53 protein-coding genes (1 of these 53 running past the window's edge) are annotated in these 57,671 nt (G+C 54.8%); 30 read left to right on the top strand and 23 right to left on the bottom strand.

What is annotated here, in order from left to right:
* Nucleotides 1-30: 30 nt before the first annotated feature.
* Together ACRQ84_RS20885 and ACRQ84_RS20890 are read left to right on the top strand one after the other, a co-directional pair.
* Complete coding sequence (locus ACRQ84_RS20885; protein ID WP_483818486.1) at nt 31-1,209, top strand: MFS transporter; 1,179 nt, start codon at nt 31-33, stop codon at nt 1,207-1,209.
* A gap of 123 nt (nt 1,210-1,332) precedes the next feature.
* Nucleotides 1,333-2,439, top strand: coding sequence for an alkene reductase (locus ACRQ84_RS20890; RefSeq protein WP_483818487.1), 1,107 nt, complete (start codon nt 1,333-1,335; stop codon nt 2,437-2,439).
* Here the strand turns inward: ACRQ84_RS20890 and ACRQ84_RS20895 are convergent, their stop codons facing one another.
* Together ACRQ84_RS20895 and ACRQ84_RS20900 are read right to left on the bottom strand one after the other, a co-directional pair.
* Entirely contained in the window at nt 2,440-3,351 is a 912-nt protein-coding gene (locus ACRQ84_RS20895) for a LysR family transcriptional regulator (protein ID WP_483818488.1), read from the bottom strand.
* On the bottom strand, nt 3,348-4,100 hold the full coding sequence (locus tag ACRQ84_RS20900) for a hypothetical protein (protein WP_483818489.1): 753 nt from the start codon (nt 4,098-4,100) through the stop codon (nt 3,348-3,350). Before ACRQ84_RS20900 ends, ACRQ84_RS20895 begins: the two co-directional genes overlap by 4 nt.
* A gap of 212 nt (nt 4,101-4,312) precedes the next feature.
* Here ACRQ84_RS20900 and ACRQ84_RS20905 point away from each other — a divergent pair, with 212 nt between their 5' ends.
* Genes ACRQ84_RS20905 through ACRQ84_RS20920 form a run of 4 tightly spaced genes read left to right on the top strand, consistent with a single transcriptional unit; the run spans nt 4,313 to nt 7,754 of the window.
* Complete coding sequence (locus ACRQ84_RS20905) at nt 4,313-5,311, top strand: LLM class flavin-dependent oxidoreductase (protein ID WP_483818490.1); 999 nt, start codon at nt 4,313-4,315, stop codon at nt 5,309-5,311.
* 9 nt (nt 5,312-5,320) lie between these two features.
* Complete coding sequence (locus ACRQ84_RS20910; protein ID WP_483818491.1) at nt 5,321-6,409, top strand: alkene reductase; 1,089 nt, start codon at nt 5,321-5,323, stop codon at nt 6,407-6,409.
* Nucleotides 6,410-6,444: 35 nt separating this feature from the next.
* A complete protein-coding gene (locus ACRQ84_RS20915; protein ID WP_064740117.1) occupies nt 6,445-6,771 on the top strand; it encodes an EthD family reductase in 327 nt (108 codons plus the stop codon).
* A gap of 29 nt (nt 6,772-6,800) precedes the next feature.
* Entirely contained in the window at nt 6,801-7,754 is a 954-nt protein-coding gene (locus tag ACRQ84_RS20920; protein WP_483818492.1) for a nuclear transport factor 2 family protein, read from the top strand.
* A 106-nt stretch (nt 7,755-7,860) separates the two neighbouring features.
* Here ACRQ84_RS20920 and ACRQ84_RS20925 read toward each other — a convergent pair whose 3' ends face one another.
* Nucleotides 7,861-8,481 (bottom strand): TetR/AcrR family transcriptional regulator, encoded by a 621-nt coding sequence (locus ACRQ84_RS20925; RefSeq protein WP_483818493.1) that lies wholly within the window; start codon nt 8,479-8,481, stop codon nt 7,861-7,863.
* Nucleotides 8,482-8,621: 140 nt separating this feature from the next.
* Here ACRQ84_RS20925 and ACRQ84_RS20930 point away from each other — a divergent pair, with 140 nt between their 5' ends.
* Nucleotides 8,622-9,845 carry an MFS transporter gene (locus ACRQ84_RS20930; RefSeq protein ID WP_483818516.1) on the top strand — a complete coding sequence of 408 codons (1,224 nt, stop codon included), beginning with the start codon at nt 8,622-8,624 and terminating at the stop codon, nt 9,843-9,845.
* A gap of 77 nt (nt 9,846-9,922) precedes the next feature.
* Here ACRQ84_RS20930 and ACRQ84_RS20935 read toward each other — a convergent pair whose 3' ends face one another.
* Nucleotides 9,923-10,759, bottom strand: coding sequence for an alpha/beta fold hydrolase (locus ACRQ84_RS20935; protein WP_483818494.1), 837 nt, complete (start codon nt 10,757-10,759; stop codon nt 9,923-9,925).
* A 111-nt stretch (nt 10,760-10,870) separates the two neighbouring features.
* Here ACRQ84_RS20935 and ACRQ84_RS20940 point away from each other — a divergent pair, with 111 nt between their 5' ends.
* Together ACRQ84_RS20940 and ACRQ84_RS20945 are read left to right on the top strand one after the other, a co-directional pair.
* Entirely contained in the window at nt 10,871-11,866 is a 996-nt protein-coding gene (locus ACRQ84_RS20940) for a GlxA family transcriptional regulator (RefSeq protein ID WP_483818495.1), read from the top strand.
* A 98-nt stretch (nt 11,867-11,964) separates the two neighbouring features.
* Complete coding sequence (locus tag ACRQ84_RS20945) at nt 11,965-13,182, top strand: MFS transporter (protein WP_483818496.1); 1,218 nt, start codon at nt 11,965-11,967, stop codon at nt 13,180-13,182.
* Nucleotides 13,183-13,204: 22 nt separating this feature from the next.
* On the opposite strand, the gene ACRQ84_RS20950 is transcribed toward ACRQ84_RS20945, so the two are convergent.
* Nucleotides 13,205-15,145, bottom strand: a complete 1,941-nt coding sequence (locus ACRQ84_RS20950; protein ID WP_483817963.1) for a methyl-accepting chemotaxis protein — start codon at nt 15,143-15,145, stop codon at nt 13,205-13,207.
* 244 nt (nt 15,146-15,389) lie between these two features.
* On the opposite strand from ACRQ84_RS20950, the gene ACRQ84_RS20955 reads away from it, so the two are divergent.
* A complete protein-coding gene (locus ACRQ84_RS20955) occupies nt 15,390-16,496 on the top strand; it encodes a Fic family protein (RefSeq protein WP_483817964.1) in 1,107 nt (368 codons plus the stop codon).
* Nucleotides 16,497-16,636: 140 nt separating this feature from the next.
* Here ACRQ84_RS20955 and ACRQ84_RS20960 read toward each other — a convergent pair whose 3' ends face one another.
* From ACRQ84_RS20960 to ACRQ84_RS20970, 3 genes are all read right to left on the bottom strand, one after another.
* Complete coding sequence (locus ACRQ84_RS20960) at nt 16,637-16,990, bottom strand: YebG family protein (protein WP_064740126.1); 354 nt, start codon at nt 16,988-16,990, stop codon at nt 16,637-16,639.
* Nucleotides 16,991-17,063: 73 nt separating this feature from the next.
* Nucleotides 17,064-17,858: an SIR2 family protein gene (locus ACRQ84_RS20965; protein WP_008108794.1), complete on the bottom strand. Its 795-nt coding sequence runs from the start codon at nt 17,856-17,858 to the stop codon at nt 17,064-17,066.
* Nucleotides 17,855-18,415, bottom strand: a complete 561-nt coding sequence (locus ACRQ84_RS20970) for a non-canonical purine NTP pyrophosphatase (RefSeq protein ID WP_064740127.1) — start codon at nt 18,413-18,415, stop codon at nt 17,855-17,857. The genes ACRQ84_RS20965 and ACRQ84_RS20970 overlap by 4 nt, the downstream gene beginning before the upstream one ends.
* 214 nt (nt 18,416-18,629) lie before the next feature.
* Here ACRQ84_RS20970 and ACRQ84_RS20975 point away from each other — a divergent pair, with 214 nt between their 5' ends.
* Nucleotides 18,630-19,991 carry a putative bifunctional diguanylate cyclase/phosphodiesterase gene (locus ACRQ84_RS20975; protein ID WP_483817965.1) on the top strand — a complete coding sequence of 454 codons (1,362 nt, stop codon included), beginning with the start codon at nt 18,630-18,632 and terminating at the stop codon, nt 19,989-19,991.
* 118 nt (nt 19,992-20,109) lie between these two features.
* On the opposite strand, the gene ACRQ84_RS20980 is transcribed toward ACRQ84_RS20975, so the two are convergent.
* From ACRQ84_RS20980 to ACRQ84_RS21015, 8 genes are all read right to left on the bottom strand, one after another.
* Entirely contained in the window at nt 20,110-20,979 is an 870-nt protein-coding gene (locus ACRQ84_RS20980; RefSeq protein WP_483818517.1) for an ABC transporter substrate-binding protein, read from the bottom strand.
* A gap of 35 nt (nt 20,980-21,014) precedes the next feature.
* Nucleotides 21,015-21,812 (bottom strand): amino acid ABC transporter ATP-binding protein, encoded by a 798-nt coding sequence (locus tag ACRQ84_RS20985; RefSeq protein WP_483817966.1) that lies wholly within the window; start codon nt 21,810-21,812, stop codon nt 21,015-21,017.
* Nucleotides 21,796-22,719 (bottom strand): amino acid ABC transporter permease, encoded by a 924-nt coding sequence (locus ACRQ84_RS20990; RefSeq protein ID WP_483817967.1) that lies wholly within the window; start codon nt 22,717-22,719, stop codon nt 21,796-21,798. The genes ACRQ84_RS20985 and ACRQ84_RS20990 overlap by 17 nt, the downstream gene beginning before the upstream one ends.
* A gap of 9 nt (nt 22,720-22,728) precedes the next feature.
* Nucleotides 22,729-23,241 (bottom strand): GNAT family N-acetyltransferase, encoded by a 513-nt coding sequence (locus ACRQ84_RS20995; RefSeq protein ID WP_064740132.1) that lies wholly within the window; start codon nt 23,239-23,241, stop codon nt 22,729-22,731.
* A gap of 9 nt (nt 23,242-23,250) precedes the next feature.
* The gene (locus tag ACRQ84_RS21000; RefSeq protein WP_483817968.1) at nt 23,251-24,183 is read right to left on the bottom strand and encodes an ABC transporter substrate-binding protein; all 933 of its coding nucleotides are present in this window, start codon (nt 24,181-24,183) and stop codon (nt 23,251-23,253) included.
* A gap of 16 nt (nt 24,184-24,199) precedes the next feature.
* Nucleotides 24,200-25,513, bottom strand: a complete 1,314-nt coding sequence (locus tag ACRQ84_RS21005; protein ID WP_483817969.1) for an LLM class flavin-dependent oxidoreductase — start codon at nt 25,511-25,513, stop codon at nt 24,200-24,202.
* A gap of 82 nt (nt 25,514-25,595) precedes the next feature.
* Nucleotides 25,596-26,753, bottom strand: coding sequence for an amidohydrolase (locus tag ACRQ84_RS21010; protein WP_483817970.1), 1,158 nt, complete (start codon nt 26,751-26,753; stop codon nt 25,596-25,598).
* A gap of 22 nt (nt 26,754-26,775) precedes the next feature.
* Nucleotides 26,776-27,771, bottom strand: coding sequence for an MsnO8 family LLM class oxidoreductase (locus ACRQ84_RS21015; protein WP_064740136.1), 996 nt, complete (start codon nt 27,769-27,771; stop codon nt 26,776-26,778).
* 369 nt (nt 27,772-28,140) lie between these two features.
* Here ACRQ84_RS21015 and ACRQ84_RS21020 point away from each other — a divergent pair, with 369 nt between their 5' ends.
* From ACRQ84_RS21020 to ACRQ84_RS21075, 12 genes are all read left to right on the top strand, one after another.
* Nucleotides 28,141-29,118 carry a TRAP transporter substrate-binding protein gene (locus tag ACRQ84_RS21020; RefSeq protein WP_483817971.1) on the top strand — a complete coding sequence of 326 codons (978 nt, stop codon included), beginning with the start codon at nt 28,141-28,143 and terminating at the stop codon, nt 29,116-29,118.
* 48 nt (nt 29,119-29,166) lie between these two features.
* Nucleotides 29,167-29,673: a TRAP transporter small permease gene (locus ACRQ84_RS21025; protein ID WP_064740138.1), complete on the top strand. Its 507-nt coding sequence runs from the start codon at nt 29,167-29,169 to the stop codon at nt 29,671-29,673.
* Between the two features lie 12 nt (nt 29,674-29,685).
* Nucleotides 29,686-30,972: a TRAP transporter large permease gene (locus ACRQ84_RS21030; RefSeq protein WP_064740139.1), complete on the top strand. Its 1,287-nt coding sequence runs from the start codon at nt 29,686-29,688 to the stop codon at nt 30,970-30,972.
* 282 nt (nt 30,973-31,254) lie between these two features.
* The gene (locus tag ACRQ84_RS21035) at nt 31,255-32,877 is read left to right on the top strand and encodes a TIGR04028 family ABC transporter substrate-binding protein (RefSeq protein ID WP_064740140.1); all 1,623 of its coding nucleotides are present in this window, start codon (nt 31,255-31,257) and stop codon (nt 32,875-32,877) included.
* Nucleotides 32,878-32,889: 12 nt separating this feature from the next.
* Entirely contained in the window at nt 32,890-33,834 is a 945-nt protein-coding gene (locus tag ACRQ84_RS21040) for an ABC transporter permease (protein ID WP_196762360.1), read from the top strand.
* A complete protein-coding gene (locus ACRQ84_RS21045) occupies nt 33,831-34,688 on the top strand; it encodes an ABC transporter permease (RefSeq protein ID WP_483817972.1) in 858 nt (285 codons plus the stop codon). Before ACRQ84_RS21040 ends, ACRQ84_RS21045 begins: the two co-directional genes overlap by 4 nt.
* On the top strand, nt 34,685-36,295 hold the full coding sequence (locus tag ACRQ84_RS21050) for a dipeptide ABC transporter ATP-binding protein (RefSeq protein WP_483817973.1): 1,611 nt from the start codon (nt 34,685-34,687) through the stop codon (nt 36,293-36,295). Before ACRQ84_RS21045 ends, ACRQ84_RS21050 begins: the two co-directional genes overlap by 4 nt.
* Nucleotides 36,292-37,281: a putative FMN-dependent luciferase-like monooxygenase gene (locus ACRQ84_RS21055; protein ID WP_483817974.1), complete on the top strand. Its 990-nt coding sequence runs from the start codon at nt 36,292-36,294 to the stop codon at nt 37,279-37,281. The genes ACRQ84_RS21050 and ACRQ84_RS21055 overlap by 4 nt, the downstream gene beginning before the upstream one ends.
* 161 nt (nt 37,282-37,442) lie before the next feature.
* Entirely contained in the window at nt 37,443-38,540 is a 1,098-nt protein-coding gene (locus tag ACRQ84_RS21060) for an alkylhydroperoxidase domain protein (protein ID WP_483817975.1), read from the top strand.
* 2 nt (nt 38,541-38,542) lie between these two features.
* Complete coding sequence (locus ACRQ84_RS21065; RefSeq protein WP_483817976.1) at nt 38,543-39,694, top strand: amidohydrolase; 1,152 nt, start codon at nt 38,543-38,545, stop codon at nt 39,692-39,694.
* A gap of 23 nt (nt 39,695-39,717) precedes the next feature.
* Nucleotides 39,718-40,566: a VOC family protein gene (locus ACRQ84_RS21070; RefSeq protein WP_483817977.1), complete on the top strand. Its 849-nt coding sequence runs from the start codon at nt 39,718-39,720 to the stop codon at nt 40,564-40,566.
* Nucleotides 40,567-40,733: 167 nt separating this feature from the next.
* Nucleotides 40,734-41,264 carry a GNAT family N-acetyltransferase gene (locus ACRQ84_RS21075; protein WP_483817978.1) on the top strand — a complete coding sequence of 177 codons (531 nt, stop codon included), beginning with the start codon at nt 40,734-40,736 and terminating at the stop codon, nt 41,262-41,264.
* A gap of 25 nt (nt 41,265-41,289) precedes the next feature.
* Here the strand turns inward: ACRQ84_RS21075 and ACRQ84_RS21080 are convergent, their stop codons facing one another.
* Nucleotides 41,290-42,198, bottom strand: a complete 909-nt coding sequence (locus ACRQ84_RS21080; RefSeq protein ID WP_483817979.1) for an AraC family transcriptional regulator — start codon at nt 42,196-42,198, stop codon at nt 41,290-41,292.
* A 180-nt stretch (nt 42,199-42,378) separates the two neighbouring features.
* Between ACRQ84_RS21080 and ACRQ84_RS21085 the strand changes: the two genes are divergently transcribed.
* From ACRQ84_RS21085 to eptA, 3 genes are all read left to right on the top strand, one after another.
* Nucleotides 42,379-43,473: an NADH:flavin oxidoreductase/NADH oxidase gene (locus ACRQ84_RS21085; RefSeq protein ID WP_483817980.1), complete on the top strand. Its 1,095-nt coding sequence runs from the start codon at nt 42,379-42,381 to the stop codon at nt 43,471-43,473.
* Between the two features lie 271 nt (nt 43,474-43,744).
* Entirely contained in the window at nt 43,745-44,728 is a 984-nt protein-coding gene (locus ACRQ84_RS21090) for an aldo/keto reductase (protein ID WP_483818518.1), read from the top strand.
* A 399-nt stretch (nt 44,729-45,127) separates the two neighbouring features.
* On the top strand, nt 45,128-46,771 hold the full coding sequence (gene eptA / locus ACRQ84_RS21095) for a phosphoethanolamine transferase EptA (protein WP_483817981.1): 1,644 nt from the start codon (nt 45,128-45,130) through the stop codon (nt 46,769-46,771).
* Between the two features lie 69 nt (nt 46,772-46,840).
* Here the strand turns inward: eptA and ACRQ84_RS21100 are convergent, their stop codons facing one another.
* Entirely contained in the window at nt 46,841-47,617 is a 777-nt protein-coding gene (locus tag ACRQ84_RS21100; RefSeq protein ID WP_483817982.1) for an ABC transporter ATP-binding protein, read from the bottom strand.
* A gap of 194 nt (nt 47,618-47,811) precedes the next feature.
* Here ACRQ84_RS21100 and ACRQ84_RS21105 point away from each other — a divergent pair, with 194 nt between their 5' ends.
* The 3 genes from ACRQ84_RS21105 to ACRQ84_RS21115 all read left to right on the top strand — a co-directional run bounded on the left by ACRQ84_RS21105 (nt 47,812) and on the right by ACRQ84_RS21115 (nt 51,064).
* Nucleotides 47,812-48,885 (top strand): ABC transporter substrate-binding protein, encoded by a 1,074-nt coding sequence (locus ACRQ84_RS21105; protein ID WP_064740154.1) that lies wholly within the window; start codon nt 47,812-47,814, stop codon nt 48,883-48,885.
* Between the two features lie 10 nt (nt 48,886-48,895).
* Nucleotides 48,896-49,903, top strand: coding sequence for an ABC transporter permease (locus ACRQ84_RS21110; protein WP_483817983.1), 1,008 nt, complete (start codon nt 48,896-48,898; stop codon nt 49,901-49,903).
* Between the two features lie 111 nt (nt 49,904-50,014).
* Nucleotides 50,015-51,064, top strand: coding sequence for a PLP-dependent cysteine synthase family protein (locus tag ACRQ84_RS21115; protein ID WP_483817984.1), 1,050 nt, complete (start codon nt 50,015-50,017; stop codon nt 51,062-51,064).
* 164 nt (nt 51,065-51,228) lie between these two features.
* On the opposite strand, the gene ACRQ84_RS21120 is transcribed toward ACRQ84_RS21115, so the two are convergent.
* A complete protein-coding gene (locus tag ACRQ84_RS21120; protein WP_483817985.1) occupies nt 51,229-52,287 on the bottom strand; it encodes an ABC transporter substrate-binding protein in 1,059 nt (352 codons plus the stop codon).
* A gap of 201 nt (nt 52,288-52,488) precedes the next feature.
* On the opposite strand from ACRQ84_RS21120, the gene ACRQ84_RS21125 reads away from it, so the two are divergent.
* Complete coding sequence (locus ACRQ84_RS21125) at nt 52,489-53,628, top strand: acyl-CoA dehydrogenase family protein (protein ID WP_064740158.1); 1,140 nt, start codon at nt 52,489-52,491, stop codon at nt 53,626-53,628.
* A 76-nt stretch (nt 53,629-53,704) separates the two neighbouring features.
* On the opposite strand, the gene ACRQ84_RS21130 is transcribed toward ACRQ84_RS21125, so the two are convergent.
* The 4 genes in view from ACRQ84_RS21130 to ACRQ84_RS21145 are tightly spaced (at most 11 nt apart) and all read right to left on the bottom strand, a layout consistent with a single transcriptional unit that may run on beyond the window.
* Complete coding sequence (locus tag ACRQ84_RS21130) at nt 53,705-55,027, bottom strand: M20 family metallopeptidase (RefSeq protein WP_483817986.1); 1,323 nt, start codon at nt 55,025-55,027, stop codon at nt 53,705-53,707.
* 3 nt (nt 55,028-55,030) lie between these two features.
* Entirely contained in the window at nt 55,031-55,975 is a 945-nt protein-coding gene (locus ACRQ84_RS21135; protein ID WP_483817987.1) for an ABC transporter permease, read from the bottom strand.
* Complete coding sequence (locus ACRQ84_RS21140; RefSeq protein ID WP_483817988.1) at nt 55,972-56,913, bottom strand: ABC transporter permease; 942 nt, start codon at nt 56,911-56,913, stop codon at nt 55,972-55,974. Before ACRQ84_RS21140 ends, ACRQ84_RS21135 begins: the two co-directional genes overlap by 4 nt.
* Nucleotides 56,914-56,924: 11 nt before the next feature.
* Nucleotides 56,925-57,671, bottom strand: partial view of an autoinducer 2 ABC transporter substrate-binding protein gene (locus ACRQ84_RS21145; RefSeq protein ID WP_483817989.1) — the 3' portion only. 225 nt of this gene lie beyond the right edge of the window; the window shows 747 of its 972 coding nt (coding positions 226-972); its start codon lies off the right edge, out of view; it ends in the stop codon at nt 56,925-56,927.

Raw genomic sequence — 57,671 nt, forward strand, 5'->3', positions numbered from 1 at the left:
TTCATTGCGATTTTTTCACAAGGGTATGCTATGCAAAATAAAATCTCACTGCTTTTACTGGCGCTGTCTGTTGCTGTTTTCGGGGTCATCACCACCGAAATTGCCATCATTGGTCTGTTGCCAAAACTCGTCTCCCAACTTCATGTCACGCCAACACAGGTGGGATTCCTCGTCAGTATTTACGCCATTATTGTGGCGGTGACTGGGCCGTTTATCACTTTAATGCTTTCAGGATTCAATAAGAAAACGGTGTTGCTCAGTATTCTGGTGGTATTTATTATTTCAAACCTGATATATGCCACTACTGATGTCTTCAACCTGATGCTGCTATTCCGTATTCTTCCTGCGCTGGCGCATGCGGTATTCTTTGCCGTTGCGCTGGTGGTGGCGGCTAATTCTGTTCCAAAAGAAAAAGCCGCTGGCGCTGCCGCCAAGGTCTTTGCTGGCGTGGCGATCGGTTTAGTATTGGGCGTACCGCTGAGTTCACTGATTGCCGATCACCTTTCACTGTCTGCGGCATTTTACTTTGGTGCGTTCGCCTGCGTGCTGGCGTTCATCGGCGTCATGGTCTTTATGCCATCCATGCCCGCCACCCATAAAGTCTCTTTTGCCAGCCAGGTTTCCGTATTACGTAATGGCAAACTGTGGCTGACGATCTCCACCGTCACGCTGGTGTTCGCGGCAATGTTCTCTGGGTTTAGCTATGTCGCTGATTATTTGGCGAGCGTGACACATCTCAGCAACAACGCCATTAGCGCGATGCTTATCCTGTTCGGCATTTGTGGTTTCACCGGCAACTTTGTGTTCAGCAGTTTTCTGCAGAAGAGCGTGGTGAAAACCACATACGCCTATCCGCTGTTGTTTACCGTGGTCTTTCTGCTGGTGTGGTTCCTCGGCTTTTCTCCATTGGCAATGTGTTTGCTGACCGTGTTCTGGGGCGCATTCCACTCCTCCGGCTTGGTTGTCAGCCAAACCTGGCTAATGCGCGAGGCCAGCGAAGCGCCAGAATTTGCCAACAGTCTTTATATGTCGTTCTCGAACCTTGGCATTACTATTGGTTCGCTAACCGGCGGTTGGTTTATCGCTCAACTCGGCACGCACTCGGTGGTACTTAGTAGCGTACTTTTTGCCCTCCTGGCGTTCATCAGCATCGCGGTGAAGCACCGTTCTGACACCAAATCGACGCAGCTTCGCGCAGAACGAGCTTGATGCACAACAGTAAATCGGCAGTTTAAAGTAGAATTTATGGAACATCTGTTCGGAATAGACAGGTGTTCTCTTACCCTCTCCTGACCCTCATCATGAGGGTGCATTTACTTAAAGGAGCAAAATATGGACAAGTTGTTTACCTCATACACGTTAGGAGACATCACACTGAAAAACCGCGTTGTGATGGCACCGATGACGCGATCCCGCGCCCGCGCGGGAGATACCGCCGATGCATTAACGGCGAAGTACTATCAACAGCGCGCCTCTGCGGGCCTGATCATCACCGAAGGGGCACAGATTTCCGTTCAGGGTCAGGGATATCTGTTTACGCCGGGAATTTATAATGATGAGCAAGTACAGGGTTGGCAAAAAACGACCCGGGAAGTCCATGCGGCTGGCGGCAAAATTTACATTCAGCTCTGGCATGTTGGTCGCATCTCTCATACCAGCCTGCAACAGGACGGTCAGGCTCCCGTCAGTTCGGTAGCCGTCAGGGCGGAAAATTCAACCTGCTACGCCCGGGATGAACAGGGCAATCCAGGCCCGGTACCGGTTTCAACTCCGCGCGCGCTTACCCGTGATGAAATTCAGTTAGTGATTCAGGACTATGTCAACGCAGCGAAAAACGCTATTCGTGCGGGATTTGACGGTGTTGAAATTCATGCGGCTAATGGCTATTTGCTGGAGCAGTTCATCAATGGTGGCTTAAATACCCGCAATGACGAATACGGCGGAGCAGATTATCAGCATCGCCTGCGGTTTGTTTTGGAAGTGACCGACGCTATCGCACAAGCGATTGGCGCAGGCAAAACCGGTATTCGACTGGCGCCATTTGGACGTCTTTTTGATATGCACGAATTTGCCGGTGAGGAAGAAACATGGCTGCAACTGGCCAGAGAGCTGGGGCAGCGTTCGCTTTCATATGTGCATCTGAGCGATCAGCAAACGTTGGGAGAGCAGGCTATTCCCGCTGGGTTTATAGATAAATTCCGCGCCGCCTACGAAGGTACCCTCATCATCGCCGGTGGCTTTGATAAAACGCTGGCCGAAACCTATCTGCGCCAGGGCAAAGCCGATCTGATTGCATTTGGTCGCCCGTACATTGCTAATCCAGACCTGGTAGAACGCATGGCGAATAACTGGCCACTGAATGACGTTAACAGAGCCACCATGTACGGTGGCTCTGAGGAAGGTTATACCGATTATCCTGCCTATTCTGAACAAGCGTAATCAGTCAAGCGCGCCCTCTTCTGCTGCCTGAATCAACGTATCCACTACGTAACGGATCTTAGGCAGCAGTTGACGGCTCTTGGGCCAGAGGGCACTTATTGGCATCTCTCCCCCCGAGTTAAGAGGCAGAACCTCTCGCAACGCTCCACTTTCCAGATGTTGACCCACCAACCACAATGGCAGCTGTGACAAGCCGCAACCTGCCAACGTAGCGGCAAGCATCGCATCGCCGTCGGCAAATTCATGCGTCGGCGGGGGTGTAAAACGGGTTATCACGCCTTCGTCATCCCGCAGCAGCCAGGAAATGGGCTGATTGCGACGAAATCCCACAACGCACTGATGCTCACTCAACTCATCGGCGGTAACGGGTTCACCATGATAAAGCAGATAATCTGGCGAGGCGCATATCACCAGCTTTTGCGTGGTCAGTCTTCTGGCAACCAGCCCACTGCTATCAGCCAGCTCACCGATGCGAATGACCAGATCAATACCTTCTTCGATGAGATCGACAAATCGCTCACTAAAAGTAACCGTCAGCGCAAGCTCGGGGTATTTTCGCGTGATTTGTAGCAGGACAGGCAATATGCGCTGGCGGCCAAAGGCCGCAGGCAAATCGACCCGCAGCCTTCCTGCCGGCTGACAAATATGTGAAGTCAGTTCCGCTTCTGCTTGCTCAAGAATATCGATGGCACTTTGGCAGCTAGTGAGAAAACGCTCACCGTCGGGGGTCAGACTCAGTCTGCGCGTCGAACGCTGAAACAGTTTGAGGCCAAGGCGATCCTCAAGCCGGCTGACGCTTTTGCCAACGGCGGATTTAGTCAGTCCCAATCGCTCAGCTGCAGCAGTAAAACTGCCTTGCTGCGCGGTTGTCACAAATGCGGTGATTCCACCTAAATGATCGGTTTTTCTCATGATTTGCTGAGTGAACGTTCAGATATTGTAGCGCGCAGTATAGTCATATAACGCCCCGCCGACTCAATTAACGTCAGCGCGAGCGTGTTCTGCATTCCGTTGGATGAAATAAGGAATTCACATATTGACTGCTTCGGATCAAAGCTCAGCAATTTTAATATGCCGATTTCTTCATCCCATTTAAGGGTTTTTATCATAGCTGTGGTCTGCTGATCGGCTTCTGCTGACACTAATTCGGCAATGCCCTTTGGGTCAGAAATGATTAACTGGCTGAAACGTGCAATAAACGAACGAAGTCGATTTACAGCAAATGAATCATGAAACACCGGATCTGGATTGGGGAAACGGGGTGTTTTTTGAATGAATGTAAATGTCGCATTGTGCCGTTCATCAAATTTCACCCTTGTTCTGTATTCCGATAAGGCGCCACCCACCTCCTGATTAGCGTCAATTCTCTGATAACTAATATTCATATTAACGTCGGCTTGGTTATCAGCCCTGTTAATCACATCAATATTACGGATGAAGTGCGAACCCTTTTCATAAGGTAAATTACGCAGCCACTGTTTTATTTCCTCTTTTCCCTGGGCAAGTAGGTGCGTGCCTGCATGCGTCAGGATGACATCTTCGGAAAAGAGAGCGCTGTGCTGATCAAGTGCCTCAGTCTCTCCTTCAAAGAAGGAAAACCAGCGGTATGCAATATCACAGGCTGCATGATATTGGGCTTTGATTATCTGTTCATCTGTCATCGATATTCCCATCGCGTAGAGTAAGTGACATGCGGATTATCCGCTTGTCAGGATGACGTTAAGATACCGCTAACCTTCCCGTTTAATTGTGGAATTTATGTCTACACAGATGCGCACTTAACCGGATTTATCATCTCCTAAAAAACAATCATAGTGATTTCCAGGTTTACTGTTTCGCCTCAAAACTGATTACCGAGGCCGAGGAAATGACTATGAAAGACACTTACATCCCCCTGTCATTGCTGGATTTGGCTCCCATTACAGAGGGCAACAATCTTAGCGATGCAATCAGCAACAGTGTTCGTCTTGCTAAAGCGGCCGAAGAGGCGGGCTATCATCGCTTCTGGATGGCTGAACACCACAATATGGTCGATATTGCCAGTGCCGCTACTACGGTAATTCTGAGTCACATCGGTGCCAAAACTGACAAAATTCGTATTGGCTCGGGCGGCATTATGTTGCCTAACCACGCCCCACTGGTGGTTGCGGAACAGTTCGGCACGCTTGAAACGCTTTACCCAGGCCGAGTCGATCTGGGACTGGGCCGGGCGCCGGGCACCGATCAGGAAACCCTTCAGGCTTTACGCCGCGAAAGCCGCGCGAAGGGACTCGACTTCCCCGAAATGCTGGACGAGTTGCAGCATTACCTGGCGCCTTCTCGCCCTGGTCAGCGCGTCACCGCGGTTCCGGGTGCTGGACTCAATATCCCACTCTGGTTGCTGGGCTCCAGCACCTTCAGCGCACAACTGGCAGCAATGAAAGGCCTGCCACTGGTGTTCGCCTCGCACTTTGCACCCGACGCGATGCTGGCGGCGATTGATACTTACCGCTCCGGCTTCAGGCCGTCTGCAACCCTCGCCGAACCTTATGTCATGGTGTGCGTTAACGTGGTTGCGGCTGACACTCAGCAGGAAGCCGATCGACTTGCAACCACTGAATTGCAGAAATTCGTCAATCTGGGGCGTGGCGTTGAGGTGAAACTTCCCAAGCCGGTTGATGACATGAATGCGTTGTGGCACCCCATTGAGGCACAACGCGTGCTGAGTCAGTTGCGCGAGTCGATCTGGGGTAAACCCGAGACGGTACGCGAAAGCCTTACGGATCTGGTGCGCCGCACCGGGGCAGATGAAATTATGGTGAACTCCTGGATCCATGACGCTGACGCGCGAATTCGTTCCCATCAGCTGATTGCTGAATGCTGGAAACGGTAAGGAGGCAATATGAAACAGCTTTTTGCCCGTCATCAGCTCGGGAATATTCAGCTCAACAATCGCTTCGTGATGGCGCCCATGACCCGTTCGCGCGCCAGCGATGAACATGCCGATGAGCTGACCACTCTTTATTATGCGCAGCGCGCCAGCGCCGGGCTGATCGTTTCCGAAGGTCTGCCCGTTTCACGTGAAGGGATGGGGTATCTTTTTACACCCGGCATTTATCTCGACAGCCAGGTGACAGCATGGCAGCCGGTTACGGATGCCGTGCATGCGCGGGGAGGTAAAATCTTTGCTCAGCTCTGGCATGTTGGCCGCGTGTCACATACCAGCCTGCAATCAGCGGGGCAAGATCCCGTTAGCGCTGTCGCTATTCAGGGCGGCAATGCGTTTGCCTGGGATCAAAATGGTCAGGCAGCAACGGTAACCGCCAGCAAACCGCGAGCACTTAAGACGGATGAAATTGCCCGTGTAATTAACGATTTTCGTCGTGCGGCAGCAAACGCCATGGCGGCGGGATTCGACGGTGTCGAAATTCATGCGGCAAATGGCTATCTCATCGAGCAGTTTATCAACCCCATATTTAATACCCGCACCGACCTCTACGGTGGTGCCACGCTTGAGAACCGAACTCGCCTGCTGCTGGACATTACCGATGCGGTTATTGCTGAGATCGGTGCCGGACGTACCGGCGTACGTCTCTCACCCTGCAATCAGTTGCAGGACATGCCGTCATATAACCAGACATCAGAAACCTATCTGCACATAGGCCGACAGCTTAATCGTCGTGATATTGCCTATGTTCATCTGATGGCTCAGGGGCCAGTGATGTTCAACGGCCTGCTACGAGAGTTCAGACACACCTGGCGTGGCACCTTGATTCTCGCAGGCGGTCTGACAGCCACCCAAGCCGAAAGCCTGATTAAAGATGGTCTAACCGATCTCGCGGCCTTTGGCAGTCCCTTTATTGCCAATCCTGATTTAGTGGATCGGATCAGAAACGGTTGGCCGCTGACGATGGCGAAAAAGAGCTCGTATTACGGTGGTGGTGCCGACGGTTACACCGACTACCCGTTTTATGGCGAAGACCATGCCTGAATGCAGGCTTACTGAAAAAACAAGCGGAGATCGATATGACAACGGTAAAAGGCTTTAAGCATGTGGGTTTTATTACCCGGAAGAAGGGACAGCGTTTCGAAGATTTCGTCAAACACTGGGATGAAGTCCATACCGAAATTGCCCTGCGTTTACCAGGATTGCGTGGTTATGTGCTCAATCCTATTGATCGCGAACGTTATCCTGACTCGCCCGTCGATGGGTTTTCAGAACTGTGGTTCGACTCCCTTGAAGATGCTATGGCTGCGTTTAGTTCACCGACCGGCGTTGAGGCCTATGATGATGTGCCCAATTTTGCCGATCACGTAGCCGTCACTTACATCACTGAAATCAAAAAACGTTGAGTCTTCCGGACACCAATCAGAGTGAATATATGAACCAGATAATAAGCCGCGCTAAAGCGCTTGGCTTCCTTGACGCGTTTCGTCGCAGTTGGGAAACCGGCGATTGGCAGGACGCCTCACGCTTCCTGTCCGCTTCTGTCACGCTCAGAAGTAGCCATAAAGGCACATTGAAAGGTGATGAAACCGTTATCGCGGCATTTCGTGAAGATACGGATTCTGGTCAGCATCGCAATCTTGTCACCTCGAATTATTATGCTGCCGATAATGGTCAGGGTATGGCGATGGTCAGCGCCTACCTCTACGGAGAGGTCGCGTCAGATATAAAGTCTACCCCAGCCGCGCTTTTTGGTGCCGTTGTCCGTCTAACGCTAAATTTAATCGATAGTGAGTGGAAAGTGACGGAAGTGCTGGTCAATATCAGCTGGGTAGAAGGAGACCGTCACGCCCTATCCGGCTGGACGCTTCCGCCAGGTCAGCAAGGTTGGCGGCCGGGTGATGTACCGCCGGTGTTGGTCAGTGAACTTGATTCACCCTGGGCCTGTATACCGCATAACCAGATTGTTTCCACAGTAGAAGAGCAGATTGAAGAGGCTTACTCTCGCTACTCATGGGGTATCGATCAGAATGATTTTGGCCAATTTCGCACATGTTACACCTGGGATGCTAAAGGGGAATTTCCGCCTTTAGGGCCGCTGAGCGGACACCACAATATTGTCGGCTCGCTAAAGGAATTTCGACGTCACTGGCCGTGGATGCAGCATTACGGTGTAGCGCTTAAAATCACAGTAGGTTCAGACGGTGAAAGCGCCGAGATGTGGACTGGCCGCTTGATACCCGGACAGATCAAAAATCAACAGGGCGAATGGATGTACGGAGCGCATTATCGTATTGAGCTTCGTAAAGAGGAGGGATACTGGAAGTTCTCCTGGAGCGAATATGTTCCGGGTTGGTTTTCTGAAAATACCCTGCCGTTCAACGCATAACATGCTGATTAGAAAAACTCTCTTTCAGCACGATGCAGATGAATGAGAAATTCTCTTTGGCCCAAAATGGCATTGTTCACTTTACCGATAGGTGAACAATGCCAGATTACTCCCCTGGCAGCGCACGCGACGCATCCCACAATCGCATCATCTGCGCGATTCCCCGCTCAATCTCCGCGAGGGGAACGTCATCACGCGCCAGCGTTGAGATGCCCAGCATAAAACTGTTAAAGCTCACCGCCAGGGAACGCGTCTCCTCATCATTCCTCAACTCTCCGCTGTTGATACCTCTCTGCACGCAATGCTTGATGCCTTCACGGGTGCGCGTTCGTGATGCCTCAAGCGGTTTAAGTACGTGGCGGTTTTCATCGGAGCAGGACGACATCACGCTGAGCGCTACCATGCAGCCGCGCGGATGCGAAGGATCGTACTGCATTCTGGCGGAATTGAGCAGCGCAGTCTCCAACGCCTGACGTGCTGGCAAGCGGGTATCCCACAAAGCTTCCGTAACCTGAGCATGCGTTTGCAAATAACAGCTCACCGCTTCAGCAAAAAGCGCCTCTTTCGATCCAAATGCGGCGTAAAAGCTTGGCGCGGTGATCCCCTTGCCTATCGAGGCTTTGAGTTGCGCCAGCGAGGTTGATTCGTAGCCATTTTCCCAGAAAAGGTGCATGGCGTTGATGACCGCTTCATCCCGGTCAAATTGTCTTGGTCTGCCTGTTCTCATCTTCACCTCCTCCGCTATTTATACTAATCGATACAGAATTCATTGACAACGCATGGTTCGCCTCCGCAATATAAATACCGATCAGTATATATATCGGCGCCACGCTATGGCGACGCTACCCATCTCAGAAAGGTTTAATGATGAAATCACAGTTTAAAAATGGCGAGGCGCAACAACTGCCCGTGTTGGCGCTGCTAGCCCTGGCAATGGCAGGTTTTATCTGCATCCTGACGGAAACCATCCCGGCTGGCTTGCTGCCGCAAATCAGCCAAGGCCTGGCTATTTCACCCTCGCTGGCTGGCCAGTTAGTGACAGCTTATGCCGCTGGTTCACTGCTGGCGGCAATTCCTCTGACATTGATGACCCGAACCTGGTCGCGTCGGAGTGTGCTGTTAAGTACGGTGTGCGGATTTCTGGTTTTTAACACGCTCACAGCCGTGTCCTCCCATATTGGCATTATTTTGACCGCGAGATTTTTGGCGGGTGCTTCCGCAGGTTTGGCATGGAGTCTGATTGCGGGTTATGCGCGAAGAATGGTGATTCCGTCACTGCAGGGACGCGCATTAGCGCTCGCCATGGTAGGAACGCCCATCGCCCTTTCCCTCGGCGTACCCGCAGGTACCTGGATGGGATCGTTACTGGGATGGCGCCTGACGTTTGCCGTCATGTCCGGACTTTCTATCATCCTTATTGGCTGGATTCTGTTGGCCGTACCGAATTACCCCGGTCAATCCGCCACGCAAAAAATGCCGCTCGGCGCGGTATTGCGGATCCCGGGCGTCAGTGCCGTGCTCGGCGTGGTGCTGACATGGATGATGGCGCATAACATTCTTTATACCTACATCGCGCCATTCATTGCTTCAGCCGGTCTGGCGGATCGCGTGGATAGCGTGCTGCTGATTTTTGGTATTGCGGCATTGGGCGGCATATTCATTACCGGCAAGATCATCGATACGCATCTGCGCAAAGCGGTGCTGCTTTCTCTGGCAATTTTTGCTGCGGTGTCGGTCGTTTTTGGATTACGTACGCCAACACCCGCCGTCATCTACGCGGGAATTGCCGTTTGGGGCGTGACGTTTGGGGGGGCTGCAACGCTGCTGCAAACGGCTTTAGCCGATGCAGCCGGTGACTATGCCGATGTGGCGCTGTCGATGAATGTTGTCACCTGGAACAGTGCCATCGCCCTCGGCGGTGTGACAGGCGGATTGCTGCTGCAGCATGCCGGTTCCCAATCCTTCCCGTGGGCGATTCTGATATTGCTGTTGGTGGCGCTGGCCACGGCGGCGTGTGCAAAGCGGGGTTTCCCGGCAGTCAACAGCCGAGCCAAAACCGCGCTCAGCCCGGCCAGCGAGATTGACAGATAATCGACTTCACGCCAGCGGCCGAAACCAGCCACAACGTTAAAAAGCCGGACAGCATGTCCGGCTCATCAAGCTGCTATTCAGGATTTCGCAAACGCCAGCAGATCAGGGTTAATTTGCTCAGGATGGGTGGCGAACATACCGTGCGACAAGCCAGGATAGGTTTTCAGGGTGCCATGTTTCAGCAGTTTGATCGCCTTATGTGCCGAGTCATCAATCGGAACCACCTGATCGTCTTCCCCGTGCAGCACCAACACCGGTACCGTAATCGCGGTTAAATCGTCGGTAAAGTCGGTTTCAGAGAAGGCAGTAATACAGTCGTATTGCGCTTTAGCCCCGCCCGCCATGCCCTGACGCCACCAGTTATCGATCAAACCCTGGCTGACTTTTGCACCGGGACGGTTAAATCCATAAAACGGGCCCGCTGGCACATCGATAAAGAGCTGCGCGCGGTTGGCTGCCAGTGCAGAACGGAAGCCGTCAAATACCGATTTTGGTAAACCTTCCGGATTCGCGGCGGTTTGCAGCATGATGGGTGGTACTGCGCCCATTAATACTGCTTTCGCCACCCGGCCTTGCTCAGCCTGCGCCACATAACGCGCCACTTCACCGCCGCCGGTTGAGTGGCCGATATGGATAGCGTTGCGCAGATCCAACGCTTTAGCGAGTTCTGCCACATCGGCGGCGTAAGTGGTCATATCGTTGCCGCTATCGGTTTGATCTGAACGACCATGTCCACGACGGTCATGAGCGATAACGCGGTAACCTTCCGCCAGGAAGAACAACATTTGGTTGTCCCAGTCATCGGCGCTTAATGGCCAGCCGTGGTGAAACACGATCGGTTGGGCGTTTTTTGGACCCCAGTCTTTGTAGAAAATCCGGGTACCGTCTTGTGTAGTGATGATGCCGTTGCTCATATGTGTGTCCTCTGAATGGGATGGTTTATGTTCGATGGGCTTATTGTCAGGGAAAGCGACAGCCGCTAACATTGTCATATATGACACATTAAGGGCCGTAAGTGACAATTCATGGAAACTGCAAAAAATAACGTTGTGGCGGAGATTGGCTTAGTGATCTATCCCGATTGCCAGCTCGCGGCGATCTATGGCTTAACCGATATGTTCCGTATTGCCGCTGAATGGGCGGAGAATATTTCCGGAGAGGAGCGCAAGCGGGCCATTCGGGTATCGCATTGGCAGATCGATCCCCACAGCGAAAAAATGACCTGCGTCTGGGATAGCCATCCCGCTACGCCACATCGATTAAGCTACGTGATTGCGCCGCCAAGTCTAGTGGTGCCGGCGAAAATGGTGCCGATGAAGGTGCCCGCCCATTGGATGAGCGAACTTTATGATCAAGGCGTCACGCTCTGTTCGGTCTGCGCCGGTGCCTTTGTACTGGCAGAAACCGGCCTGATCGATCACCGTCGCGCCACGACGCACTGGGCGTTTGCGCAGACGCTGTCGGAACGTTTTCCTGCGGTCGAGGTAGCGGTGGACAATATGGTGATCGACGATGGCGATATAATTACCGCCGGAGGGATTCTGGCGTGGACCGATTTGGGGTTAACGCTGATTGAAAAGGTTCTGGGTACCGGCACCATGCTGGCGACCTCGCGCTTTTTGCTGATCGATCCGCCGCGACGCGAGCAAAGCACCTACTCCGCGTTTATCCCCAATTTCGATCATGGCGACGCCCAGATACTGCGCGCGCAGCATCATCTTCATGCCCATGTTGCTGAACAGCACAGCATTGACACCATGTCGGCGCTGGCGAACATGACACCACGTACTTTTCTGCGCCATTTCCAGAAAGCCACCGGCTTGCGGCCAACAGATTACCTGCAGCAGGTACGCATCATGAAAGCCCGCGATGCGCTGGAGTTGAGCAGTCGTTCTGTCGATCACATCGCGTGGGAAATCGGCTACAGCGATCCTTCCGCCTTTCGCAAAATTTTCCGCAAACTCACCGGCGTCACGCCCGGACAGTACCGCCAGCGTTTTGGCACCCGTCACAATGATTAACAAGGTTTACTGCGCGTCACAACAGGCAAACCGACGTTTTCCTGCCATGATTATCGTCGTCCCGTTCCGCGCGCTTCACTTAATCATTGAGGATTGCTATGCCACTGCGTTCGCTTCAGGCTTTGTGTCTGGTTAACTTTTTTATGGCTGACGTACGAGATGGTCTCGGGCCTTTTCTGGGCATATTTCTGACGGAACGGCACTGGAATGCCGGAGATATTGGTTGGGTCATGACCGCGGGTGGCCTGGCGGGGCTTGTTGCCACCTTACCGGCGGGTTTAGCCACGGACGCCACGCGTCATAAACGATCGCTACTGATCATCGGTTCAATCCTGATCACGCTTTCCACCTTGCTGCTTTGGTATTTCCAACAGAGTTGGATCGTCGTTTTATCGCAGATTGTGACCGGCCTTTCAGCCGCCCTCATCGCGCCAGTATTGACCGGGATCACCCTCGGCTTAGCAGGACCTCAAGGGTTTGGTCATCAAATGGGGAGAAATGAAGCCTTCAATCACGGTGGAAATATGACGGCCGCGATCATTGCTGGCGCTTCAGTGTGGTATTGGGGAACGGGTGCGGTGTTTGTATTGATGACCACGATGGCGCTTTGCGCGGGTGCAGCCGTATTGGCTATTCACCATAACGATATCGACAATCTCGCGGCGCGCGGGCTTTCTGGGCCGGAATCGGCCGGTAACGTTCCGCGTCTTTACCAGATTGCCCGCGAACCTGCGATCATCGTCGCGGGGGTAACGTTATTGCTCTTTCATCTGGGCAATGCTGCGCTGTTACCCATGCTGAGCCTGCGTGTTGCGGCGGCACATAACGGTGCCATCAGTCCGGGGCTTTACGCTGCCGCCACCGTGGTTATTTCACAATGCGTAATGATCCCCGTGGCGCTGTATGCCGCACGCCGTGCAGCGCGCTTCGGCTATCCGGCACTGATTACCGCCGCGCTGCTGGTGCTGCCGGTTCGCGCGGTGATCGCCTCAGCCTTTGACGGCGCTTATTTCATGATTCCGGTACAAGTGCTTGATGGCCTGGCGGCGGGTCTGCTGGGCGTGGCGGTGCCCGGTTATATCGTGAAAGTTCTTCAGGGCAGCGGCCATACGAATGCCGGTCAGGGTTTTATTATGCTGATGCAGGGCGTCGGCGCGGCAATGAGTCCTGCGTTAGCGGGAAACATTGCCGCAGCCTACTCCTATCAAAGTGCGTTTGCGGTGCTGGGCGCGATCGCGCTAGCGGCGCTGATCATTTGGTGGATCGGCAGCCGTTATTCAGCAAAGAGAGGTGTGCCACGTTCAGCGCGTTCATAGCTGATCCGTGGCCATTGATCGATTAGCTCAGTTGGAAACGCCCAACGGTGTTCGCCAGCTGTGAGGCCTGATCTTCCAGCGAACTGGCGGCGGCAGACATCTCCTGCACCAGCGCGGCGTTCTGCTGCGTGGTGCTGTCCATCTCGTTCACCGCGATAGTCACCTGACTAATGCCGCGCGCCTGCTCATCGGATGCAATGACGATTTCACCAATAATGGTGCGCACCGAATTCACCGCCTGCGTCATCTCCTGCATGGTTCGGCCCGCATCCTGCACCAACTGCACGCCGCTGCCGACGCGCTGCGTTGATTCCTCAATCAGCGCGCCGATATCTTTCACTGCATTGGCGCTGCGCTGGGCCAGATTACGCACTTCCGAAGCCACCACGGCGAAGCCGCGCCCTTGCTCACCGGCGCGTGCCGCTTCGACTGCGGCATTAAGCGCCAGAATATTGGTTTGGAAGGCAATGCTGTTGATGATGGCGGTGATGTCGCCAATTTTCTTCGCACTGTCATCGATCTGTGCCATGGTCTGCACCACCTCGCCCACCAGCGTTTCACCGCGGCTGGCAATGTGCGTGGCGTTGTCGGTGAGTGTCGTCGCCTGATGGGCGTTGGTGGCATTATGTTTCACCGTGGCGGTGATCTGCTCCATGCTGGCAGCCGTTTGCTCCAGTGCGGCAGCTTGTTGTTCAGTGCGTGAAGCCAGATTCAGGTTGCCGCTGGCGATTTCACCCGCGCCCTGACGTACCGACGAGCTGGCATCCTGGATCTGTCCCACGATATCACGCAGCTGGTTTTGCATGGTATGCAGCGCAAAGAACAAGCTGCTGTTATCGCGCCCCTTCAGCGTAATGACGTTATCCAGTTTGCCGTCGGCCACCGCCAGCGCGATGGTTGCGGCTTCCAGCGGTTCGCCACCAATCGGTTTCAAGACTTTGCGGCTGAACAGCATGCCAAGCAGCGTACACACCACCAGAATGCTGATGACCATCAGGATTACCGCGTTAATCAGCTGGCGATGTGCGGCGGCCATTACCTGGCTCACTGGCGCAACCACGCCGAGATACCATTTTTGATCGCTGTTACCAATCACCACCGGCTGCCATGTCACCAGTGCATCTTCACCGAGCAGCGCATCGTGTTGTTCCGTTACGCTATGGCTGAAGTTGTGCGTATCCCCCTTCCACGCTTTGCTGGTCTGGCTTTTATCCGGATATGACACCACATTGCCGGCGCTGGAGAGCAACATCGCATAGCCGCTGCCTTCCCAGGGTTTGATTTTATTCACCTTCTCCTGCAGTGAAGCCAGCGAAATATCGGATGTGACCACGCCCCACAGTTTGCCCTGGCTGACAATCGGTGCCGCCACTGAGGTCAGCAGTGTTGGCACGCCGTTATAGGCGTAGCTGTACGGCTCAATCAGCGTGTCTTTCTGGCTTTTTTGCGGCAGCAGATAGTAATCGCCCTGACCCGGCGTAAAGATTGAGGTCAGCGGATGCATGTTGAAACTGCCGGCCTGATCGCGATCGACGAAGAAAGCGTAGCGACCTTTCGGCGCTGCATTGGGCTGGGTAGCGAACTCCGCGTCGCGTCCATCGAAGGCGTTCTCTTCGAAGATGACGGATATCGACAGATAATCCGGATTATCACGCAGCGCCGATTCCATCAGCTTGTCCGCGACTTTGCGGTCCTGAATGCCCGCCGCGGGCAGTGCAATCAGGCTGTGACCGAGGTTGTGCGCCACATCACGCGCGTAGCTAAGTTGATGCTGAATTTGCAGCGCCTGGCTTTGCGCAATCTGCTGCAAATAGTTTTCGGCCAACGACTTTTGTTCGTTACTGGATTGCCAGCTAAGGACGCCGATGGTCACGGCAAAGCCGAGCGTAATGGTTAAGGCGCCCGTCAGCAGCATCTGCGTGCGGGTGCTCATGGTTTTCTTAAGTGATGCGTGTTTGGCCATTATGGCGCTCCTGGAGTTGACACTTATCGGTATTCACAACCACTCCCTGTGCGCGTACATCCCTTTGAACACTCTATCGGCGCGCAGAGTGGGAACTTGATGGCTATGAATCGATCGGAAACCAGACGATTGGGCGGTTCTTTCGACTGAGGCTGGTCGTTGAGCCGAATAAGGGCTATTATTCAGCTCACATATCGAGCCGAATAATCTCGCTATTTAGCTCATTCGCTAGCGGAGAAAACCTATGTGGATTTGGCAACGGCCAGAATGGCCGCAGTTCCACTGGCAGGACGACAAAATATTGCCGCGCCTGCGTCAGTTGCAGCAACAACGTGGCGTTTTGCTGGGGCGTGCCAGCGTGCAGGAGAATAGCGAACAACAAACGCTGGATACGCTGCTGAGCAACATCCTTTCATCCTCAGCGATCGAGGATGAACGCATCAATGCGCAATCGGTAAGATCTTCTCTCGCACGGCGTTTGGGCGTTTCGCTCGATCAACCTTATCCGGTTTCAGAACGTTCAGAAGGGCTGGCTACCATGATGATGGATGCCATCACACAACGCGATGAAACCCTTACCCTGGCGCGATTGTATCAGTGGCATCGCTGGTTATTCCCGGAATGTGAGTGGACGATCAAGCGATTGAATGTAGGAACGTTGCGTGGTGATGAGCCGATGCAGGTGGTTTCGGGGCGTATCGATCGACCAACGGTGCATTTTGAAGCGCCGCCGCGTGCCGGTCTGAAAGCCCAACTTGATGAATTTGTTGCCTGGTTTAATCACAGTCGCGAGGATCCGCTGCTCGATCCGCTATTGCGCGCCGCGCTTTGCCATCTGTGGTTCGTCACGCTGCACCCGTTTGAGGATGGAAATGGGCGCATCACCCGCGCACTAACCGATTTGGCGTTAGCACAGGCTGATAGCCAAAGCATCCGTTTGTATGCCATGTCGGCATCGATCCTGGCGCGACGTGCGGATTATTACCGCATCCTGCAGGAGACGCAGCGCGGTGCAATGGACGTCACAGATTGGCTGCTGTGGTTTTGCGATGTGATGAATGACAGCCTGGAACACGCGTTGAAAACCGTTACGCGCACGCAAGATAAAGCGCGTTTCTGGCTGATGCATAACGCTGCTGAGCTTAGCGCGGAGCAAACCCGCGTGCTGAATCGCTTGCTGGATGGCGGTGAACACGGTTTTAGCGAAGGCATCAGCGCAGGTCAGTATCAGAAGGTGGCGAAAGTGAGTAAAGCCACGGCCACACGGCATCTGACCGAACTGCTGGCGAAAGGTTGTCTGCAGAAATTACCCGGCGGCGGACGCAGTACGCGCTACCAGATTAAATGCTGAAGGGGCCGATTACAAAACGGCGCACTTTGACATTAAATTTAATCACCGCATATACCGGAGCGGCGCGATTTATCGCGCAATAAATTGCGCCGCTACGGTATGTGCAAAGTGATGAGGCCAATCATGGCGACCCAGCCCAATTAGGCCGCTTTAACCGCGCGCACTTTCTTTTCCGGCGCCGCAGCTTCTGTTTCAGCATCCGATGCTGTAGAGGCTTCAGCAGGTTCCTCAGCGTCCGCTACGTCACGCTTGACCACGTCAGGGCGTTTACTGGTGCGCAAAATATGCTGCACCGCATCTTTCTGTTCAGCCAACAACAGACCCAATGCTTCAGCCTGCGCTTCACCCAGTTCTGGCTGATGTTGCTGCAACCAATCGGTGAAGGCGTCTGCCATATCGAGCATTTTGTCCCAGGCATCCGCGTCTTTTTTATTGGCAAACGTCATCTTTTCTTCACCCTTTCTGACTACAACATATTTGGTTTCGACTGCCATGATGCACCTCGGTTAACTGTATTTATATACAGTATATTCTGATCAAACTTTTCCAGGCAATGACTTTCTGCTGTTAAGCGAGTAATTCTTCCAGGAACAGCGCCAGGGCTTTACGCGGATCGTCCTCTTCCGAGACGATCATCTCAATGCCCCACTGTCCCAGCACCTCTTTCGCCACCGGATTATTGCGGTTAGTGAACAGATAAGATTTGGGACGTGCGGTAGCCAGCCCAGTGCGGCCCCACATTTTTGTCAGGCGGTAGAATAACAGACGAATATTGAAATCGCTGATGCTATAGCCGACGAATAACACCGAATTGCCCATCACGTCGTGCGTGAGTTTGATATCAAGCGGCGAATCAAAATAGAGGCGCTCAAAGTAGCTGCTCTCATCGAGCACGATTGAGGTATCGTCGTCGAAATCACCATGAAGCTTGATGATATGCCGCTTATCTTCGGTCAGAGACACCAAATCTGCCGCATTTGCCACCTTGCTGTAAGGTACATTGTGCGCCTCGTGCGCCATCTCCAGCCAGCGATCGTAATTGGTGGTGTAGATGCGAGAGAAGTTACCTTGCGTAATCATGGTGTGGATTTCAGAACTGCGCACATCAATATCCGGACGATGCCATTCGCGATCCATCCAACTGCGCAGCGGCCCCAGCGAGCCTTTACGCTGTTTGTAATATTCCGCCAGCGACAAATGCGTACCGTAGGTATTGAAGATTTTCGGGTCGTAGCCGAGTTCTTTGGCCAGATGAGCAATCAGCTCATGCCACTCAGGCAGGCCAAGATTGCGTGAAATGCCCGCCCCCGCAAACAAGATCAGTTTACCGGCGTCGTAGGCGCGTTTAAGCTCCGGTTTCATGCCAGTCCTCGCGACGTTTTCAAAAAGGTAGCAAAGCGATCCAACGCCAAACGGCGCATAGAAATCTCATTTTTTAGTTCGCCCATTTCGGCGAAAGTTTGCGTGTGCCCTTCCGGGATAAATACGCAGTCCCACTGAAATTCGCGTGGGCCAGCAGGCTCAGTGGCGATGGTGCCGCGCAGTTCACCTTCAAACTGATACATCTTTTGCCCGTCACAATAACCTAATACCGTTTTCGCCGTAACGCAGGGGCTATCCAGACCGTTAACCAGCTTGGTAAATCGCTCGGCGTTCAGACGGCTCCAGAAGATGCGCGTGAGCCCGGCGGGTAAGCCGTTCAAGCCATCCAGATAGAGCCCGGTATGTTCAACAAACAGTGGACGACCGATAATCGAGAACGCTTTGGTGAGCTTGTCGCGCACCAGCTCAACCTCATTTTCAGTCTGAATCTCTTCGATACGGCGCGCGATAGGGAGTACTTCGACACCCACTGGCCCAAGGATGGTACGGACCTCGGCCAGCTTTAGCTCATTTGCAGATAGGAAACGTATTTTCATTGCAATCACTAAGTTAAGAGTGAATTTACGTGCTGTTTGAGACTTTCCATTTCGATTTCATTCTAACGCGTGGAGAGATAACTGGATAGGAACAATCTCTGATGGTAATAAAAGTATAATACGAAAAAAATTTATGACACTCGCCTCGCTTAACTCTAGAATAGCGATGAAAAGAAATGTGATTAATATGAAAGTAAAGAAATGAGAACTACAGATGAACTCTTATTTTAATTCACGATATTCTATGGTAAAGGATCTACCCTTCGCAATGAAGGGGGATAATCCAGAGAAGAAATTACGTTTAACCTTGTTAATTGCTGGATTCTCCAGCATTTTAGCAGGTCTCTATATGGTGATAATCAATGTCTCCAGTGGCCGGAATGGCGTCGCGGGATTATATTGCATCAGCCTATCATTAGGGTTTTATATTGCTGCTGTGGCTTTTAGTGACAAACTGTCTAAGCACCTCTATATCATCGTCCACGCTTTGTTACTGATCATTATATTGTTGTTTCTGCTGGACAACGGTCATGCCATTGAAAAGCATTCAGAGTACAATTATCTGGTGGCATTAACCGTTGGTTCAGTATTGGTATTGCGGCAGCAATCACCCTACTTAAGTAAAATATTTCCGATAATCTGTCTGGTCGTTTATCTGTTTTTTATCTCAACCGGTTTGACATGGCAAGTTAAGCATTTTCAATTCAATATTCCGCAAGAGTCTGGATTCTATATCGTTAACTGTGCGGTACCGATGATCGCGTTACTGTTAACCGCCTTCACGCTGCGCGGCAACTATTCTGAAACCGATTTGATTAAGCGTGAACTCTCACAGGCCATTGAAAAAAACGCGCTGGAACTCTATTACCAACCACAGGTTGATAGCGATAAAAATCTCATCGGGTTTGAAGCTCTGCTGCGTTGGAAACATCCTGCGAAAGGTTATATCTCACCCGAAGTGTTTATTCCCGTGGCAGAAAAAAGCGGCTTGATTATTGAAATTGGGAAATGGGTGATGGAGCGCACCTTACAACAAATCGCTGAATGGGATCGTACGCAGTACCTCGGTGATTTGGTGTTTTCCGTTAACATCAGTCCGCTACAATTGATGCACCGTGATTTTACTCAGGAAACCTTACTGACGCTCTCGCACTATAAAATCCGCCCGGAACGACTGAAATTCGAGATCACTGAAACCACCTTTATCTACGATCAAAAGCGTATTGGTGAGGTGATCAATCACTTTAGCCAATTAGGTGTTAAGTGGGCGATTGATGATTTTGGCGTTGGCTATTCGTCGCTTAAATCGATCAGTGATTTTGCCATTGATGATATTAAAATCGATAAATCACTCACCCTGCAAATTTTCAAAAATGAGTCATCGGCCATTGTGGTACAAAAAACCATCGAGTTATCGCGCGAAATGGGCATAACCGTCCTCGCCGAAGGCATCGAAAGTGAAGAGTATTTCACTTACCTGCGTGATAAAGGTTGTCATCTGTTTCAGGGCTACCATTTCGCCCGCCCGCTGCCAGCCCCTGATGCATTGGTATGGATTAAAAAAGCGAAAATATAATCTACGCATATACCGTAGCGGCGCGATTTATCGCGCACTACATTGCGCCGCTACAATGTGTGCGCTCGGTAATGGGAATTGTTATCTCTTAACTATCAAACCAATCCCCTTTAAACAATTACTGATAAACAATTCCCGGTGGATTCACCTGCGAGGTTTCAACCGCCTCTTCCTGTTCACCCCAACGCGCCAACACCTGTTTGTACTCGCCGCTCGCGATCGCCCCATTGATCGCCTGCTGCAGCGCCACATCCAATCCGTTGCCTTTTTTGGTGGTCACCGCCACCCACGCGCGGAATGGGCCGTGGCCGACAATTTTGGTTTGCCCGCGCGAAGCGACTTTCCATGCCGCCATCGCCTGCGGGCCAAACGATGCGTCGGCACGCCCAGAAAGCAGCGCCAACGTGGCCGCAGCATCATCGTTGAGATAAATCGGTTGCACCGGCGCTAAACCTTGCGCGCGATTTTTCTCATCCCAGCTGAGCAAAATCCTTTCCTGATTGGTGCCGGAACCGACAATAATGCGTTTGCCCGCCACGTCTTCCCGCCCTTTAATCGCGGTAATCGCACTGTTAGTTTTCACTGCAAACGCATGGTTATCGGCGCGATAGGTGGCGAAATCGAACTTTTTCTTCCGCTCTTCGGTGACGGCAATATTAAACATCGCCACGTCATAGCGCCCGGCGGTGATACCCAGCGGCCAATCTTCCCAGGCCGCCGGCACCAGTTTTAATTTCAGGCCAAGGCTATCTGCCAGCAAACGCGCAATATCCGGATCGCTGCCAATCAACGTTTTATTATCTGATGCCCACAAACCAATCGGCGGCGAATTCATCGACGTGGTGGCAACGGTTAAATAGCCGGGATTAACGAAATGAAAACCCGGCGGAATTTTAGCGATAGCCTGTGGATTCGCCGCAATATTAATCGGCGTTTCGTTATTTTTAGCATCCAGCGTTTCTGCTGCAATGGCTGGCGCGGTTAACATCACTGCCAGTAACGCTGTAATCATCACTCGTTCCATTAAAGTACCCGCGCCAGAAAACGTTTAGTGCGCTCGTGGCGCGGTTGATTAAGCACCTGAGTGCTGCTGCCCTGCTCCACAATGCGGCCATCGACCATAAACACCACGTTGTCCGCGACTTCACGCGCAAAACCGACTTCGTGCGTCACAATCACCAGCGTAGTGCCTGAACGCGCCAGTTTTTTGATCACATCCAGGACTTCGCCCACCAACTCAGGATCGAGCGCTGACGTCGGTTCATCAAACAGCATCACGCGTGGATTGAGCATCAGGGCACGCGCAATCGCGATACGCTGCTGCTGGCCGCCCGACAAATGGCGCGGCCAGGCATCGGCTTTATGGCGCAGGCCCACCACATCCAACAGTTCACCGGCGCGATCAATCGCTGCTCGGCGTGACAGTTGGCGATGCGCAATCGGTGCTTCAATCAGGTTCTCCAGCACCGTTAGATGCGGGAACAGATTGAAGTTCTGAAACACGTAGCCGACATTGATGCGCTGACGCAGAATCGCCTTCTCTTTCAGCTCATACAGCTTGTCGCCGCGACGCTGATAGCCGATGTAATCGCCATCGATCTGGATATAGCCTTCATCGACACGTTCGAGATGATTAATGGTGCGCAGCAGCGTCGATTTGCCCGACCCGGAAGGCCCGAGGATCACCGTCACCGATCCCGGTTCAAGCTCCAGCGACACCTCATCCAGCGCTTTCAGTTTGCCGAACGACTTGCTCACGCCGGTGATGCTAATGGCGCCAGCAGTATGCAGATTCTTGCGGTAATCAATGGCTTCGGACATGGGAAAGCTCCTCGGTGACAGGTTTGGCGCTGCGGTTGCGCCATTGACGCCAGCGCGATGGCTGCGGTTCACGGGTGACGCTGCGCGCCAGCCAGCGCTCAACGCTGTGCTGCAGCAGGGACAGCACGGTGGTGATAATCAGATACCAGGCCGCGCCCACCATCAGCAGTGGAATCACCTGCTGCGTGCGGTTGTAGATCATCTGGATGGTGTAAAACAGTTCCGGCATCGCCAGCACGTACACCATCGAGGTACCTTTGGCGAGGCTGATAATTTCATTAAAGGTGGTTGGCATTATCGCGCGCAGCGCCTGCGGCAGAATGATGCGGAAGGTGCGACGCGTGGAGGATAATCCCAGCGCCGAAGCCGCTTCAAACTGGCCGTGATCGACACCCAAAAAGCCGCCGCGAATGATTTCGGCGCTGTAGGCGCTCTGCACCAGCGTCAAACCAATCACCGCCGCAGGGAACTGGCCGAGTACGTTAATGGTCTGGAAATGGCCCCATGACAGCGCGGTAAACGGAATGCCGAGCGACAGCGTGTCGTAAAGATAAGAAAAGTTGTAGAGGATGATCAGCACCACAATCAGCGGCAGCGAGCGGAACAGCCAGATATAACCGAATGCCAGCGTACTGAGCAGCCACGATGACGAAAGCCGCGCCAGCGCCAACAGACCGCCGAAGATCAGGCTGAGGATAGTGCCGAACAGCGTCAGCAGCAGCGTTTGCCCTAAACCGCTGAGGATCACCGGATCAAAAAACCATTTGGCGAACACGCCCCATTCCCAGCGCGGATTGAAGGCCACAGAATCAATCACGCTGGCCAGAATAAACAGCGCGACAATCGCGCCGACGGTACGTGCCGGATATCGCGCCGGCACCACGGTTAAACGTTGTTGGTTACTCATTGCAACTCCTTAGCTGGCCTGCGCCACGCTATGCACATCAATCACTTTCAGGAAGCGCAAGCGTCCATCGTGTGGCGGCTGGCTGTAGACTTCCATATCCTCCAGCAGCTCAAACTGCGGCTGATAACCGTGGCCGATATATAACTTCACCGCTTCCGGCTGGCGGAAACCGGTGGTGAGAAACACGCGCTGGTAACCAGCACGCAGCGCACGGCGCTCCAGTTCCTGCAGGATCAACAACGCCAGCCCCTGACGGCGAAGATCGCTGCGCGTCCAGATGCGTTTAAATTCGGCGGTCACCGCGTCATAGGGTTTGTACGCGCCCATCGCGATGATTTCGCCGTCACGCTCCAGCACGATAAATAGCCCGCGCGGCGGCAAATACCATTCGGTCAACTCAACCTCTTTTTGGCTGGTGAAGAACGCGCCGTAGCGCGCGGTGTATTCACCAAACAACCCGGTCAAAATCGGCTGCAGCTCAGGCGCTTCCGGTGACACTTCGCGGAACAGTTGCTCGCTCATGCGGCCTCCTTAATCACCCAATCCGGCCGGATTGATTTCTGAACTGTCGATACGCTCAACGCCTTCACCCCAGCGCTTCAGCACCTTGTCGTAATCGCCGTTCTTGATCACGCCATTCAGCGCGGTGTTGATCGGCTGCACCAGACCGCCATTCTTCTTCACCGTCACCGCGATGTGTGCCGCTTTCGGCCAGCCGCCATCGACGCTGCCGACTAAACGCGTTTGCCTGGTTAGCGCCGCTTTCCAGGCACCAATTACGTTCGGACCGAAGAAGGCATCCGCGCGACCCGACTGCAACGCCAGCGTTTGCGCCGCATCGTCTTTGGTATAGACCGGCGTAAACGGCTTCAACCCTTTGGCCTGATTCTCTTTATCCCAGGCCAACAGGATCGACTCCTGATTGGTGCCGGAGCCAACGATAATGCGCAGTCCGGCGATATCTTCGGCTTTGGTCAGCGACTTAATCGGGCTGCTGGCTTTGACGTAAAAACCGAGTGAATCTTTGCGATAGGTAGCGAAATCGAAGCGCTCTTTGCGCTCTTTGGTGACGGTTACGTTACTGATCGCCGCATCGTATTTGCCCGATGCCACGCCAAGCGGCCAGTCTTCCCACGAGGTTGGCACCACGTTGAGTTTCAAACCCAGGCTGTCGGCGACCAGGCGGGCGATATCCACTTCGCTGCCAAGCAGGGTTTTGTTGTCATCACTGAACACCGTCAGCGGCGGTGAATTCAGGGCGGCGACCGCCACGGTGAACGAGCCCGGCACGGCGAAGCGATGTCCGGCCGGAATCTGCGCCACAGCGGCATCATTCTTCGCAGTATTGATTGGCGTTTTGTTGGCTTCAACACTGATGTTCTGCCCGTTAACCGCCACGTCTTCGGCGAATACGGCGCTGCTCATGCCCAGTAGTAACAGCGCGATAAGGGATTTTTTCTGCATAGCGTATTCTCGACTCTTATTGTTGTGTGAACTGGTTAACGGGATCTTTCAAACCAAAGCTGGCGCGCAGCGTGGTGCCGGGATATTCAGTGCGGCTTAAGCCGCGCGCTTGCAGAATCGGTACCACGCGATCGACAAAGCGTTCGAAGGTATCGGGCGTGCCGCCCTGAATGATGAAGCCATCGGTGGCTTCGCTCTCGAACCACAGCTGCAAACCATCGGCTACCTGCTCTGGCGTGCCGTGGAACAGCGGACGCGGCGTCGCCGCTTCCAGCGCCGCCTGACGCAGCGTGTGGCCGTGCTCGCGCGCTTTGCGTTTGATTTCATCGGTGGTGCTGCGGAAGCTGTTTTGCCCGATATCGCCCAGCTCCGGGAACGGCGCATCCAGCGGATATTGCGAGAAGTCATGATGATCAAAGAAGCGACCGAGATAATTGAGCGCATCTTTGATGGAAACCAGCGCGGCGGTGGCTTGATACTGCTGCTCCACATCTTCTGCGCTGTCGCCAACAATCACGCCGACGCCCTGGAAAATGTGCAGGTCGCCTGGTTCACGGCCGTTTTCCACCAGCTGTTTTTTCACATCGCGGTAGAACGCCTGTGCTTCTTCACGCGTCGGCTGATGGGTAAAAATGGCATCGGCATGGCGCGCCGCCAGCTTTCTGCCATCTTCCGAAGCGCCCGCCTGAAACACGACCGGTCGCCCTTGCGGCGTGCGTTCGATGTTCAGCGGCCCCTGCACCTGGAAGAAATCACCGTGGTGATTTAGCGTGTGCAGCTTCTCGGGATCAAAGAACTGGCCACTCTCTTTATTGCGCACGAAAGCATCGCTCTCCCACGAATCCCACAGCCCTTTCACGACTTGCAGATATTCATCGGCGATGCGGTAGCGCAGCGCGTGTTCAGGATGCTGCTGGCGCGAGAAGTTTTTCGCCGACCCTTCCAGCGGAGAGGTCACCACATTCCAGCCCGCGCGACCGCCGCTCAAATGATCGAGGCTGGCAAACTGACGCGCCACGGTGAAGGGTTCGCTGTACGAAGTGGAAACGGTGCCGACCAAACCGAGATGCTCGGTGACGCCCGCCAGCGCTGACAGCAAGGTCAGCGGCTCGAAACGGTTAAGAAAGTGAGGAATCGATTTTTCGTTGATAAACAGGCCATCGGCGACAAACAGGAAATCCAGCTTGCCCGCTTCCGCTTTGCGCGCAATGTGTTTGGCGTAATCGAAATTGATACTGGCATCAGCCAGCGCCGCCGGATGTCGCCATGCGGACATGTTGCCGGATGCGCCATGCAGGATGGTGCCCAATCGCAGTTGTCTTGCAGTCATAATGTTCTCTCTTTTGCCAAGGCGCAGCCTGACGGCGACATCGTGTCGCCGTACAGAATCGGTATTAAATGCGTGAATCGAGTTAGTTCAGAATGGCGTCACGACATCGCACATTGAGGTGCTGCAACGCGTGTTGAGCCAATTGCGCAAAGTATTGTGCAGCGGGGGCAATCAGCGCTTCATCAGGATTGAAGCCGCCATGATGCAGACCAAATTCGCTTGCGCTGCCAATGCTGACAAACGCGCCAGGGATCTGCTGTAAGTAGTAGGCGAAATCTTCGCCGCCAAGATGCAACTCCGCGGTTTGCACGCGGTAGCCCGCTTGCTGCGCCACGTGGCTGGCAAACTGCGCCCAACGCGCATCGTTCTCCAGCACTGGCGGACCCGGATGCCAGCTAAAGGTGGCGCTGGCACCGTTGGCCGCCGCGATGTTCTCCACCAGCGTGCGGGCGCGCTGCTCCAGCTCGGCGCGCACCTGTTTGTCGTGGGTGCGCACCGTGCCACCAAATTCTGCCTCGCCGGGCAGCACGTTCCAGGTTTTGCCGGCGTCGATGCGCGTAACGCTGAGCACTAAGCTGTCCAGCGTATTGAAGCTACGGCTGGTGAGCGATTGCAGCGCCTGAATGATCTGGCTGGCGACCACAATACTGTCCACGCCCTCTTCCGGATGCGCTGCGTGCGCACCTTTGCCAGCAACGTGCACGATAAATTTATCTGCATTGGCATAAAACGCACCGCCGCGTGTCGCGAAGGTGCCGGTCGGCAAACCGGGTTCATTGTGCATCCCGAAAATCGCCTGCACACCGTCCAGAACTCCAGCGTTGATCAACTGGCGTGCGCCGGTGGCGTTCTCTTCTGCCGGTTGGAACAGAATACGGATGCGGCCCGGCAATTGATCTTCAATCGCTTTCAGCTTTAATGCCGCGCCAAGCATCACGGCACTGTGTACGTCATGCCCGCAAGCGTGCATCACGCCGCTGTTGCGCGAACGGTAAGCAAGTCCGGTGGCTTCGTGAATCGGTAACGCATCGATATCGGCGCGCAGCGCAATCAGCGTGTCGCCGCTTCCCACTTCCACTATCACGCCGGTTTCCAGCGGATAATCCAGCAGACGCAAACCGGCGTCCTGTAACCAGCGACGTAGGCGTGCGGTGGTTTCGACTTCGCGACCGGACAACTCCGGCCAGCTGTGCAGCTCGCGTCGCCAGTCAATCAGCTGATGTTCGCTAAATTGCGTCATACCTGCCTCCGGAAGCGGCGAATCATGCCGTCACTAAACGATGTGTGGCTAACAGTTCGAGTGATTTCACCCGCGCCTGCTCTTCCGCCACTGGCGTATCAATCACGAACTCTTCAATACCGAAATGCTGATGCAGCGCATCCAGTTTGGCATGCACCTGCGCGGCGGTGCCTTTCAGCAGCGATGGCGTGCGCGGTTCAATCACGTAATCGGTGTAACCGCCCTGACGCACATAACGCTCGGCTTGCTCGACGCTGCCGACGTTAACGCTGGGGCCCTCTTTCACGCTGACGTGATACACGCGCAGGTTATCCACCAGCAAATCGGCTTCCGCTGGAGAATCTGCCACCACCACTTGCACCGCCACCAGCGCGCGCTGGCCGTTGCTATGCTGGCGATAGCCGTTGAGCACTTTTTCCATTAATTGCGGATCGCCGTTGTGGTGTGCGGCGAACACCAACTGCCAGCCCAGTTCCGCTGCCAGTTTGGCGCTCTCTTCACTGGCACCCAGCAGGAAGCGATTCGCCGGACGCGGCGGCTGCGGCGTGGCGCGCAAAATCTCTTCATCACCCACCGGCGGCACGTGCAGCCAGCTATCCAGCAGCGTCAGTTGCTCGGCGAAGCTGCCTTTCTCCTGCAGATGCACGCCGAGCTGCAGCGCACGCGTCGAGAGCGGCAAGCCGCCCGGCGCTTTGCCAACACCGATATCGATTCGTCCCGGCGCTAATGACGCCAGCAAGTTGAAATTTTCTGCGACTTTATACGGGCTGTAATGCTGCAGCATCACGCCGCCGGAGCCGACGCGAATATGCTGTGTCTGGCCAATGATCCAGGCGATCAGCAGTTCCGGCGAGGGACTCGCCAGACGATCGGTATTGTGGTGTTCCGCTAACCAAAAACGGTGATAGCCCCAGGCTTCCGCCTGCTGCGCCAGCTGTAAAGTGCGATGAAGCGCGTGGCTGGCCGTCTCTCCATCGGCAATCGGCGATTTATCCAGCAAACTCAGTCGGTATGACATGCGCCTTATCCTTATCAAAGTGAATATGGCGAGTAGTGTGGTGCGGTAATCACTGATTCGTAAAACATCATATTGTCGTATCTATATTTACTTTATGCATATCAGATAGATAGGCTATATGCACCGGGTTTAATTCCTTTTAAAACACACAATTAAGTAAAACCCGCAGGAATTGTTAAGGCGATGTTTTGAAAATGTGACACTCAATATAAAATTATTAAAACATCGTTTCAAAATGTGACGCAATTCATCCAATCGCAATTGCCTTATTTTTCCGCGAAGTAATTTCTCTATGCTGGCACCACGCGGCCCCCCTCTGGAAAGTCATTGTGCCGCACCTCTGCTTCATCCTTTGCTGGAGAAAAAAGAATGACGTTTAAAAAATTACTCTTGGTAGTTTCGTTATCCTCCGCTGCAGCATTTTTCCCTGCCGCGGTGTCCGCTAAAGTCATCAAAGTGGCGGAAGTGCAACCCGCAGGCTATCCGACCGTCGTGGCACTTGAGCACATGGGCGAGAAGCTGAAAAAAGCCACTAACGGGCGCTTAGAAATGAAAGTTTATGCCGGTGGTGTGCTGGGGGATGAAGACCAAACGCTGCAGCAGGTACAACTCGGGGCCATCGATATGATTCGCGTGTCGCTGGCACCGGTCACCACCATCGCGCCAGAGACCAGCGTCTTAACCTTGCCGTATGTTTTTCGCGATGAGAATCATATGCATCAGGTGTTGGACGGCGATATCGGCAAACAGATTGTCGACAAATTCGATAACGATCCCAACGCCCGCATGATTTTCCTCGGTTGGACCGACGCCGGTGTGCGGAACATGATCACCAAAAAACCGATTGCTAAACCCGACGATCTGAAAGGCATGAAGATTCGCGTGCAAAACAGTGCTATCTCACTGGCCACCTTGAAAGCGATGGGGGCCAATCCCGTGGCGATGGGGGTGAGCGAAGTGTTTAGCGCCATGCAAACAGGGGTTGTAGATGGCACCGAAAACAATCCACCGACGTTTGTCGCCCATAACTATATGCCCGTCACCAAGTACTACACCCTGACTGGGCACTTCATTCAGCCCGAAATGATCCTCTACTCCAAACTGTTGTGGAATCGGCTATCGGCTGACGATCAGGCGCTGCTAAAGAAACTCGGCAAAGAAGCGCAGGATGAGGAACGTCAGTTATGGGCAACCTACACCCAGCAATCGATTGAAAAAATGAAAGCCGGCGGCGTGACCTTCCAGGAAACCGATCGTGAAACATTCATCAAGGCGACTCAGCCGGTGCGCGATCAGTTTGGTGGAAAATATCAGGACCTGATGAAACAGATTGCTGATGTGAAGTAACCCTTTCCACGCCACGTCTCAACGTGGCGTTTTACTCAGGTAAACACTATGACTGCATATTCTCGTCTGATGGATGGGCTTTATTTACTGTGCATGGCGATTGCCGCTGTGGCGCTATTAATTATGGTGACGGTCATCCCCATCGGGATATTTTCACGCTACGTGTTAAACGATGCGCTTTCCTGGCCAGAACCGGTCGCCATCATTTGCATGATCATCTTTACCTTTATTGGTGCGCCGGTGGGATTTCGTGCCGGTACACATATCTGTGTATCAATGATGACCGACAGGCTCTCGCCCACCAACCAGCGTTGGCTGCTGAAACTGTCTGACATCTTAATGATCATCACCTGTCTGGTGATTTTCCGCGCCAGCTACAACCTGTGTGAAGCGATGTGGGTTCAAACGCTGGCCTCACTGCCGGTGGTGACGTATGGCGAAATGTATTTACCCATCCCGGTCGGCGCGGTGTTTACGCTGTTATTTGTAGCTGAGCGATTAATTAATGGCGATCAAAGCCAGCGAGCAATCGTCACTCTTGGTGGCACCCATTAAGCGGAGCAAAAAATGGACGCACTCATTTTAATTGGCAGTCTGGTGGTATTGCTGTTGCTGGGTTTTCCCGTGGCGTTTGCCGTTGGGTTAAGCGCATTTATCGGCGCATGGTGGATCGAATTACCGTTGGAAGCAGTGGTGATACAAATTACCAACGGGATCAACAAATTTTCTCTGCTGACTATTCCCTTCTTTATCCTGGCGGGCGCCATTATGGCGGAAGGCGGCATTGCCCGACGGCTAGTCAACTTTGCTTATATTTTTGTCGGATTCATTCGGGGCGGATTGTCGCTGGTTAATATTGTCGCCTCAACCTTTTTTGGCGCTATTTCCGGATCTTCGGTCGCGGATACCGCGTCAATTGGTTCAGTCATGATTCCGCAGATGGAGGAGAAAGGTTATCCCCGTGATTTTGCTGCGGCAGTAACGGCCAGCGGGTCGGTGCAAGCGGTTTTAACCCCGCCCAGCCACAACTCGGTAATTTATTCACTCGCCACCGGCGGTATCGTCACCATCTCTTCGCTGTTTGTCGCCGGCATTATTCCCGGTCTGTTACTGGGATTATGCTTAATGGTGATGTGTCTGATCTTTGCGCGTAAACGTGGTTACCCTAAAGGTGAGCGCATCCCTTATAAGCAGGCGGTGAAAATCTTCTTCGATGCGTTTTGGGGCCTGTTCACTATTTTTATTATTCTCGGCGGGATTCTCTCAGGTATTTTTACCGCCTCTGAGTCAGCAGCAATCGCCTGTATTTGGGCGTTCTTCGTCACGATGTTTATCTACCGCGATTTCAAATGGAATCAATTGCACATTTTGGTTTTTCGCACCATCAAGACGGTGACGATTGTGATGGTGCTGATTGCCTTCGCAGCCGGTTTCGGTGCGGTGATGACCTTTATGCAACTGCCCACCATCATTACCGAGGCCTTTACCCAGTTCTCCAGTAACAAATATGTGATTTTGATGTGTATTAACCTGCTGTTGCTGGTGGTGGGAACATTAATGGATATGGCGCCGCTGATCCTGATTTTGACGCCAGTATTATTACCTGTGGCCACCGCACTGGGCGTTGACCCGGTGCATTTCGGCATGATTATGCTAACCAACCTTGGCATTGGTTTAATTACCCCGCCGGTCGGCACGGTGTTATTTGTGGCCAGCGCAGTGAGTAAGCAGAAAATTGAGCAAGTGGTTAAGGCCATGCTGCCGTTCTATGGCGTGTTGTTTATTGTGCTGATGCTGATTACCTATATTCCGGCATTGTCGCTCTGGCTACCGCAATTAATGGGGGTGATGTAGCAACGCGCATTTATAAGGCGTGAGCAGGTTATTTAATATTCGCACATTGTGTAGCGGCGCGATTTATCGCGCAATAAATTGCGCCGCTACAATACATGCGATAAGCACTATCGTTGTTCATATCAACAAAGAGGTAAAGAAGCGCCACGACATCTCTTCACCTTTTTCAATCCTATTTATCTTTTTCAGAAAAGCTTAGTGCAATTCCTTGGTTCAACTCACGGGTGCGGCATTCAATGATGAAAACCGCCCGTCGGGCTATTGATAAAAAAAGGAATCACCATGACTAAGCACTTTCACTTGCAGGCTCTGAGTTTGGCCCTGCTATCAGGGATATTTAGTGCCCACGCGGCGGATACGCCGGTCAAAGGCGGCACGCTGATTTATCTCGAACAACAGGCGCATACCAACCTTTATCCACCCGCCGGTGGCTTTTATCCCAATGGCGGTATTCTGAATCAAATCACCGATAAACTGACGTGGCAGAATCCGGAAACCTTAAAAGTAGAACCGTGGATTGCCGAAAGCTGGAGCAGTAACGCCGATAAAACCGAATATACCTTTAAAATTCGTCCCGGCGTCACGTTCTCCGACGGCACGCCATTAGATGCCAATGCGGTAGCAAAAAACTTTGATACTTACGGTCTGGGAAATAAAGCCCAGCGCCTGCCGGTTTCCGAAGTGATTAATAATTACGATCACAGTGAGGTTATTGATCCGCAGACGGTGAAATTCTATTTCAGGAAACCATCACCCGGTTTTTTACAGGGCACGGCAACCATTGGTTCAGGTCTGGTTTCCCTCAGCACCCTGCAGCGTAGTTTCGACCAACTCGGCGATGCGCGCCATATTATTGGCTCCGGCCCGTTTGTCGTCAGCGATGAAAAACTCGGGCGCGAAGTCGATTTAACCGCGCGCAAAGATTACCAGTGGGGCCCGAAAAACAGCGCCCAGCAAGGTCCTGCCAATCTCGACGGCATCAAGTTTATTGTGACGCCGGAAGACAGCGTGCGCATCGGCGCGCTGCTGGCCGGCCAGGCCGATTTTATTCGTCAGGTGCAAGCCTATGACGAGAAGCAGGCGCAGCAGCAAAACTTCCCGATTTATGCCGCCCCCACGCGCGGTGTCAACGACAGCATCAGCTTCCGCCCGGATAACCCGCTGGTCAGCGATGTGAACGTGCGTCAGGCGCTGCTACACGCCACCAACGCGCAGCAAGTGGTGCAAACCCTGTTCTCACCCAACTATCCGCAAGCCACCTCGGTGATCGCCACATCGGCCGCCGGTTACGTCAACCTGGCCGACAAGCTGAAATTCGATCCCGCGTTGTCGAAAAAACTGCTGGATGACGCGGGTTGGAAACCGGGTAGCGACGGCATCCGCGAGAAAGATGGCAAAAAACTGGCGTTAACCATTTACGAATCACTACCGCAGCCGCAGAACAAAGAAGTGCTGCAGCTGGTGGCGCAGCAATGGCGTCAGGTTGGCGTCGCGCTGGCGGTCAAAGCCGGTGACGCCGGCAGCCGCGTACTGGATAACCTCGATCCGCTGAAAACCCCGCTGGTGGTATCCGAAGTGGGCCGCGCCGATCCTGACGTGGTGAAAAGCCAGTTCTATCCGACAAACCGCGATGCGCTGCTGCAAAAAGGCGGCTCCAGCGACAAAGTGCAGAACTTCCGCGACGACAAGCTCAACACGCTGTTGTTGAGTATCTCCTCCGAAGTCGATGCGGCAAAACGCCTGGCGGTGACCGGTGATGCGCAGCGTTATCTGCTCGACCAGGCGTATGTGATTCCGATCTTTGAAGAGCCGCAGGTGTTTGCTGGTGCGCCGTGGTTGAAAGGGGTGAATTTTGAAGCCGTGGGTCGTCCATCGTTCTACGGCGCGTGGCTGGAAAAACACTAAGGCGGGTCAATGATGCAACGTTCACTGCTGCGAAGAGTGGGTCAAAGCGTATTGGTGCTGTGGGCCGCGTTTACCCTGTCGTTCTTTCTGCTGCAGGTGCTGCCCGGCGATGCGGTGCTGATCAAGTTTCAGAACCCGGATCTGGGCCTCAGCCCGGATCAAATCGCCGAAATGCGCCTTGCTTACGGCGCGGATAATCCTCTCTGGCAGCAGTACGTGCACACGCTGCTGGCGATGCTGCGCGGCGATTTTGGTTACTCGGTGCAGGCGGGCGTGCCGGTGAGTGAACAGCTGATCAGCAATCTGCCCGCTACGCTGCAACTGGCACTGCTCGGCTTTGCGCTGGCGACGCTTATCGCCTTTACGCTGGCGGCGTTATCACGTTTGCCTGCGCTGCGTTTCCTGCGTTCGCTGCTGCAATCGGTGCCGGCGCTGTTTATCTCGCTGCCCACCTTCTGGCTTGGCATCGCGTTGATTCAGCTGTTCTCTTTCCAACTGCGCTGGATTCCAGTGATCAATCCTTCAGCCCTGCAAGGCCTGATCCTGCCAGTGATTACCGTGGCGATTCCGATTTCCGCCCCGCTGGCGCAAATTCTGTTGCGCAGCATCGATCAGGTCTCAACCCAGCCGTTCGTGGCGGTGGCGCGTGCCAAAGGCGCCAGCGAAAGCCACGTGCTGTGGCATCACGTGATGCGCAATGCGCTGCTACCGGTGCTGAATGTCGCGGGCTTGCTACTCGGTGAGTTGATTGCCGGTGCGCTGATAACCGAAACCGTGTTTGGCCTGAGCGGCGTCGGACAGTTGACGCAGCAGGCGGTGAATAATCAGGACGTCGCGGTGTTACAGGCGGTGGTGATGATCTCTGCGCTGGCGTTTGTGCTAATTAACCTGCTGGTCGATGCGTTGATGCCGCTGTTCGATCCGCGTCTGCAATCTATTGCCGGAGGCAACCGATGAGCCTGGTCGATTACTCAACTGCGCGTCAAAGCAATGGCAACGCGCGTGCGTTACGCGTGCTCCCCCTCCAGCCGGGATTGTGGCTGGCGTGGGGCGTGATGCTGCTGGCGCTGCTGGCGGCGTTTGCGCCTGGCTTGTTTACCCATTTTAGCCCAACTGAAGGCGTCCCCGGCGCGCAGCGTCTGCCGCCACAGGCCGCTTACTGGCTCGGCACCGATCAGCTAGGCCGCGATCTTTACGCGCGCATTATTTACGGTGCGTCTCAGTCGCTGTCGGCGGCGGTCGCAGCCGTGGCGATGGGGTTGATTGGCGGCACCACGCTCGGCGTTCTGGCGGGCGCGATTGGCGGGCGCACCGAGAACTGGCTGATGCGCTTAGTCGATGTGCTGCTGTCGATTCCCTCTCTGCTGCTGTCGCTCAGCATTCTGATTCTGCTGGGCTTCGGCACCGTACACGCCGCGCTGGCGGTAGGCATCGCCTCTATGGCCAGCTTCGCTCGCCTTGCACGCGGTGAAGTGGTGCGCGTGCGCCGCAGTGAATTCGTCGAAGCGGCCTACGGCAGCGGCGGCAGTTTCTGGCGCGTATTGTGGCGTCACATTTTGCCTAACTCGCTGACGGCGGTGATCGCCTTTGCCGCCTTGCAGTTTGGTCAGGCAATCCTGGCGTTATCTACCCTCAGCTTCCTGGGCTACGGCACGCCGCCGCCAACGCCTGAGTGGGGATTACTGATCGCCGAAGGACGCAATTATCTGGCCACTGCGTGGTGGCTCACCACCTTCCCTGGCATCGTGGTAGTCGCCGTGGTACTGGCCGCCAATCGCATCAGCCGTCAACTGGCCGGAGGTGACGCATGAGCGCGTTATTAGCCATCGAAAATTTAACCCTGAGTTATCGCCAGCGCGGCGAGTGGCGCGCGGTGGTTCACAACGTCAGCTTTGAGTTACAGCCTGGTGAAATGGTGGCGCTGGTCGGTGAATCCGGCTCCGGCAAAACCACCACCGCACAGGCCATTATTGGTCTGATGGCGGAAAACGGCCGCCGTGATAGCGGCAAGATAGTGCTGAACGGCACCGATATCGCCGGTTGGTCGTCCAAACGCCTTGATAGCCTGCGTGGCGTCAGCATCAGCTTAGTACCGCAGGATCCCGGCAACTCGCTCAATCCGGTAAAAACGATCGGCGATCAGGTCGGTGAAATGCTGCAGCTACACCTGAGAATCAGCAAAGCCGAACGCCAGCTACGCGTGCTCGAGCTGTTGCAAAAGGTCGGTCTCAGCCATCCGGAACAGCGCTTAAAACAGTATCCACATCAGCTCTCCGGCGGCATGAAACAGCGCGTGCTGATTGCCATCGCCCTCGCCCTACGTCCGCAGATTATTATTGCCGATGAACCCACCAGCGCGTTGGATGTGACGGTGCAAAAACGCATTCTCGATCTGCTGGATGTGCTGCGCCGCGAATCCGGCACGGCGGTGCTGTTTGTCACGCACGATTTGGCATTGGCAGCAGAACGCGCCGATCGTCTGCTGGTATTTCGTCATGGCGAAGTGCAGGAACAAGGCCCGGCGGCGCAGGTGATCACCGCGCCGCAACATCCCTACACGCGACAACTGTTACAAGACGCCGATGCGGGCGACAGTGCGCTGGCGGTGCCCGCCAAAGCCAACTTTTCGTCGCCCGCGATCCAGCTCTCGAACATCAATAAACAGTTTGCCCTCGGTCGCCAGCAGCAGCTGCAGGTCGCCAAAGCGGTGTGCGTTAGCGTGGCGCGCGGTACCACCCACGCGTTGGTCGGCGAATCCGGTTCGGGTAAAACCACGTTGGCGCGCATTCTGCTGGGATTTGAGCAGGCCGACAGCGGTCGCGTGGTGATTGATGGGATTGACGCCACCGCGCTGCGCGGTGAAGCGCAACGTCAACTGCGCCGCAAGATTCAGTTTGTTTATCAGAACCCCTTTGCCTCCCTCGATCCGCGCCAGACGCTGTTCGCCATCATTGAGGAACCGCTGCGTAACTTTGAGCAGCTAAGCCGTAACGAGCGGCGCGAACGCGTCGAAGCCGTGGCGCAACGCGTGGCGCTGCCGCTGGAATTATTGCAACGCCAACCGCGCGAGTTGTCCGGCGGCCAGCGTCAGCGTGTAGCCATCGCCCGCGCCCTGATTATCCAACCGGCGATTCTGGTGCTGGATGAAGCCACCTCGGCGCTGGACGTCACGGTGCAGGCGCAGATTCTGCACCTGCTGCAACAACTGCAACGTGAGCTGGGCCTCACCTATCTGTTCATCACCCACGATCTCGCAACCGTGCGCCGCATTGCACACAGCGTCACCGTGCTACGCGCGGGTGAAGTGGTGGAGCAAGGTGACACCGTCACGCTTTTTAACGCGCCTCAGCATCCGTATACCCGATCGCTGATTGACGCGATTCCGGCTTTCCGCCCGCTGATTAAGGAGTCTGCATGACGCGCAAACGCATTGGTTTTTTCACCCGCCTGCTGGATGACACCACCGCACAGCAGCGCTATCGCCTGGCAACCGAGCAGATTCAGCACGCCGAGCGCACCGGTTTTGACAGCGCGTGGATTGCTCAGCATCACTTTCATGAGAAAGAAGGCGGCTTGCCGTCGCCGTTGCTGTTTCTGGCACACGTTGCCGCACACACCCGCACGATTCGCCTTGGCACCGGTATCATCACGCTGGCGATGGAGAATGCGCTGCGCGTTGCTGAAGATGCGGCGGTGCTGGACCTGCTCAGTAATGGTCGCCTGGAAGTAGGTTTAGGATCGGGCGGCACCGCGACCTCGTTTCTGCCGTTTGGCATCACCATCGACCAACGCACCAGCGTGTTTGCCGATCATCTTCATCAGCTGCTCAGCGCATGGCGCGGCGATACGCTGGGACATCCGGATAATCATCTCTATCCCGCTGCACCGACGCTGGCACAACGCGTGTGGATTGCCACTTTCTCGGTGGAAGGTGCCGCGCGCGCCGGGCAAGCCGGGCACGGTTTGATGCTGTCCCGCACCCAGCCGCGTCCGGCGGGTCAGCCGGATTTAGCGCTCGATCACATCCAGAACCCGATGATCGATGCTTATCTTGCCGCATTACCGGCGGGCATTGCGCCGCGCATTCTGGCCTCGCGCACCGCCTTTGTCGCCGATTCCAACGACTACGCGCGTCGCCTTGCCGAGCCGGGCTTGCAGCGTCAGGCGCAGCATTTCCGCGAATCAGGATATGTGGTTGGCCACACGCTGGATGAGCAGGCGCGCCAGTTAGATGCGCACTTCGGCGATGCCGAACGGGTGCAGCAATCCCTGTTGGCAGATACCGTGTTGCAACGCGTCACCGATATCAGTTTCCAGGTGCACTCCATCGATCCGCCACACGCCGACATTCTGCGTTCCATTGAATTAATTGCCGACCATATTGCGCCCGCGCTGCGCGGCTAAGTCGGTGCCCACAAGATTAGCGGTCGCCATAAATGGCGACCCTACGACGGATTCACCTTGTTTTGTAGGGTCGCCATTTATGGCGAACCTGCGACGGATTCACCTTGTTTTGTAGGGTCGCCATTTATGGCGACCTACTCATGCTTTAACTGGAGAATTTTATGTCTCAACCGACAGATTTACTCGCCGCGCTGGCGGATATCGATCCCGCATCTGAACTGGCGCAAGCCCGCGCCGAGCGCCATGCTGCCACGCAACATACGCAAGGCAGCTATGACGTTTTGTTTACACAAGATGATGAAGATTTGCCATTGGCTGAACGCTTCGCCCTCGCCGCGCAGGTGGCGGCCTGGCATGGCGCATCACGCCTCGAAGCACATTACCGGCAGCCGAATCAGCCGCACGGCGCACGCTTCGATGCCGGTTTAACGTTTGCTGAACTGCTGAGCCTGCACCCGGTGGATGCCGCGCCGCAGCACATCGAGACGCTGCAACGTGCCGGTTGGTCGCCGCGCGGTATCGTCACGCTGGCGCAGCTGGTTGCGTTTGTCAGCTTCCAGAGCCGCTTACTCGCGGGTTTGCGTTTGCTCAACGGCGAAGAGACCGCCACGCAGCCGCATGCGGTAGCGGGTAAATGGCATGATGCGCCGCTCACCGTGAGGGGTAAAACTGCCCTCACCGCATTTACCCAACAGGAACTCGGCTGGGAGCCGTGGCTGGCGGCGAAACCCTTGCATGAATTTAGCCCTGAAGAGCAGAGCACACTGGCGAAATTCGGCCATAGTGATTCCGATTACTTCCGCCTGCTGGGCCGTAATCAGCCGCTGCTTGAGCAACGCACCCTGACCGATAAAGGCATCTTCTATACCGCCGGTGGCCTTTCGCGTGCCGAACGCGAACTCGCCGCCACGGTAGTGAGCAAGGTCAACGGCTGCATCTACTGCGCCTCGGTGCATGCGCGAAAAGCCAGCCAGCTCTCCAAAGATGAACCCGCGGTGCAGAAGCTGCTGAATGTCGCGCCCGGCGCTGAGCTGGCGCACGGACAATCGGCCCGCTGGGCAGCGCAGATTGATCTGGTTGCCACCTTATCAATCACACCCGCCGCCACTAGCCTGAAACAGCTGCACGCGCTGCGCGATCAGGGATTCAGCACGCTAGAGCTGCTGGACCTGATTCAGTCCGCCGCCTTCTTCGCCTGGGCGAACCGTCTGATGCTGACGCTGGGCGAACCTTTTTTACCTGCACAAACACAAGGATGACCATGACGGATCTTTCCCATCAACAGTTGGTGCGCTGGCGACGCGAGCTGCATCAGCATCCCGAGCTGTCGGATCAGGAATTTGCCACCACCGAGCGACTTACCCGCTGGCTGCAGGAATTGAACGTCAAGCTGCTGCCGCTGGCGTTGAAAACCGGTGTGGTGGCAGAAATCGGTCACGGCCAACCGCTGATTGCGCTGCGTGCCGACATCGATGCCCTGCCGATCGACGAGCAAACCGACCAGCCGTGGCGCTCCCAGCAGCCGGGCGTGATGCACGCCTGCGGCCACGATCTGCACAGCAGCGTGATGCTGGGCGTCGCACAGCAGCTAAAACGCATCGAATCTGAATTACCCGGTCGCGTGCGTATTCTGTTTCAGCCTGCCGAGGAGATTTTTACCGGCGCGAAACAGCTGCTGGCGGCAGGCGCGCTCCAAGATGTGCAGGCGATTTTCGGGCTGCATAACGCGCCAGATCTGCCCACGGGCACACTGCGCACGCGCGGCGGCGCCTATTATGCCAATGTCGATCGCTTCCAGATCACTATTACCGGCAAAGGCGCACACGCCGCGCGTCCGCATGAAGGCATCGATAGCATCGTGATTGGCAGCCACATCGTCACCGCGCTGCAAACGCTGCCGAGCCGCGTGTTCAGTTCGCTGGAATCGGTTGTCGTCAGCGTGACGCGCTTCACTGCAGGCAACAGCTGGAACGTGCTGCCACAAACGGTGGAACTGGAAGGCACAGTGCGCACCCATAACGCAGCGATTCGCGCGCAAATCCCGCAGAGAATAGCAGCGCTGATTAATGGGATCGCCGCCGGATTTGGCGCGCAGGCGGAGCTGGTGTGGCAGGAAGGCCCGCCCTCGTTGGTGAACACACCGGAATGGGCCGATTTCGCGCTAGATGTGGCAGCGGATCACGGCTATCAAACGTTAGTTGGCACACCGCAGATGGGGGGTGAAGACTTCGCCTTCTACCTGCAACAGCTACCCGGAGCGTTCGTGAGCATTGGCAGTGCCAGTGAATTTGGCCTGCATCACGCCGGTTTCGATCCGGATGAAGCAATGCTGGAACCGGCGGTGCATTACTTCACCGAGCTGGCCCAGCGCGCGCTACACATGCTGCGTCAACAACAGGCGCTGGCATCGTGACCATGAGAGCAAGGAGAAAAGCGATGGCGATTTCAGTACCTGTTCCACGTCTCAACCATGTGGTGATTAACGTTTCCAACCAGCTGGATGATGCCAGCGCACTGTTTCGTCGACTCGGATTTCAGTTGACCGAGCGCGGCCATCATTCGCTCGGCTCCAGCAATCATCTGGCGATATTTGGTGATAACTATCTGGAGTTATTAGGTTTTGAAGCCGGGCGTGGCAATTTGCGCCAGGATTTGTGGCAGTCACCGATGGGTCTCAGCGGTTTAGTGTGGAAAACCGAAGATGCTGATGCGGTGTGGCGCTATCTGGAGAGTCAGGACATCGACGGCGATTTGCCGGCGAGCTTTTTCCGTCCGGTGACCTTGCCGGATGGCACCGAGCAGGAAGCGCGCTTCCGCACCGTGCGGCTGCGCCCGTCGCTGGTTGCAAATGGTCGCAGCTTCTTTTGCCAACACGACACGCCGGATTCGGTATGGCAGGACGCGTGGCGCGTTCATCCCAATGGCGTGAGCGATATCGTTGAATTTGTGGTGGTTGCTCAGGATCCCGCTGCTGCCGCGCAACCTTACAGCCGTTTGTTTGGCGCCGATAAGCTCACCGCCTGTCAGGAAGGCGCATTTGTACTCAAAGCGGGCGTAGCGACGGTGCGCTTTGCCGCCGCAGAATACGTGACGCAGCGCTTCGCTGGTTTACCGATCGATTACGATGGCAGCGCGCGCATGGCGGGATTGAGCTTGCGTACCACGGATCTGCGCAAGGTGAAAGCCAGCCTGCTGCTCGGCGACGTACCGTTCCGCGAAGAAGAGTCCGCGATTATCGTCGGTGCCGGGCAGGCGTTTGGCGTGGCGTTACGGTTTGAGCAATAAAAAATCCGCGTATACCGAGCCTGGTACAAATCCGTAGCGGCGCGATTTATCGCGCATAGCAAAGGCGACTCCGCGCACCTCCAGATGATGCGCAATAAATTGCGCCGCTACGTTAAGTGCGTTCTAAAATAGGTTCATCCTCCTTGTCCTGTTACCGAAGGTGAACATTGCCTACGAAACTGCATCTTGAAACCTCCAGACTCACCTGCTCGCAGATTGAGGAGGCCGACTGGGCTTTCTTCCGTCAACTCCAGCTCTCGCCAGACGTTATGCACCACGTCGCTGACCAAAAAACAGAAGAAAAAATTCTCGCAGACTTTTCAGCAAGATTGCCGATCTGGTCGCCGCAGAGCGAGCATTGGCTTTGTCTGGTGGTGCGTGAAAAACAGATGGGTAATCGCATCGGCGTCAGCGGCTATATCCATCGTGAAAATGACTGCGCCGAAGTCGGCTTTCTTTTCGCACCAGAAGCGCAAGGCAAAGGCTATGCACACGAGTCGCTTCAGGCGATTTGTGACTATGCATTCAGCGACGGCGGCATGCGACGACTGATCGCCACCGTCACCGCAGGCAATATGCCGTCACGTCGATTGCTGGAAAAAGTCGGTTTCGTGTTGGAAGGTGGACTGCGCGAAAGTTACTGGCTGAGAAATGCATGGCATAACGATTGGCTGTTTGGGTTGCTGCGCAGCGGATAGAGTATGTAATCAAGCAGTTTTCGACTTAGCCCTCTCCATTCAAACGCATGCGTTTGATATCCCGTTGCGGAGATTCGCCAAACTCGCGTCTGTATTCGCGGCTAAACTGCGATGCACTTTCATAGCCAACAGTTAACGCTGCGCTGTTGGCATCAAGATTCTTGCTCAACATCTGTTGCCTGGCTTCCTGCAATCGCAGCTTTTTCTGGTACTGCAAGGGACTCACCCCCGTCATTGAGCGAAAATGCTGGCGAAAAGTCGATGGGCTCATGAAAGCATTCGCAGCCAGTTCATCCATGCTAATAGGCCGTGTGAAGTTTTGTTTTAGCCAGCCAACGATCTTCGAAATATTCTGGCTTGGCGAACCGGCCGTGGCTATTTGCCTTAATAGTGGACCATGGTTGCTGGCCAATAGGCGCATAACAATTTCTTGCTGAATCAGGGGTTCCAGGTGAGTTATTAAATCCGGCTCATCCAGTAACGTAATTAAGCGGCTTAACGCATTAATCAACCCCTCATCCAAAGGTTCGACAGACAGTGGATTGAGTGATATCTCCCTACCAGGCTTCGCCGGCGGCATCAGCGCGGCAATCTGCATCACCATGCGAGGATCAAACGTTAACATCATTCCTAAAAATGGCTCATGCTGGCTAGCCTGCGTTACATGCGATACCACCGGCAAATCGATCGTTGTCAGCAAGGACTCACCCGCGCTGTAATGCGTCTGTTTCCCCGCCAGCATGATCTCTTTTGCTCCCTGCACCACCACACCCAAACCCATCTGATAAATACAGTGCACTGGCAACGTTGCCATATTGCGGCGATGAACAGAAAGTGAAGCTATAGCGGTTAAGTGGTCCCCCTCGTTTTGGGCAATCCTGCTAATCAGCGCAGCCAAATTTCCAAGTCCAGAATTCACATTATTATCGACCATTTAAGCCCACCCATCGCCGCAGATTCAGTCAGGTGATTTTAACATCAGTAAAATTAAAAAATGTACTCGTTGAGGCACATGCATCGTTTTAGGCAATTCTCTCGGCAGATCCGACAAGCCTAACAAGCAACAGCCATCCCATAATAGGTCAACACTTAACCTGAAAAGCTGAGACGAAAGATGCCTGGTTTATTTGATTCCTACACGCTCAAAGACACTACCCTTCGCAATAGAATCGTCGCGTCACCGATGTGCCAATATCAGGCTGACGGTGGCTTCATTAATGACTGGCATAAGTCGCATTATTCGATGCTGGCAAACGGTGGCGTGGGTTTACTCATCGTTGAGGCAACCGCCGTTTTGCCAGAAGGGCGAATTACACCAGGTGATCTTGGTCTGTGGAGTGATGCTCACACTGAAGGATTCGCATCCGTTGTTACCGCCATCAAACAAGCCGGAGCGGTAGCGGGAATTCAGCTTGGGCATGCGGGCAGAAAAGCAGGGTGCACGCCGCCGTGGCAAGGTGGCGCTCCTTTGGATCAGCAGGATCCAAAGGCATGGGTCCCCGTTGCTGCCAGCGCAGTGCCTTACGTAGAAGGTAGCGACTATGTTCCGCATGAGATGTCTTGCGAAGAGATCCAGCATACCATTCATGCTTTTAAAGAGGCCGCGCGCCGCGCTGCGGAAGCTGGATTTGAATGGCTTGAACTTCATTTTGCACACGGCTTTCTGGCACAAACATTCCTGTCATCAAAAACCAACCTTCGTGAAGATCAGTATGGCGGTTCTTTAGCGAACCGTGCACGCTTTATGCTTGATGTGGTCGAGGCCGTGAAATCTGTCTGGCCTGCACATCTGCCACTCACCGCCCGACTCGGTGTCATTGAATTTGATGCCTGTCCTGAACACAGTTTTGCTGAATCCCTGGAAGTCATTCGATGGCTGAAAAAAGCTGGGATCGACTTTGTTGATGTTGGGTTAGCGCTCTCAACTCCCGATGAACAGGTACCCTGGGGTCCAAATTTCATGGTTCCCTACGCTGAACGGGTTCGCAGAGAAACCGGCCTCCCCGTTGCAACCAGTTGGATGATCACCAAAGCCAGCGATGCTAACGACTTTATCCAGGATGCAAAACTTGACCTGGTGTTTTTTGCCCGCACGCTTTTGGCCAATCCCCATTGGGTATTCCATGCTGCACGGGAACTTCAGATCAATTCGCCAGAGTCAGTATTACCCGTTGCTTATGCGTACTGGCTAAAGAACTGGGCGGAATAATTCTCTCTTTTTATTTGCCACCGTCAGCCTTAACTCAGCGCTGCCGCTTAATGCCATTTTCCCTCTGGAGATAATCATGAAAGTAGAAAAGTTCGATGCTTCGTCAGCGGCATTATCAACGTCGGCAGGAACAATGAGTCGACGCAGTTTCATCTCCCGGACAGCAGTGATAAGCGCAGGTATGGCGGTCAGCTCGCTGTCGTGGGGGGCCTCCACATCCCTCGCTTCCGGGGCACAGAACACTAACCATCCATCGCAAGCAGGAGACATTATGCCAATGCGAAAACTCGGCAACCTTACCGTTTCAGCACTGGGTGCAGGCTGTATGAGCATCAGTGCCAATTACGGACCGGCGGCCGATCGTCAACAGGGTATCCGCACATTGCGTGAAGCACATGATAAGGGCGTGACATTCTTCGATACGGCGGAAGTTTATGGTCCCTATACCAGCGAAGAGCTGGTTGGAGAAGCATTAGCGCCGATTCGTGATCAGGTGGTCATTGCCAGTAAATTTGGCTTCGATATCAAAAACGGTGGACTAAACAGTCAGCCTCGGCATATTCGTCAGGTTGTTGAAGAATCCCTTCGCCGCCTGAAAACCGATCGTATAGACCTTTATTATCAGCATCGGGTTGATCCCAACGTGCCGATTGAAGACGTCGCCGGCACCATCAAAGATCTGATAAGCGAAGGCAAAATCCTGCATTTTGGTCTTTCCGAAGCCAGCCCTGAAACTATTCGCCGCGCTCATGCTGTTCAAGCGGTAGCGGCAGTACAGACTGAGTACTCAGTGATGAACCGCGACCCGGAACACAACGGCGTTCTGCAAACCTGTGAAGCGTTGGGGATTGGCTTTGTTCCCTGGGGCCCAGTTGGCATGGGTTTTTTAACTGGAGCACTGAACGCGCGATCCCATTTTGATGCAAAAAAAGATCTTCGGACAGGCTTTGAACGATTCTCACCTGAAAATCTGGCAGCTAATCAGCCGTTTGTTGATCTGCTAAGAAAAATCGGGGCGGAAAAAAATGCCACGCCTCCTCAGATTGCACTCGCATGGTTGCTGGCGCAGAAACCCTGGATTGTGCCGATCCCTGGCACCCGAAATATCAATCATCTGCATGAAAATCTGGGTGCGGTAAATATTCGATTTACTGCAGCTGAATTGAGTGAAATGGATACAGCACTGGCCCGATTAACCGTGTTTGGCGGTCGTATGAACAAGGAACAGATGCAGATTGTTCAGCCAGCATCATAAATATTCCTGAATACATGCGTTTCAGTCACTCGGGCAGCCCAATAATCCATAAAGGCTGCCCTTATTGATCCCTGCTCTCATAACGTCAACTGCATCTGCGCGTTATACCCGCGGCGATCAGGGTGGATAAACTCGCCGACCGACAGCTGTGTGCAATTAAGCCGCGTAATGTCATTTATTCTCATACTAAGGTTCACTTAATCTTCAGAAATGAAAATGTCCTCAACCAAAGAGGAAATTTTTATGAAATCGATGATGTCCCGACCTTTCAGTGAATTTTTGGCCGTCGCTGTAAGTGTGTTCACCGTAGTGAGCTTTCTGGCCATCTGGTTCTAAATTAAGGTTTACTTAACCTTCACTGCTTAAGCTAGGCCCATCTTAACTTTTATGGATGGACCAATGATATTTTCGCTGCGCAAAAGACCGACGCTAAGTCGGCTGACCTTTATTACGCTATTTTCACTTTATATTGCGGTGTTCCTGAATATTGCCTTTTATCGTCAGGTGATTGAAGAGATGCCGCTTGATACGCTGCGCACAATAGCCGTCTTCGCCTCCATGCCGCTAGTGGCCTTTAGCGTAATCAATATTATTGCCACGCTCGCCTCCTTTGTGTGGCTCGATCGGCTGATTCTCGCGCTGTTTATATTGGTTGCGGCTGCGGCGCAATATTTCATCTGGACCTTCGGTATCGTTATCGATCGCTCGATGATCGTGAATATTCTGGATACCACACCGTCAGAATCCTTGGCCTTATTGTCACCCAAGTTAATTATTACCCTGGGTGGCAGCGGCTTGCTCGCGGCCCTGTTGGTTTTCTGGATTGGAATCAATAATAGCCAACCTCTCTGGAAAAACATCGCCAAACGCGCTGCGTCCATCGTCGTGTCGATAATCTGCATCGCCTTGGTGGCGACGTTTTTCTATAAAGATTACGCCTCGCTGTTCCGTAATCAAAAAGAGCTGATTAAATCGCTCAGTCCTTCCAATTCGATCGTGGCGACGCTTTCCTGGTACCACCACAGCCGCACCGCTAATCGGCCGCTGGTAAAAATTGGTTTAGACGCCAAACAACAACCAGCAATGTTGGCGGGTGCAAAGAAAAACCTGACGATTTTAGTGGTGGGTGAAACCACGCGCGCGGTGAATTTCCAGCTGAATGGTTATGGCCGTGAAACCACGCCGTTGCTGGCGAAAGATGATGTCTCTTATTTTCCAAATACCCAGTCTTGCGGCACGGCTACTGCGGTCTCTTTGCCTTGTATGTTCTCTAATATGCCGCGCGCACATTATGACGATCAGCTCGCTGATCATCAGGAAGGCATGCTCGATATTATCCAGCGTGCCGGTGTGCAGGTTTTATGGCAAGACAATGACGGCGGCTGCAAAGGTGCCTGCGTCCGCGTGCCGCATCAGGATATGACCAGTCTGAATCTGGCGAATATGTGTCACGATGGGGAATGTTATGACGAGGTGTTATTCAACGGCATTGAGGATTATATTAAAAACCTCAAAGGCAACGGCGTAATTGTTTTGCATACCATTGGCAGTCACGGCCCAACCTATTACAACCGCTATCCGCCACAGTTTAAAAAATTCACGCCGACGTGCGATACCAATCAAATTCAGGATTGTTCGCAACAGCAGCTGGTGAATACTTATGACAACACTATTCTGTATATCGATTACATTATCGATAAAGCGATTAATGTGCTGAAAGCGCATCAGGATCAGTTTACCACCAACCTGGTTTATCTTTCCGATCACGGTGAATCTTTAGGTGAAAACGGTGCCTATTTGCACGGTATGCCGTATGCAATTGCGCCTGATGTGCAGAAACATGTGCCGATGCTGATTTGGTTATCACCGGATTATCAACAGCGCTATGGCGTGAGTAAAAGCTGTGTCGATAAGCTCGCGACGCATCAGCATTATTCGCAGGATAATCTGTTCTCCACCCTGCTGGGATTAACGGGGATTCAAACCGGTGAATATCAGCCTAAGGACGATATTCTGGCCAGTTGTCGGGCCACGCAGGGTTAGTGCTATAAGGTCGCCATAAATCGCGCCCCTACGGAGCCGTTGTAAGGTCGCCATTGCTGGCGACCAACGTCACGCCGCCGCCCGATCCGCCCCCAGTAAATCCAGAATACGGCTACGCAGCGCCACCAGTTGTGGATCGTCGCGACGGCGTGGCCACGGCAGATTAACCGCGATCACATCCACCACTTTTGCCGGTCTTGGGCTGAACACCACCACGCGATTAGCCATCACCAGCGCCTCTTCCACGTCGTGCGTTACCATCAGCGTGGTGAACTGCTGCTCCTGCCACAGATCGACAATCTCCTGCTGCATACGCAACCGCGTCAGTGAATCAAGCTTGCCGAGCGGTTCATCGAGGATCAGCAAACGCGGCACGTTAACCAGCGCACGAGCCAGCGCTGCACGCTGCGCCATCCCGCCGGAGAGCTGATGCGGCCAGGCGCGGGCAAACTGCCTGAGCCCAACGCGATCCAGCATGGCATTAATGCGTTGTTCACGCAGGGGGCGACTTTCACCCCGAATCTGCAGGCCGAGGCCAACGTTGTCATAGACATTGCGCCACGGATAGAGTGTTGGGTCTTGAAACACCACCACGCGCGACGGATCGGGCGCGGTGATCGCCTTGCCCTCTTCCGCCAGTAAACCGCTGGTTGGGGGTTCCAGTCCGGCCAGCAGACGCAAAAGCGTCGATTTGCCGCAACCGGACGGCCCCAGCAGTGCGACAAATTCTCCGGCCTTGACCTGCAAATTAATATTCTCCAGAACCGGCAACGCTTCGCCTTCTAAGGTGAAGTGATGATTAACCTGCTCAATCGCTATATTCACACCCGCCGAGGTGGTGGCCATATTTATGCTCCTGCAAGATATGCTAAGAAATAAAGCATAAGCCGCACCTTTGCCTGCTCGAAATAGCCATTTCGGCAAACTTATCCGTAAATATTCATAATGAAAAATTGCATGATGTCATGCGGGAATGTTATTTGGTCGCGCTTATTGCCTTTGCCATAGTGCCTGTAAAATTTATCTACAAGGAAGACAGGATGGCATTTCAACAATTCTCTCTGAGCCGTCGTGCATTATTACGTGGCCTGGGTCTCTTTAGTGCCGGCGTGGCGGTGAATCCGTTGCTGAGCAGCAAGGTGTTTGCCGACGATAAATCCCTCAAAACCATCAAGCTAGCGTGGGGACAAACCGCAGTGTGTCAGTCACCGATTTCGGTGGCGCTGAAACAAGGTTTCTTTAAAAAGTACGGCCTGAATGTGGAACCGGTGAACTTCAGTGGCCCAACCGATGCGCTGTTACAGGCGATTGCCACTGGACAGGCCGATGGCGGGATTGGCATGGCGTTGCGCTGGCTGAAGCCGCTGGAGCAAGGCTTTGATGTTGACCTCACGGTCGGCACGCACGGCGGCTGCATGCGTTTACTCGCCCCGCAGAACAGTGGTATCCGCGATGTGAAAGATTTAGTGGGTAAATCGGTGGCGGTGAGCGATCAGGCCAGTCCGATTCGCAACTTCTTCGCCATTCAGCTGGCGAAACAGGGCATCGACCCCGATAAACAGGTTAACTGGTTACAATATCCACCTGACCTGTTTGGCGAAGCGCTGCGCAAAGGCGAAGTGCAGGCGCTGGCCACTGATGATCCGCAGGGCTGGCTGCTGAAGAAGCAGCACGACCTGGTGGAAGTGGATAACAACCTAAAAGGCGAATACGCCAACCTAACCTGCTGCGTGCTGGGCCTGCGCGGCTCGCTGGTGCGTGACGATCCCGCCACTGCGCGCGCCATCACGCAGGCAATTGTCGATGCGCAGCAGTGGACCGCCGAGCATCCGGAGGAGACAGCGAAAATCTTCCAGCCGTTTGTGCCGGGCTCAGTGGCGGTTGAGGATATAGCCGCGATGCTAAAAGAGCACACACATAGTCATCACTCCACTGGCGTGCAGCTGCGCAAAGAAGTGGCGGTGTATATCAATGAGCTAAAACAAATCAACGTGATCCGTCCGGATACCGATGCGCAGCGCTTCGCTGAGCACTATGTGCCGGAGCTGCTGCCCGCCGAAGCGGCCCATCAACACGCCAGCAACATGGCGCACATGAGCAACATGTCCAGCTAAGGAGACGAGAATGGCCAGTGAAACCCTGACGATTGCCCGCAACCACGATGTGCCGCGCCGCATTCAACCGGCGGTTTGGGGGGCACTCCTGCTGTGGTGGGCGCTGGTAGCGCTGATGGTGGCGGTGCCGGATAAACCGCAGGGCTTTGCCGCCCCGCGCTTTGTTAATGAAACGCACGAGCTGTTTGCCGCCATAGCGCTCATTCTCACCGGGCTGACGATTGCCTCAGGCCTGTTCCCGCGACTGACGCTGCGCGCGCCACTCAAGCGCAGCGGTCCCTGGCTGATGGTGCTGGCGCTGCTGATTGGCCTGTGGGAAACCGTCACCGGCAAACTGGGGTTGCTGCCAGCGCCCTTCTTCGCCCCGCCGCGTGCGCTGGTAGAAGCCTACGCCACCGACTGGCCGCGCCAGCTGGATAGCGTGCTCAATTCGCTGCGTCTGCTGGCCTTCGGCTTTATCTACGGCAGCGTGGTCGGCTTCATTACCGGCGTGGCGATTGGCTGGTCGCGCGGGTTGGGTTATTGGGTGCATCCGATTCTGCGCTTTCTTGGTCCGGTGCCTTCAACTGCGCTGCTGCCGTTGTCGCTCTACTTCTTCCCGTCGAGCTTCTCGGCGGCGGTATTCCTGATCGCGCTGGCAACCTGGTTCCCGGTGACGGTGCTGACGTGGTCAGGTGTCTCCAGCGTTGATACCCGTTATTACGATGTGGCGCGCACGCTGGGTGCCAATTCGCTGTTTCTCGTCTTGCGCGTGGCGGTGCCTGCCGCGCTGCCGCATCTGTTTGTCGGCCTGTTTATGGGTTTGGGCGCATCGTTTTCGGTGCTGGTGGCGGCGGAGATGATGGGCGTGAAGTCCGGGCTCGGCTGGTATCTGCAGTGGGCACAAGGTTGGGCGGCTTACGCCAATATGTACGCCGCGTTGATCGTCATGGCACTGCTGTTCTCATCACTGATCTCCCTGCTGTTTCTGGTGCGTGACCGCCTGCTGTCGTGGCAGCGCAGCGCGGTGAAATGGTAAGCACACAGATTGCGCAATAAATTGCGCCGCTACAGTATGTGCACGCATCCGTAGCGGCGCGATTTATCGCGCAATTAATCAGGCTCAAATCATCTATTTCCGAGGTCGATTATGGCTGCAAAAATCTCTGCTTCTATCACCGAACTGATTGGTAACACACCGCTGCTTCGTCTGTCGCGCTATGCGCAGCAGCAGGAGATTCAGGCTGATTTAATCGCCAAACTGGAACTGTTCAACCCTAATCACAGTGTGAAAGATCGCATTGCCCTCAGCATGATTGAAGCCGCAGAACGCAACGGCATTATTCAGCCCGGCGATACACTGGTTGAAACCACCAGCGGCAATACCGGTATTGGTTTAGCGGCGATTGCGGCGGCAAAAGGCTACAAGTTCCGCGTCTACATCAATGATTTCGTCAGCATCGAACGCAGCCAGATCATTCAGGCCTACGGTGCCGAAGTGGTGCCGTTTAGCACCATTGAAGGCTTTAAAGAATTTTACGATGCCAGCAACGGCGATTTCGTCGCCGCCACCAAATGGTTGGCCGAGCAGGTCACCGCCGCAGAGCCGGAAGTGCATTTTCTGCTGCAACTGGATAATCCGGCCAATCCGGCGGTACACGAGCGCACTACCGGGCCGGAAATCTGGCGCGACAGCGGAGGCGAGCTGGATATCTTTATCGCCGCCGTCGGCACCGGCGGCACGCTCTCTGGCACCGGACGTTATCTCAAACAGCAGCATCCGGGCTTACAGGTGATTGCCGTGGAACCGGGTGTGGGTTCACAGCCGAGCGAGCTGCGTCCGGATCCGCTGGAGATCACCGGCGTCCATGCGTTTAGCAACCAGACGCCGGAGCGTATTCCTGCCAATCTCGATCACCGGGTTTACGATGAGGTGATTGCGGTGGAAACCTGGCAAGCCTATGCGGCGGCGCGTCAGCTGGCGCTGAGCGAAGGCGTGCTGGTTGGGGATTCGTCGGGTGCCGTGTTGTGGGCGGCGCAACAGGTCGCTGCGCGACCGGAGAATCGCGGCAAGCGCATCGTGGTGTTACTGGCCGACGGCGGCAGCAGTTATTTGACCACCCAGCTGTTCGCTCATCAGGTGCCCGCGGAATCGCTGAAGCTGGCGAGCGCCGTGCAAACCTCCAGGAAAATCGCCTAAAAATAATGCGCAATACATTGCGTAATGCTCTTCTGTTAAGCATCTTTCGGTCACCATAAATGGCGACCCTACAAAGGATTGGCGCGTTTTTCATAGGGTGCGCATTTATGCGCATCAGGTCGCCACGAATGGCGACCTTACGGAAGTTATCGCGCGCTTTCAATTTAAACCAACACGTTGCTGGTAATCCCTTTGGCGAACAACATCGGATCGGTTTCCGGTCGTAACACGTTGATCGCTCTCAAATCGCGTGCATACACGTCGATCTCTTTTACAAACGCGTGACCCACCGAATAGTGCCCATGTGTATGGGTTTTCAACACGCTGGCGATCTCCTGCGGCGTGGTGTTGAGCGCATGGCCGTTAAACTCGCTGCCAATCGCTTCCGGATGCTGCGCCGCATAGGCATGCGCCTGCAGAATGGCGTGAGTAATGGCGGCGGCCACTTCCGGCTGCTCGCGAATCAGGCTGCCGCGCGTGCCCACCACGCAGCAGCTCAGTTTGGCGTACTCGTCCATTAAGTTGGTGCCAATCTCGCGATAGCCCGGCTTCTGGGTTAAGCGCCACATCACCGGATCAGAACCGCTGGCGGCCTGAATCTCGCCCTTCTCCAGCACCATCGGCAGCAAATCCTGCGGGAACACGCGCCAGTCGACGTCAGTGTTGGGATCGACGCCGTGCTTTTTCAGCATTAGCGAGAAAAAGTTCTTATCCGCGCCGGCCATGTCGGTGACGCCTATGGTTTTGCCTTTCAACTGTTCCAGCGTGGTTGGGCCACCCTCGCGCGCCAGCAGGCGCATACAGCCGCCGTGCGTGCCGGCGGTGAGTTTAACGTCAAAGCCCTGTTCCAGCGCTTTGAGCCAACGCAGCGCCATACCGATGGCAGCTTCGGCTTTGCCAGTGGCGATGGATTCCAACAGCAGTTCGGTTGAGTTGCCGAAGTTAACAAACTCTACGTCCAGGTTGTGCGCTTTAAAGAAGTGATGTTGATCGGCCACGACCACCGGCGCGAGGCAAATCGCGTTGAGATTCACCGCCAGACGCACGTGCGTCGGCTTCGCCAGCGCCCATTTTCCTGGGCCATCTTGCAGTAAATCGCCGGGCATCGACATGCCTGCCCTATGATCGTCAGCAAATACGCGGCCCGGTAACGTTGCCGCCATCGCCGCCGCGGCGGAATATCCCAGAAAATGCCGACGGGAAACTAAATAATTATTTGGCATTAAATGACTCCCAAAAAATAAATGCAGGTGAAGTTGTTAACCCTAATTAAAAAGTTGCGCAGAAGTAGCCATGGCAAATTAACACTTCAACTGGCCGCAGAATTATGCCGATTACGCATGTATATAGCCGATTTATTGCTTTTACAGCGGTAGCAGAAAAGCAAACAATTAAGTCTGATTGGATTGAGGAATTAATAGCGCATGGCAAATAACCCGCCCTTTCTGGCTGAAATATTGCCGGTGATTATTCAAGCCTTAGAAAAAGACGCAGAAGAGGTTGATCGCAGCGGCGAATTTCCCAGGCAGGCTTTTAATGTGTTGCAGCAGCATGGCTTGCTGCATTTCGTATTACCGACGGCGTCAGGCGGCAGCGGCGGCGATCTGCTGGCTAGCCAGACGATTATCCAGGCCGTGGCGCGCGGCGAACCTTCCGCCGCGCTGATCCTCATCATGCAATATCTTAATACGCGTCGGCTCGACGACACCTCAAACTGGCCAGATGCCGTGCGCCGCAAGGTGGCGGAGAGCGTGATTCGTGACGGTGCGCTAATCAACGCACTGCGCGTCGAACCCGAATTAGGCACGCCTGCGCGCGGTGGATTGCCCGCCACCCGCGCCCGCCGCAGCACTGAAGGCTGGCGCATCAGCGGTGAGAAGATTTACTCCACCGGCAGCCATGGATTGAGTTGGTTTCTGGTCTGGGCCAGCAGCGATGATGCCGATCCGCTGGTGGGCGGCTATCTGGTGCCGGCCAACGCGCCCGGCGTTCAGATTATTGATGAGTGGGATCACCTCGGCATGCGCGGCACCTGCAGTCACCGCGTGGTGCTGGATGACGTGCTAATCCCGCTCGATCACGCGGTGAACGTAGCGCGGTGGAGCACGCCGCGTCCGGGTCTGAATGAAGAGGAATCGGTGTGGATGGCGGTGCTGCTCGGTTCGCTGTATGACGCGATTGCGCACAGCGCGCGCGACTGGTTTATCTCCTTCTTGCAGCAGCGGGTACCCGCCAATCTTGGCGCACCGCTGGCATCGCTGCCGCGTTTTCATGAGCTGGTGGGTCGCATCGATACGCTGCTGTTCACCAATCAAACGCTATTAAGCAGCGCTGCGCATGGCCACATCGCCAGCGGACATGCCGCACAAATCAAACAGGTGGTGACCGAAAACGCCATTCGCAGCGTGCAGCTGATGGTGGAGAGCATCGGCAATCACGCCTTGACGCGCCACCATCCGTTACAACGTCACCTACGCAATGTGCTGTGCGGTCGCATTCACACGCCGCAGGACGACGCCATCTTCACTTCCGTGGGAAAAGCGGCGCTTGCAGCAGAGAGATAAAAAGTGCGCGATAAATCGCGCCGCTACGGATAGGTGCAAGGTTCTGTAGCAGCGCAATTTATTGCGCGACGTCGTGTCAAACGGCGGTTCCACACCAGCGCACTAACGTCAATGCAATCGCTTTGGTGCAGGCCACCAGATCGGCGATTGCGACATGCTCGTTCGGTTGATGTGACATCGCCGGATCGCCGGGGCCGAAGTTCACCGTCGGCGTCTGCCCCAGCGTGCTCGGCAAACCAATGTCGCTGTGTGCGCCGAATCCAGCCAGTTGCGGATTGAGTGCGGCATCGGTCACGCCCTGCTGGAAAGTGGTGACGAACGGATGTTCCGCGGCGATTTCTGCGCAATCAGCATCCAGAATCCATTCGACTTTAGCCGGGTGTGTTGCCAGATAAGGATCGAGCGCGCAGACTTTGGCAACGTGCGCCTCAATCTCTTTTTTGACGTTACCGCCCAGCCCCATCTCATCCTTCTCGGCTGGCAAATACTGCACATCAATCACAATCTCGGCGCGGCCAGCAATGGAGGCCGGGTGTTCACCGACTTTCAGCTGCGTAACGATGATCTGGTTCGGCAATGCCATCAGCGGATGGTTTTTGCTCGGCTGCGTCTGCCAGCGGCGGTTAAGCACATCGAGGCCATCAAGCATCTGGCGACACAGCATCACTGCATCCACCGGCCCGCTGCTGTCCCAACTGTTTGGCGTCAGCTCCGCGTGACCACCAATGCCGTCGAGAATAATGCGGCCCCATAAAATGCCGTGGCAGATCGGTGAAATGCGATTAGCCGTGGGTTCCGTCATAATACCCGCATCGGCTTTAAATCCGCGATCGACCATCGCCAGCGATCCCATGCCGCCGATCTCTTCATCCACCACGGTGGTAAACACCACATCGCCCGCCAGACGGATGTTAAGATCCTGCAACAGCTCCACCGCCATCAACATGCAGGCGACGCCGCCTTTCATATCGACGGCGCCGCGACCATACACCGCCGCGTTTTTAATCTCCGGTACAAAGGGATCGGTATGCCAATGTTCCGGCGGACCCGGCGGCACCACGTCAATATGGCCGGTGAGCATCAGCGATTTTCCTCCGCCCGCGCCCGCTAACGTGCCGCCGAGATTGGGTCGGCCTTCAAAAGTGCGGCCTTTATTGGCGCCGGCTCGGCCTTGATACTTGGCGAAAAGCGCCGGACCATCGGGATCCCACAGATCGGTCTCCATGCCCAGCGATTCAAGACGCTGTTGCAGGTAAAGCTGGCAATCACGCTCGCCTGGCCCAGCTTCACGCGGATCGACTTTGACGATAGAGGGAAACGCCAGCAGATCGCACAGCGTGTTGGCGATGCGTTCAGCGCTCGCTTCAACGTGCGCGCTGATTTGTTCAGTCAGATTCATTGGTTATCTCCGATAGATAAAAAGTCGTTGTGCCATCAACACGATAATTAACAAAATGCCCACCACGCCGAGCTGCCAGACGCTGTTCAATCCCAGTTGCAACATGCAGGTTTTGATGGTGACCAGCATCAGTGCGGCGGCTAATACACCGATCACGCTGCCGCGTCCGCCAAAGATGGCGATGCCGCCGAGTAATGCGGCGGTGAGGGATTCGAGCTCCAGATTGACGCCAATTTCTGGTCGCGCGCTGCCCAACCAGCTAAGCGAGACGAATCCTGCGCAGCCCGCCAGCATGCCGCTCAGGCAGTAAGTAAGAAAGCGCAGGCGATCGACCGGAATCCCCACCAGCCGCGTGGCGTGTTCATTGAAACCACAGGCGTAAATCCATTTTCCCCACGCACTTTTGCTGAGAATCAGCCAGGCAATCAGGAAGGCTGGAATCACGCAGGTGAGGAACGGTAAGGGAACAAAGAATTGCGTACCGCGCCCCCACTGCGTGAGTTCGGCGGGCACACCGGCAACCGCGGCGCCACCGGTTAGCGCCAGCGCCAGCCCGGAAAACAGATAGAAACTGCCGAGCGTGACGATCAGCGGCCAAAGGCGCAGCCGCGCGATCAACCAGCCGTTTATCGCACCCGCCAGCGTGCCGGTGAGCAGGCAGATCAGCGGTAGCCAAAGCGGATTGATGCCCTGATGAAGCGCCAGCATGCCCATCACCGCCGAAAGCGAAACGTTGCCGCCCACCGAGAGATCGATGCCGCCACCGCCGCTCATCACCACGAATGATTGACCGAGCGCCACCAGCGACAGCAAGGTCGCGAACTGCAGAATCGAGGTGATCGACCAGGATGCCAGCATCTGCGGCAACACCAGCACAATGCCAATGGCCAGCAGCAACCACAGCGCGCTCAACAGCGTTAAGTCAGGAGATTTGCGCCACCAACTCATGCGGTCCTCCTGAAAGCAATAACGCGACCGCTTGCCGCTTCACTGCTCAGCACGACGAGCAGCACCGCGCCGGTGACCACGGTTTGCCACAGCGAGGGAATGCCCACCAGCAATAAGCCGTTTTGCAGGATGCGCAGCAGCAGCACGCCGAGCAGCGTGCCCAACAAACTGCAGGCACCGCCGGTAATGCGCGTTCCGCCCAGCACCACCGCGGCGATGGCTTCCAGCGCCAGACTGCCGCCGACCGTCATCTCAACGTTGCGATAGGTGGCGATGTAGCACGTCGCAGCGATGCCGCACAGCAGGCCGCTGATCATGAAGGTCGCGATACGCACCTGTGTGACAGGAATGCCCGCCAGCCGCGCTTTCTCCTCCGAATTACCCGCTGCCAGCAACCACAAACCGTAAGGCGTGTGACGTAACACCAGCCAGACGCAGGCCCAGACCAGCACGATGATCCACGCCATCACCGGCAGTCCCAGCAGGGGATGCATGAGGCCGCTGGTTAAGCTGCCGGGCAATCCGGATAACCACTGTCCACCGAGCAGCGCAAACAGCCCGGTACGCCACACGCCGAACAGACCGAGCGTGCCAACGATAGCCGGAATGCGGCCCATTACCACCACCAGTGCGGTAATCAGCCCGAGCAGCAAGCCGAGCAGCGGACCGGCCAACGCCGCCAACCATGGCGAGTTGACGAGCAGCAATTGGCCGACACCCCATGCGGCAACGCCCATCACCACGCCGACCGACACATCCACGCCGCCCATGGCGATCACCAGCGTCATGCCTAGTGCGATGAGCAGCAGTTCGCTGCTGTTGCGCAGAATGGTGAGCAGGTTATCGACCGTCGCGAACCAGGGTGAAAACCAGGAAAAACCGGCGATAGCTAACAGGGCAATCGCCAACAAGGCGATCTCCCGTGAAGTCATGTGCATGTGAAGCCCCGTTAGAATTTGAACTGATCGACATTCTCTTTGGTGAACACCGCAGGCGAACCGAGCAGCAACACGCCGGTTTTGCTATCAAACTTCACCGGTTCGGTGAAGCCTGGTACGCGGTTTTCGGCACTGAAGGCTTTGCCGTCAATCAGCTGTTTGCCCGCCCACACGGTGAGATAGCCGAGCTTCTCGGGGTCCCACAACACGGTGTAACCAAAAGCACCGCTTTTCAGATAGGCGCGCGCGGTGTTTGGGCTACAGAAACCGCTGCCGATCACCTTGCCATTTTTACCTGCGGTCTCAATCGCCTGCGCCACGCCTGGGCATGTGGTCGATGCCATGGCGATCAGGCCTTTAATATCCGGATTGGCGGACATCAAATCGGTAGCAATCTGTGCCGCGCGACTGGCGGATCCGCCGGCATACTGCGGTTTGAGCAACGTGATGTTGGGATATTTGCTTTTGACCCGCTGCTGCATAAAGCCAATCCAACTGTTGAGGTTGGAGGCGGTGGCCTCGCCGGAGACGATGCCGATTTTGCCGTGATCGCCCACGCGCTTAACCATTTCATCAATAATGGCGTCACCTAAACCCTGATCGGTGGCCTGCGCCACGTAAACCGGGCGTCCGCTGTCGGGTGCGTCGCTATCACTGGTGAACAGATGCACATTGTTGGCTTTCGCCTGCGCCAGCACCGGCGCGATGCTTGATGCATCGAGCACGCTGATGCCAATCGCATTCACCTTCTGCGCGAT

It is taken from the genome of Pantoea sp. E2023-21, assembly GCF_051302795.1.
Classification (GTDB): Bacteria; Pseudomonadota; Gammaproteobacteria; order Enterobacterales; family Enterobacteriaceae; genus Pantoea; species Pantoea ludwigii_A.

Coding starts and splice junctions, on each gene's coding strand:
- ACRQ84_RS20885 (WP_483818486.1), top strand. CDS start 31: ATGCAAAATAAAATCTCACTGCTTTTACTGGCGCTGTCTGTTGCTGTT.
- ACRQ84_RS20890 (WP_483818487.1), top strand. CDS start 1,333: ATGGACAAGTTGTTTACCTCATACACGTTAGGAGACATCACACTGAAA.
- ACRQ84_RS20895 (WP_483818488.1), bottom strand. CDS start 3,351: ATGAGAAAAACCGATCATTTAGGTGGAATCACCGCATTTGTGACAACC.
- ACRQ84_RS20900 (WP_483818489.1), bottom strand. CDS start 4,100: ATGACAGATGAACAGATAATCAAAGCCCAATATCATGCAGCCTGTGAT.
- ACRQ84_RS20905 (WP_483818490.1), top strand. CDS start 4,313: ATGAAAGACACTTACATCCCCCTGTCATTGCTGGATTTGGCTCCCATT.
- ACRQ84_RS20910 (WP_483818491.1), top strand. CDS start 5,321: ATGAAACAGCTTTTTGCCCGTCATCAGCTCGGGAATATTCAGCTCAAC.
- ACRQ84_RS20915 (WP_064740117.1), top strand. CDS start 6,445: ATGACAACGGTAAAAGGCTTTAAGCATGTGGGTTTTATTACCCGGAAG.
- ACRQ84_RS20920 (WP_483818492.1), top strand. CDS start 6,801: ATGAACCAGATAATAAGCCGCGCTAAAGCGCTTGGCTTCCTTGACGCG.
- ACRQ84_RS20925 (WP_483818493.1), bottom strand. CDS start 8,481: ATGAGAACAGGCAGACCAAGACAATTTGACCGGGATGAAGCGGTCATC.
- ACRQ84_RS20930 (WP_483818516.1), top strand. CDS start 8,622: ATGAAATCACAGTTTAAAAATGGCGAGGCGCAACAACTGCCCGTGTTG.
- ACRQ84_RS20935 (WP_483818494.1), bottom strand. CDS start 10,759: ATGAGCAACGGCATCATCACTACACAAGACGGTACCCGGATTTTCTAC.
- ACRQ84_RS20940 (WP_483818495.1), top strand. CDS start 10,871: ATGGAAACTGCAAAAAATAACGTTGTGGCGGAGATTGGCTTAGTGATC.
- ACRQ84_RS20945 (WP_483818496.1), top strand. CDS start 11,965: ATGCCACTGCGTTCGCTTCAGGCTTTGTGTCTGGTTAACTTTTTTATG.
- ACRQ84_RS20950 (WP_483817963.1), bottom strand. CDS start 15,145: ATGGCCAAACACGCATCACTTAAGAAAACCATGAGCACCCGCACGCAG.
- ACRQ84_RS20955 (WP_483817964.1), top strand. CDS start 15,390: ATGTGGATTTGGCAACGGCCAGAATGGCCGCAGTTCCACTGGCAGGAC.
- ACRQ84_RS20960 (WP_064740126.1), bottom strand. CDS start 16,990: ATGGCAGTCGAAACCAAATATGTTGTAGTCAGAAAGGGTGAAGAAAAG.
- ACRQ84_RS20965 (WP_008108794.1), bottom strand. CDS start 17,858: ATGAAACCGGAGCTTAAACGCGCCTACGACGCCGGTAAACTGATCTTG.
- ACRQ84_RS20970 (WP_064740127.1), bottom strand. CDS start 18,415: ATGAAAATACGTTTCCTATCTGCAAATGAGCTAAAGCTGGCCGAGGTC.
- ACRQ84_RS20975 (WP_483817965.1), top strand. CDS start 18,630: ATGAACTCTTATTTTAATTCACGATATTCTATGGTAAAGGATCTACCC.
- ACRQ84_RS20980 (WP_483818517.1), bottom strand. CDS start 20,979: ATGTTAACCGCGCCAGCCATTGCAGCAGAAACGCTGGATGCTAAAAAT.
- ACRQ84_RS20985 (WP_483817966.1), bottom strand. CDS start 21,812: ATGTCCGAAGCCATTGATTACCGCAAGAATCTGCATACTGCTGGCGCC.
- ACRQ84_RS20990 (WP_483817967.1), bottom strand. CDS start 22,719: ATGAGTAACCAACAACGTTTAACCGTGGTGCCGGCGCGATATCCGGCA.
- ACRQ84_RS20995 (WP_064740132.1), bottom strand. CDS start 23,241: ATGAGCGAGCAACTGTTCCGCGAAGTGTCACCGGAAGCGCCTGAGCTG.
- ACRQ84_RS21000 (WP_483817968.1), bottom strand. CDS start 24,183: ATGCAGAAAAAATCCCTTATCGCGCTGTTACTACTGGGCATGAGCAGC.
- ACRQ84_RS21005 (WP_483817969.1), bottom strand. CDS start 25,513: ATGACTGCAAGACAACTGCGATTGGGCACCATCCTGCATGGCGCATCC.
- ACRQ84_RS21010 (WP_483817970.1), bottom strand. CDS start 26,753: ATGACGCAATTTAGCGAACATCAGCTGATTGACTGGCGACGCGAGCTG.
- ACRQ84_RS21015 (WP_064740136.1), bottom strand. CDS start 27,771: ATGTCATACCGACTGAGTTTGCTGGATAAATCGCCGATTGCCGATGGA.
- ACRQ84_RS21020 (WP_483817971.1), top strand. CDS start 28,141: ATGACGTTTAAAAAATTACTCTTGGTAGTTTCGTTATCCTCCGCTGCA.
- ACRQ84_RS21025 (WP_064740138.1), top strand. CDS start 29,167: ATGACTGCATATTCTCGTCTGATGGATGGGCTTTATTTACTGTGCATG.
- ACRQ84_RS21030 (WP_064740139.1), top strand. CDS start 29,686: ATGGACGCACTCATTTTAATTGGCAGTCTGGTGGTATTGCTGTTGCTG.
- ACRQ84_RS21035 (WP_064740140.1), top strand. CDS start 31,255: ATGACTAAGCACTTTCACTTGCAGGCTCTGAGTTTGGCCCTGCTATCA.
- ACRQ84_RS21040 (WP_196762360.1), top strand. CDS start 32,890: ATGCAACGTTCACTGCTGCGAAGAGTGGGTCAAAGCGTATTGGTGCTG.
- ACRQ84_RS21045 (WP_483817972.1), top strand. CDS start 33,831: ATGAGCCTGGTCGATTACTCAACTGCGCGTCAAAGCAATGGCAACGCG.
- ACRQ84_RS21050 (WP_483817973.1), top strand. CDS start 34,685: ATGAGCGCGTTATTAGCCATCGAAAATTTAACCCTGAGTTATCGCCAG.
- ACRQ84_RS21055 (WP_483817974.1), top strand. CDS start 36,292: ATGACGCGCAAACGCATTGGTTTTTTCACCCGCCTGCTGGATGACACC.
- ACRQ84_RS21060 (WP_483817975.1), top strand. CDS start 37,443: ATGTCTCAACCGACAGATTTACTCGCCGCGCTGGCGGATATCGATCCC.
- ACRQ84_RS21065 (WP_483817976.1), top strand. CDS start 38,543: ATGACGGATCTTTCCCATCAACAGTTGGTGCGCTGGCGACGCGAGCTG.
- ACRQ84_RS21070 (WP_483817977.1), top strand. CDS start 39,718: ATGGCGATTTCAGTACCTGTTCCACGTCTCAACCATGTGGTGATTAAC.
- ACRQ84_RS21080 (WP_483817979.1), bottom strand. CDS start 42,198: ATGGTCGATAATAATGTGAATTCTGGACTTGGAAATTTGGCTGCGCTG.
- ACRQ84_RS21085 (WP_483817980.1), top strand. CDS start 42,379: ATGCCTGGTTTATTTGATTCCTACACGCTCAAAGACACTACCCTTCGC.
- ACRQ84_RS21090 (WP_483818518.1), top strand. CDS start 43,745: ATGCCAATGCGAAAACTCGGCAACCTTACCGTTTCAGCACTGGGTGCA.
- eptA (WP_483817981.1), top strand. CDS start 45,128: ATGATATTTTCGCTGCGCAAAAGACCGACGCTAAGTCGGCTGACCTTT.
- ACRQ84_RS21100 (WP_483817982.1), bottom strand. CDS start 47,617: ATGGCCACCACCTCGGCGGGTGTGAATATAGCGATTGAGCAGGTTAAT.
- ACRQ84_RS21105 (WP_064740154.1), top strand. CDS start 47,812: ATGGCATTTCAACAATTCTCTCTGAGCCGTCGTGCATTATTACGTGGC.
- ACRQ84_RS21110 (WP_483817983.1), top strand. CDS start 48,896: ATGGCCAGTGAAACCCTGACGATTGCCCGCAACCACGATGTGCCGCGC.
- ACRQ84_RS21115 (WP_483817984.1), top strand. CDS start 50,015: ATGGCTGCAAAAATCTCTGCTTCTATCACCGAACTGATTGGTAACACA.
- ACRQ84_RS21120 (WP_483817985.1), bottom strand. CDS start 52,287: ATGCCAAATAATTATTTAGTTTCCCGTCGGCATTTTCTGGGATATTCC.
- ACRQ84_RS21125 (WP_064740158.1), top strand. CDS start 52,489: ATGGCAAATAACCCGCCCTTTCTGGCTGAAATATTGCCGGTGATTATT.
- ACRQ84_RS21130 (WP_483817986.1), bottom strand. CDS start 55,027: ATGAATCTGACTGAACAAATCAGCGCGCACGTTGAAGCGAGCGCTGAA.
- ACRQ84_RS21135 (WP_483817987.1), bottom strand. CDS start 55,975: ATGAGTTGGTGGCGCAAATCTCCTGACTTAACGCTGTTGAGCGCGCTG.
- ACRQ84_RS21140 (WP_483817988.1), bottom strand. CDS start 56,913: ATGCACATGACTTCACGGGAGATCGCCTTGTTGGCGATTGCCCTGTTA.